Origin of the sequence: Kitasatospora sp. NPDC002551 (assembly GCF_040296005.1) — a bacterium.
Taxonomy (GTDB): Bacteria; Actinomycetota; Actinomycetes; order Streptomycetales; family Streptomycetaceae; genus Kitasatospora.
Genome location: NZ_JBEOWI010000005.1, coordinates 105,061 through 162,126, shown reverse-complemented (window position 1 = coordinate 162,126; position 57,066 = coordinate 105,061). Strand labels below are relative to the sequence as shown.

Sequence of the window (57,066 nt, the reverse complement as noted above, 5' to 3'; positions counted from 1 at the left end):
CTTCTTCGCCCGGGCCGCGCTGCCGGCCGCCAACCAGGCCGTCGCCGGCTCCCCCGCCTCCGGGCGGCTGCACCGGCACGCGGTGCTGTACCCGGTGAAGCCCGGCAACGGGAAGGCGGTCACCGACCTGCTCGCCGACTACGACGAACTGGCCACCGCCGACCCGACCGGCCCGGTCGCCGCGAGCACCGTCTTCCACCGCGAGGACGTCGTGGTGCGCCTGGTGGACCTGCGGCTGCCGCCGGAGGCGGACCCGGCGGCGACGCTCGGCGTGGCCGGCGAGCGCGAGGCCACCGTGCTGGGCCGGCTGCTCGACCTCGGCCCGGAGGGCGACCTGCGCACCGACGCCGGACTGCGCGCCTTCCTCGCCGCCCGCAGCATGAACCCGGTCACCGACCGGACCTCCCAGGACTCCTGACCACCACGCACCCCGGCAAGAGAAGCCCCGGCAAGCAGCTCCGGCAAGTAGCTCCGGCAAGAGAAGGAAGAACCCATGTCCACGCAGTACCCACGGATCGTGCACGTCTCCGAGGCGCCGGAGAACCGCCGGCGCGGCGGCGACCTGCGCGCCATGCTCACCCCGACCACCTGCGGCGCCACCAGCGGGTTCATGGGCCTGGCCATCGTGCAGCCCGGCGAGCGGATCGGTGAGCACTACCACCCGTACTCCGAGGAGTTCGTCTTCGTCGTCACCGGTGACCTGGAGGTGGACCTGGACGGCGAGACCCGGGTGCTCAAGCCCGAGCAGGGCCTGATGATCCCGATCAACATGCGCCACCGGTTCCGCAACGTCGGCGACTCGGTGGCCAAGATGGTCTTCCACCTCGGCCCGCTCGCCCCGCGCCCCGAACTCGGCCACGTCGACACCGAGGAGACCGGGCCGGTGGTCAACTCGGGGCCGCCGGAACACGCCAAGGTGGGTTCGTGAGCCGCCGTCGGGTCGCCGTCACCGGTATCGGCGTGGTCGCGCCCGGAGGGGTCGGGGTCCCGGCGTTCTGGGACCTCCTCACCGCCGGGCGGACGGCGACCCGGGGCATCACGCTCTTCGACCCCGCCGGGTTCCGCTCCCGGATCGCCGCCGAGTGCGACTTCGACCCGGCGGCCCACGGGCTCGGTCCGGACGACGTCCAACGGGCCGACCGCTACGTGCAGTTCGCGATGGTGGCGGCCGACGAGGCGCTCGCCGACGCCGGGCTCGACCTCGCCGCCGAGGACCCGTGGCGGATCGCCGTCTCGCTCGGCACCGCCGTCGGCGGCACCACCCGCCTGGAGCACGACTACGCCCTGGTCAGCGCCGGCGGCGCCCGCTGGGACGTCGACCACCGGCTCGCCGAGCCCCAGCTGCACCGGGCCTTCGCGCCCAGCACGCTCGCCTCGGCGGTCGCCGAACGGACCGGCGCGCACGGCCCGGTGCAGACCGTCTCCACCGGCTGCACCTCCGGTCTGGACGCCATCGGCTACGGCTTCCAGGCGGTCGAGGACGGGCGCGCGGACATCTGCGTCGCCGGCGCCTCCGACTCGCCGATCTCGCCGATCACCGTCGCCTGCTTCGACGCCATCAAGGCCACCAGCGAACGCAACGACGACCCGGCGCACGCCTCCCGGCCGTTCGACGCCCACCGCGACGGCTTCGTGCTCGGCGAGGGCGGCGCCGTCCTGGTCCTGGAGGAGCTGGAGCACGCCCGCCGGCGCGGCGCGCGGATCTACGGCGAGATCGGCGGGTTCTCGACCTTCGGCAACGCCTACCACATGACCGGCCTCACCCAGGAGGGGCTGGAGATGTCCCGGGCCATCGACCACGCGCTCGCCCACGCGCAGGTCGACCGCACCGACGTCGACTACGTCAACGCGCACGGCTCGGGCACCAAGCAGAACGACCGGCACGAGACGGCGGCCGTCAAGCGCTCGCTGGGCGAGCACGCCCGCCGGACGCCGATGAGTTCGATCAAGTCGATGGTCGGGCACTCGCTCGGCGCGATCGGCGCCATCGAGGTGGTCGCCTGCACCCTCGCGCTGGACCGCGGCGTGGTGCCGCCGACCGCCAACTACGAGACGCCCGACCCGGAGTGCGACCTCGACTACGTGCCGCGCACCGCGCGGGAGCTGCCGCTGCGCACCATCCTGTCGGTCGGCAGCGGATTCGGCGGATTCCAGTCCGCCGTCGTGCTCACAAGAACGGGGTGAGAACCATGACGTCACGTCAGCGGAACCGCCGGGCGGTGATCACCGGCCTGGGTGTGGTGGCGCCGAACGGCGTGGGGGCCGACGCCTTCTGGAAGGCCACCCGGCAGGGCGTGAGCGTCCTCGACCGGATATCCCGTGAGGGCTGCGCGGACCTCCCGCTGCGCATCGCGGGCCAGGTACGGGACTTCGACCCCCGGGCCACCATCGACAGCCGCTACCTGGTGCAGACCGACCGGTTCACGCACTACGCGATGGCCGCCGCCGACCAGGCGGTGGCGGACGCCGGCTTCGTCCCCGACCCCGAACAGCCCTACGCGGTCGGCGTGGTGACCGCGGCCGGCTCCGGCGGCGGCGAGTTCGGCCAGGGCGAGCTCCAGCAACTCTGGGGCAAGGGGCCGCAGTTCGTCGGCCCCTACCAGTCCATCGCCTGGTTCTACGCGGCCAGCACCGGCCAGATCTCCATCCGCGGCGGCTACAAGGGCCCGTGCGGGGTGGTGGCCAGCGACGAGGCCGGCGGCCTGGACGCGATCGCGCACGCCGCCCGGGCCGTCGAGAACGGCACCGACGCGGTGGTGGTCGGCGCCGCCGAGGCCCCGCTCGCGCCGTACTCGATGGTCTGCCAGCTCGGCTACCCCGAGCTGAGCCTCGCCGACCGGGCCGACCGGGCCTACCTGCCGTTCTCCCCCGACGCGGCCGGCTTCGCCCCCGCCGAGGGCGGCGCGATGCTGCTGCTGGAGGACGAGGCGACCGCCCGCCGGCGCGGGGCCGCCGTCCGGGCGCACGTCGCCGGCCACGGCGCGACCTTCACCGGCGCCTCCCGCTGGGCGGAGTCCCGGGAGGGCCTGGCCGCGGCGATCCGGATCGCCCTGGAGCGCGCCAGGATCGCGGCGGAGGAGGTCGACGTGGTCTTCGCCGACGCCCTCGGCGTCCCGGCCGCCGACCGCGCCGAGGCCCTGGCGCTGGCCGACGCGCTCGGCCCCTACGCCGAACGGGTCCCGGTCACCGCCCCCAAGGCCGGCACCGGGCGGGCCTACTGCGGCGCGCCCGCGCTGGACACCGCCGCCGCCGTGCTCGCCATGGAGGACGGCGTGCTGCCGCCCACCCCCAACGTCACCGAGGTCGCCCACGAGCTCGCCCTGGTGACCGGCCGCGCCCGCCCGGCCGAGCTGCGCACCGCGCTGGTGCTCAGCCGCGGGCTGATGGGCTCCAACGCGGCACTGGTGCTCCGGCGCGGCGAGCCGTCCTGACTCCCGTCCCCGATCACCCGATCACCCGATCACCCGCCCAGACACTCGCTCACCACTCGCTCGCAACGAAGGGACACCCCCGTGAGCAACACCCTCAACTATCCCGAACTCGCGGCGCTCATCCAGGCCCGGGCCGGCGTCGTGATCGACCCGGCCGAGCTGGAGCGCCCCGGCGCCGCCTTCGACGAGTTCGGCGTGGACTCCCTCGGCCTGCTCGGCGTGGTCGGCGAGCTGGAGAACCGGCACGGCGTGAAGGTCACCAACGGCGCGGAGTCGGCCAAGACCCCGGCCGAGTTCCTGGACCTGGTCAACTCCGCCGTCACCGCGAAGGCGGGTGCCTGAGATGCCCGGACACACCGACAACGAGATCGTCATCGCGGCCCCGCTCGACCTGGTCTGGGAGATCACCAACGACCTGGAGAACTGGCCGCAGCTGTTCAGCGAGTACGCCTCCGTCGAGGTACTGGAGCGCGAGGGCGACCGGGTGCGGTTCCGCCTCACCATGCACCCGGACGACGACGGCAAGGTGTGGAGCTGGGTCTCCGAGCGCACCACCGACCGCACCGAGCTGGCGGTGAGCGCCCGGCGCGTGGAACCCGGCCCGTTCGAGTTCATGGACATCCGCTGGGAGTACGCCGAGGTACCGGCCGGCACCCGGATGCGCTGGGTGCAGGACTTCGCGATGAAGCCCACCGCGCCCGTCGACGACGACGGCATGGTCAACCACATCAACCGCAACTCGCGGATCCAGATGCAGCTGATCCGCGAGAAGGTCGAGAAGAAGGCGGCGGAGGTCTGATCATGGCATCCCCCGTGACCACCCCCGGGAGCGTGCCCGGGACCGCGCAGACCCACCGCGCCCTGATCGTCGCCCGGATGAAGCCCGACGCGGCCGCCGGCATCGCCGAGGTGTTCGGCGAGTCCGACAACCGGGGCGAACTGCCGCACCTGATCGGCGTGACGGGCCGGAGCCTGTTCCAGTTCGGCGACGTCTACCTGCACCTGATCGAGGCGGACCGCCCGCCGGGCCCGGCCGTCGCCCAGGTGGCCGGCCACCCCGAGTTCCGGGCGATCAGCGACGCGCTCACCGCGTACGTCCAGGCGTACGACCCGGCCACCTGGCGGGGGCCGAAGGACGCGATGGCGCGCGAGTTCTACCGCTGGGAGCGGCGCGGCTGAGGGCGCGCCGGCCGTGGTCGGGCGGACACCCCGGGACCGGAGAGGTCCCGGGGTGTCCGCCGTGCTCAGCCGGTGGCGGGCCCGGCCGTCATCGCGGCGAGCACGCCGCGCCAGTCCTCCCCCGGCTCCGGGCGCAGCGCCCCGGCCAGCGCGTCGGCCCGGTAGCGCCAGGGGCGCAGCAGCTCCGGGTCGGCGTCCGGGCCGTGCGCCACGGGGCTGGACGAGCCGAGCAGCCGGACCAGTTCGGCGGTGAAGTCGGCCCAGGAGACGTGGCCGGTGACCGCGTTGACCACCCGGCCCGGCGCCCGGACGGCGCTCTCGGCGACGGCCCGGGCGAGCGCCGCCGAGTGCACCCAGGCCGCGCCCGACCAGCCGGCGTCCGCGGGCGGCAGGAGCAGCGGCCGGCCGGCCAGCGCGGCCTGGTAGAGCGCGCCGGTGGCGCCCCAGCGGAGCTGGTCGCGCAGCCGCCGGTGCGGGCCCCAGACGATCGGCGAGCGGACCACGCCGACCGGGCCGCGGGCCCGCGGGGCGGCGTCCAGCAGGATCCGTTCGCAGTCGAGCTTGGCCCGGCCGTACGGGCTGAGCGGTCCGGAGGAGGGGGCGCCCTCGGGGACCTCGCCCGGGGCGGGGCAGCCGTAGGCGTCGATGCTGCTGACGAAGACGAACCCGGCGGTGCCGCGCCACCCGTCGACCAGGGCGCGCATCGCGGCGAGGTCGACGGCGTGCTCGGTGAAGGTGCAGGCGGCGTGGATGACGGTGTCCGCACCCTCGACGGCCCGGCGCAGGCTGTCGAGGTCGGCGAGGTCGCCCTCGGCCGGTTCGACGCCGGCGCCGGCCACCAGGTGGGCCGACTCGGGGCGGACCAGCGCCCGCACCGGGCGGCCCTGGGCGAGGAGTTCCTGCAGCACGGCGGCGCCGACGCCCCCGGTGGCGCCGGTGAGCAGCACCGTCCCGGCCGGCGCGGAGCGCGTCGTGGTCCGGCGAGCGGTGCCCTGCTGCTCGGTGGTTCGGCGTTCGGTGCTCCGGCGTTCGGCGGCGCGGGTGGCGAGCAGGGCGGCCAGGGCGTGCGGGGTGCGCTGTTCCAGGACGTCGAGGCCGGTCAGCGGCAGGCCCAGCCTGCCGCGCAGCCGCTCGGCCAGCTGCACCGCCACCAGGGAGTGGCCGCCGAGCCGCAGGAAGTCGCCGTCCGCCGCCGGGCGCGTACCGAGCAGGTCGGCGAAGGCGTCGAGCACGGCGCTCAGGTGGGCGGTGGCGAGGCCCGGGAGGCGGGTGGGGTCGAGGGTGCCGTCGGGGCGGCGCGGGATGCGGTCCAGCAGCGTGACGGCGAGCGGGAGTCGGGTGGGCGCCGCGAGGTGGCGGCGCAGGGTGGCGCGCAGTTCGGCGCCGGTGGGGGCGACCGGGCCGCGCACGCTCGCGTAGGCGAGGGCCGGGCCGTGGTCGGCGAGGTGGAGGGCGGCGTCGGTGACCCGGGGGTCGGCGAGCAGGGCGGTGACGGCGGGGTGGTCGCTCGCGGCGGGCGCGGACGTGGGCGCGGGCGCCGTGAGCCGTTCGCCGGGGAGCCGGGAGAGCGGGCGGTCGGCATCGGCCGCCACCGCGGTGAGCAGGTCGGCGAAGGCGGCGTGCAGACGGCGGCCGGTCGGCTCGTCCAGGGCCGCCGGGTCGTGCTGGAGCAGGCAGCGCGGCCGGGGGCCGTCCTCGACCAGCAGGGTCAGGCCGAACTTGGCGAGGGCGAGGTCCACCTCGACCGCCTCCGCCGTGAGGCCGGGCAGCGCCAGCGGCTCCGGCGGACGGACCAGGTCGCAGCTCACCGCGAGCAGCGGGGTGCCGTCCTCGCCCCGGGCCACGGGGCCGAGGCGCTCGACGACCAGGTCGAAGGGCACGTCGTGGTGCTCCTGGGCGTCGAGCAGGGCGGTGCGGACGGCGGCCAGCACCTCGGTGAAGGCCGGGTCGCCGCCGGGCCCGGGCAGGTGGGCGCGCACGGGCAGGGTGTTGACCTGGAGGCCGACCAGCCGGCGCAGTTCGGGCCGGGCGCGGTGGCCGCCCGCGCAGCCGAGGACGAGGTCGGACCCGCCGGTGGCGGTGCGCAGGGCGGCGAAGGCGGCGGCCAGGACGACCGTGAACGCCGTCGCCCCGTGCCGGGCGCCGAGCCGGCGCAGGCCGTCGAGGGTGTCGGCGGCGAGCGGGGCGGCGTGCAGGACGGCGCGGCGCTCGGGGGTGCCCGGCGGCACGGCGCGCAGCAGGGGCAGCGGACGCGCGCCCGCCAGCCGGGCGGCCCGCTCGGCGGCCGCGGCGGCGAGCCGGTCGTCGTCCGCGCGCTCCCAGCGGGCGTAGTCGGCGTACTGGAGCTCCGGTTCGGGCAGCCCGGACGGGCGGCCCTCGACCGCGGCGGCGTAGAGCGCGGCGAGGTCGGCGGCGAGGACGGGCAGGGAGGAGCCGTCCACGGCGATGTGGTGGAGGGTCAGCAGCAGGGTGTGGTCGTCGGGGGCGTGCCGGACGGCCAGGGCGCGCAGGACCGAGCCGGTGGCGAGGTCGAAGGGCCGGGCCGCCTCGGTGCGCAGCAGGGCGCCGGCGGCCTCGGGCGTGGCGTCGCGGACGGGCAGCGGGACGGGGGCGGCGGGCGCGGTCTCCTGGAGGGGGCGCTCGTCGTCCTGCCGGGCGTAGCGGGTGCGCAGGACGTGGTGGCGGGTGGTGAGGGCGGTCAGCGCGGCGGCGAGGGCGTCGAGGTCCAGCGGGCCGCACAGCCGGGTGGCGAGCGGGACGTGGTAGCGCGGGCCGCCCTGGCCGAGGCGCTCCATCAGCCACATCCGCTGCTGGGCGTGGGAGAGCGGGGCCGGGCCGGGGCCGGTGCCGCGGGTCACCGGGCCGGGGGGCACCGGGCCGGGTCGGGTGGTGGGCACGGAGGCACGGCGGCGGGCGCGGCGGAGCAGGTCGGCCTGGGCTGCCTGGGCTGCCTGGTCGGCGGGGGCGGTCATCGGGCGGGCTCCTCGGGGCTCTTCGCGGACTCGGCGGAGTCGGCGGCCTGCGCGGCTTCGGCGGCTTCGGCCGCCAGCAGGGCGCGTTCGAGCAGTGCGGCCTGGCCGGCCACGGTCGGGTGGTCGAGGAAGTCGCCGAGCGGCAGGTCGACGCCGAGGTCCTCGCGGAGGTCGTCGACCACCCACATGGCGAGCAGCGAGTGCCCGCCCTCGGCGAAGAAGTCGGCGTCCGCGGCCGTCACCTCGTGCTCCAGGGCGCGCGACCAGGCGGCGGCGACCACCTGCTGGATCGGCGTCAGCGCGGCGGAGGCCGGCGGGTCGTCCGGGCCGGGCCCGGTGCCGCCCGGGCCGGCGTCGTCGGCGGCCAGCGCGCGCCGGTCGACCTTGCCGGTGCCGGTGAGCGGCAGGGCGTCCAGCACCGTCCAGGCGGTGGGCACCAGGTGGGCCGGGAGCCGTTCGGCGAGTCGGCGGCGCAGCGCCTCGGGCACCGGGCGGACGCCCTCGGCGGGGACGATGCAGGCGGTGAGGGCGGCGTCCTCGCGGCCGGCCCGGCGGACCACGACCGCCGCCTCGGCCACCTCGGGAAGGCTCCGCAGGGCGTGTTCGACCTCGCCGGGCTCGATCCGGAAGCCGCGCACCTTCACCTGGTCGTCCAGCCGGCCGTGATACTCCAGCACGCCGTCGGGGCGCCGGAGCACCCGGTCGCCGGTGCGGTAGGCGCGCCCGGCGCCGGGAAGGTCGGCGAAGCACTCGGCGGTCAGCTCGGGCCGGCCGAGGTAGCCGAGCGCCACCCGCTCGCCCGCGATCCACAGTTCGCCGCGGGTGCCGTCGGGCACGGGCCGGCGGTGCTCGTCGAGGACCAGCGTCCGGGCGCCGCCGAAGGGGCGGCCGATCGGCACCGGTCCGGTGCCGTCGGCGGGCCGGACCCGGTGCAGGGTGGTGAAGGTGGTGGCCTCGGTGGGGCCGTAGACGTTGAACAGGTCGAGCCACGGGAAGGCCCGCAGCACGGCGAGGGCGTGTTCCGCGGAGAGCGCCTCGCCGCCGGCCAGCACGGTGCGCAGCACACCGAAGATCCGCGAGCGGCGGGCCGCCAGCTGGTGGAACAGCGCGGTGGTGAGGAAGGCGGTGGTGACGCCGAACCGCTCGACGTCGCGGGCGAGTTCCTCGGCGCTGGGGCGTTCGGCCGGGCAGAGCGCGACGGCGGCGCCGCGCGCCAGCGGGCCCCACAGCTCGAAGGTGGCGGCGTCGAAGGCGACCGGCGAGTGGTGCAGCACCCGGTCGCCGGGGCCGAGGGCGGGGCCGTCGGCGGCGGTGACCAGGTCGGTGACGGCGCTGTGCGGGACGAGGACGCCCTTGGGGCGGCCGGTGGAGCCGGAGGTGTAGTAGACGAGGGCGGCCGCGTCCGGGGCCGGGGGCCCGGGCGGGTGCGGCGTCACGGGGCCGGCGGCATCGGGTGCGGTGGGGCCGAGTTCGCCGAGGACCAGGACGTGCTCCCCGGGCAGGCCGGCCTCGGCCAGCAGCGCCTTGTCGCCGAGGGTGAGCCGGACGTCGGCGCCGTCGAGCATGGCGCGAAGCCTCGGCCGCGGGTAGGCCGGGTCGAGCGGCACGACGTGGCCGCCGGCCCACCAGACGGCGAGCTGGGCGACCGGGAGGCGGGCGGCCCGGGCGCACAGCAGGCCGACGGCGGTGCCCGGGCGGACCCCGCGGGCGGTCAGCTCGGCGGACAACCGGGCGGCGGCGGTGGTGAGTTCGCGGTAGGTGAGGGGGGCGCTGCCGTCGGTGACGGCGAGCGCGTCGGGGCGCTCGGCGGCCTGCCGGGCGACGAGCGCCGGGACGGTGGCCGGGACGGTGGCCGGGACGGTGGTGGCGGTGGTCGTGGCGGCGGGAGAGGTCATGAGGAGGTCAGCCTTCCGAGCGCCCCGGCGGCGTGCCGGGGCGCTCTGCGAGGGTGGGAAGAGGACGGGGAGGCGGCCGGTCAGCCGGCGGCGCTCGTACGGCGCTCGTCGAGCAGCCGCGCGACGGCGCGCAGGTCCGGCTGGCGAAGCAGCAGGGGGGCGCGCAGTCGCACGCCGCACTCCTCCTCCAGGGCGGCCAGCAGCCGGGCCGCGGTGACGGAGGTGCCGCCCGCGTCAAGGAAGTTGTCGGCGAGGGTCAGGCCGGTGCGGCCGAGCAGTTCGCGGCAGAGCCGCAGGACGGTCCGCTCGGCGGGCGTGGCCCGCTCCTCCCCGGGCTGCGCGCCGCCCTGGCCGCCCTGCTGGGCGGCGGCCTCCTCGGCCTTGAGCAGCGCGGCCCGGTCGATCTTGCCGTTGGCGTCCAGCGGGAAGGTGTCGACCAGCCGCAGGACGCTCGGCACGGCCTGCTCGGGCAGCCACGCCCGCACGGCGTCCAGCAGCAGGGCGCCGTCCGCCGGCTCGCCCTCGGCGGCGGGCTGGGCGAAGGCGAGCAGCTGGGCGCCGCCGGCCGGGGCCGGGCGGGCGACCACGGCGGCGCGCCGCACCCGGGGGTCGCGTTCGAGGGCGGCCTCGACCTCGGCCGGCTCGATCCGCACGCCGCTGACCTTGACCTGGTCGTCCAGCCGGCCGAGGAACTCCAGCACCCCGTTCGGGCGCATCAGGACCCGGTCGCCGGTGCGGTAGACCCGGTCGGTGCCGTCGACCTCGTCGGGCGCGGAGACGAAGCGCTCGGCGGTGAGGCCGGCGTCGAGGTAGCCGATGGCCAGGCCCCGGCCGCCGATCCGCAGTTCGCCGGCCTCGCCGCGCGGCAGCGGGCGGCCGTGCTCGTCGGTCACCAGGACGATCGCGCCGGGGATCGGGCGGCCGATCGGCGGCGCGCCGGTGCCGTGGCCGACACCCGGGGCCATGGTGTGCACGGTGGTGACCACGGTGGCCTCGGCCGGGCCGTAGGCGTTGTGGACGGTCGCGGTGACGTCCGGGCCGGGGGCCCGGCGCAGCCGGTCGCCGCCGATCATGAGGTGGCGCAGCGGCAGGCCGCCGGGCCAGGGGCGGTCCAGGACGGGCTCGGCGAGCGGGGTGGGCAGCACGCCGACGGTGATGCCGGCGGCGCGCCACCAGTCGGTGAGCGCGGCCGGGTCCCAGCGGACCGCGTCGGGGGCGACGACCAGCGCCGCGCCGGAGCTGAGGGCGGCCCACAGCTCCATCAGGTGCGGGTCGAAGGCGACGCCGATGAGCAGGCTGTGCCGGTCGCCGGGCCCGAGGCCGGTCAGCTCGCGGTACCAGGTGAGCAGGGCGCCGAGTGCGGTCGGGCCGACGGCGACGGCCTTGGGCAGGCCGGTGGAGCCGGACGTGAGCACGGTGTACTGGGTGCCCTTGGGGGCCCGCACGGCCTGCGCGCCGCCGGTCCGCGCCGGGTCGGCGAAGGCGGCCACCACGCCGTGCGCACCGGGGGCGGTGAGCGGGCGGTGCCGGCCGTCCCGATGGGCGGGCGGCAGCAGCGCCGGGTCGCCGACCAGGCAGACGGGGCGCAGCTGTTCGGCGACGGCCCGCAGCCGGCGCTCGCCGGGGCGCGGTCCGAGCGGCAGGTGGACGGCGCCGAGTCTGGCGACGGCCAGGGTGGTGGCGACCAGCGCGGCGGAGTGGTCGAGGCAGAGCCCGACGAGGTCGCCGGGCCGTACCCGCTCGGCCAGCTGACCGGCCACCTCGTCGGCGAGGCGGTCGAGTTCGGCGTAGCCCAGGGTCAGGTCGCCGTCGATCAGGGCGGGGGCGTACGGGGTGCGGCGGGCCCAGCTGGTGAACAGGTCGAGGACGGCGCCGTCGCGGTGCGGGCGGCCGTGGGCGACGGAGAGGCCGGGCAGCAGCCCGGGCACGGGGCGGGCCTGGGTGGTGGTCATGGTCAGTCCTCCGGACGTCGGTCGATGGTCGTCGGAACGGGGTCAGCCCAGACCCATGGCCCGGGCCACGATCACCTTCTGGACCTCGGAGGTCCCCTCGATGATGGTCGTCATCCGGACGTAGCGGTAGAGGTACTCCAGCGGATGGCCGCGCACCCAGCCGGTGGCGCCGTGCACCTGGAGCGAGCGGTCGACGGCCCGGACGGCGGTCTCGGAGGAGGTCAGCTTGGCGAGCGCGGCGTTCTCGGGGGCCTCGCTGCCGTCGTCGACCAGGCGGGCGCAGGCGAGGGTGAGCAGCTTGGCGGCCTCGACCTCGGCGCGGGTGCGCACCAGGTGCTCCTGGACGTGCTGGTAGTCGCCGATCGGCTGCCCGAAGGCCCGCCGCTCGCGGGCGTACTCCACGCCGAGGCGCAGCGCGTACTCGGCGATGCCGTTGCACATCGCGGCGACCACCAGGCGGCCCCGGGAGAGGCTGTCCATGGCGAGCCCGGTGGCGGCGCCGACGCCCGCCTCGCCGCCGATGACGCAGTCGGCCGGGGCGTACAGCCGGTCGAGGGTCAGTTCGAAGAGCGGCTCGCCGGACATGCCCTCGTAGCGCTGGCCGATGCGCAGCCCGGGGTGGTCCATGGGCAGCACGAAGGCGGTGGCGCCGGCGGTCGCCCCGGCGCCGTCGCCGAGGTCGGTGGCGGCGACGACGAGCGCGAGGTCGGCCCGGTCGGCGTTGCTGACGAAGGTCTTGCGGCCGTTCAGCAGCCAGCCGTCGCCCTCGCGGACGGCGGTGGTGGTGAGCCGGAAGGCGTCGGAACCGGCCTGCGGTTCGGTGAGCGCCAGACAGCGGGTGCGCTCGCCGCGGACCAGCGGGACGAGGTGGCGCTCGATCTGCTGGGGGGTGCCGTGGCGCAGCAGCGGGCTGGGGCCGTCGGAGCCGGCCAGCGCGTAGGGGGCGAGCGGGCAGCCGCTGCGTCCGGCGGCGTGGTGCAGCTGCACGACGGCGGTGAACGGCATGCCGGAGCCGCCGAGTTCCTCGGGGTAGTCGCCGGCGTAGAAGCCGAGGGCGGCGGAGCGCTTGCGCACGTAGGCGCGCAGGTCGGCCGGCGGCTGTTCGGCGGACTCGGCCAGTTCGGCGGCGAGCGGGTCGAGTTCGCGGCGGACGAAGCTCTCGAAGGCGTCGGTGAGCTCGCGGTGCTCGGCTTCGAGGACGGCGGACGGCGCGGAGAGGCCGGGGGCGGAGGTGAGGGGTGTGGTCGGGGTCACTTCTGAGCTCCGGTCAGGGCGCGGGCCTGGTCGGCCAGGACGGGGTGCTGGAAGAGGGTGCGCAGTGGGGGGCGGGTGCCGAGGCGCGGCTCCAGCCAGGCGGCGAGCCGGGCGGCGAGCAACGAGTGGCCGCCGACCTCGAAGAAGTGCGAGTCGGCGGTGAACCGGTCGTGGCCGAGCACCTCGCGCCAGGCCTCGGCCACCAGCGACTGGCCGGGATCGGCGAAGGCGCGCTCGGCCGGGCGCGGGGCCGGGTCGGCGGTGCCGGGCGCCTCGGCGGCCAGCCGGGCGAGGGCCGTCCGGTCGGGCTTGCCGCCCGGCAGCAGCGGCATGGCGTCCAGCGCCGTCCAGCTCGCCGGGACGAGGCCGGCCGGCAGCCGGCGGGCCAGCGCCGCGTGCAGGGCGGGCTGGTCGGGCTGCGGGCCGCCGTCGAGGAAGCCGAGCAGGCGGGGGCCGGCGGTCGCGTCGTGGTGCAGCACGACGGCGCAGGAGCGGCCGCCGAGTTCGGCGGAGGCGGCGGCCTCGATCTCCTCCAGCTCGATCCGGAAGCCGCGCAGCTTGACCTGGTTGTCCTGGCGGCCGAGGAAGCGCAGCCGGCCGTCGAGGTCGCGGTAGCCGCGGTCGCCGGTGCGGTAGACGCGCTCGCCGCCGAGCGCGGGCGGGGTGGTGAACCGGGCCTCGGTGGGCTCCGGCAGGCCGAGGTAGCCGTCGGCCACCACCGCTCCCCCGATGGCGAGTTCGCCGACCGCGCCGGGCGGCAGCGGCTGTCCGCCGGCGTCCAGCACGTGCACCCGGACGCCGGGCAGTTCGGTGCCGAGCGGGATCTCGGCGGCATCGCGGGCGTCGGCGGCATCGCGGGCGACGGCGTCCCCGGTGTCCTCGGCGAGGTCTGTCGCGGTGACCTCGTGCACGGTGGAGGTGACGGTGGCCTCGGTGACGCCGTAGGCGTTGAGAACGGTGACGGCGGTGCCGTCGGTCAGCCCGCGCAGGGCGCGCGCGGGCAGCCGTTCGCCGCCGAGCACCAGTAGGCGCGGGGACCAGCGGCCGTCCGCGAGCGCCTCGCGCAGGTCGTCGCGGACGGCGAGCGCGTAACTGGTCGGCAGGTTGGCGACGGTGACGCCGCGGGCGGCCAGCACGGCGACCAGTTCGGGCCCGGTCGGCACCTCGCGCTGCGGCACCACGAGGGCGGCGCCGGCCACCAGCGAGGGCAGCACCTCCTCCAGGGCCACGTCGAAGGAGGGCCGGGCGAACAGCAGCACCCGGTCGGCGGGGCCGAGCCCGTAGCGGGCGGCGAGCGCGGTGGTCCAGCGGGCGAGCGCGCCCCGCCCGACCAGGACGGGCTTGGGCACGCCGGTGGAGCCGGAGGTGTGGATCACGTAGGCGGCGCCGTCGAGCACGGCGGCGGGCTCGGCCTTGGGGAACGGCGGGCCGTCCAGCAGCGCCGGGGTCAGCTCGCCGGGCAGGGCGAGCGCGCTCTGCCGGGTGGCCAGGACGAGCGCGGGGGCGAGCCGGTCCAGCAGCAGGCCGAGCCGGGCCTGCGGGTCCTCGGCGGAGAGCGGCGCGTACACGGCGCCGTGGCGCAGGCAGGCGAGCAGGGCGACGACGCTGTCCACGCCGCGCGGCAGGACGGTGGCGACCGGCTGGCCCGGGGTCACCCCGGCGGCGCGCAGGCGCTCGACGAGTTCGCCGACGCGGCGGTCCAGGTCGCCGTAGCTCAGGCGCTCGGAGCCGGCGAGCAGGGCGAGCGCGGTGGGGTCGTGGGCGGCGGCCGGGTCGAGGTCGGCCGGCTCGGGGGCGGGGGCTGCGGCCGGTTCCCGGGAGGGTGGCGCGGCGAGGTCGGCGAGCGGGGCGTCCGGGCCGTCGAGGTAGCCGCGCAGCAGGTCGAGCAGCCGTTCCGCGAGGAGGCTCGCGGTCGGCTCGCCGAAGAGGTCGGCGTCGTAGTCCCAGACCAGGGTCATCCCGGCCGCGCCGTGCTTCTCGCCGACCACCCGGCGGTCGTCGGGCAGCAGCACGAGGTCGAGGTCGAAGCGGGTGGTGCCGGTGTTGAACCCCTCGTACAGCGAGACCTCCAGGCCGGGCGCCTGGACGTCGGGCAGCGGCGCGTCGTGCGCGCTGAACATCACGTCGAACAGCGGGTTGTCGCTGCCGCCGGTGTGCCGGCCGAGCGCGCGGGTCAGCTCCTGGACGGGGACGTCCTGGTGCGGCAGCGCGCGGAACAGCACGTCGGTCACCTCGTCCACCGCCTCGGTGCCGGGGGCGGCCGGGTCGAGCCGCAGGCGCAGCGGCACGGTGTTCACGAACATTCCGACGGTGCCCTCGAACCCGGGCGGGCGGTTGCCGACCGCGGTGCCGACCACCAGTTCGCGGTGGCCGCTGTGGCGGCGCAGCAGTTCGGCGAAGAGCGTGAGCAGGGTGGAGAACGGGGTGTGCCCGTCGGTCCTGGCGCGCTCGCGCAGCCGCTCGGCGAGGTCGGCTCCGATCGACTGGCGCAGCTGTCCGCCGCGGTGGCGGCGGGGCGCGCCGGGGCGGGCCAGGCCGGGCAGCGTCAGGTCGAGCGGGGCGTCGGCCAACTCGCCGGTCCAGTAGGCGAGTCCGCGTTCGCGGTCGGCCTGCCGGGCGGCGCCGGCGGCGCGCACGTGGTCCTCGTAGGAGGGGGCGGCGGGGAGCGTGACGGTGTCGGCGGCGCCGAGCACGTGCGCGCGGTAGACGGTGAACAGGTCGCGCAGCAGGATCGCGAAGGAGTGGCCGTCGTGCACGAGATGGTGCTCGACGTGGATGAGCCGGTGGTGGTCGGCTCCGAGCCGGGCGAGGTGCCAGCGCAGCAGCGGGGCCTCGGTGGTGTCCAGCGGCTCCTCGGCCTCGGCGGCGAGCAGGGCGCGGAACGCGGCCTCGGGGTCGGGCTCAGCGCCCAGGTCGCTGGTGCGCAGCCTGGGTTCACCACGGGGGCCGACCCGCTGCAGTGGCAAGCCCTCGGCCTGCTCGACCAGTTCGAGCCGCAGGCCGGGGTGGTGGGCGAGCACGGCGGTCAGGCCGGCGCGCAGCGCGTCGGTGTCGAGCGGGCCCCAGAGGTCGAGGGCGGCGGTGAAGTTGTAGGCGCGGCTGCCGGGCAGCAACTGCTCGTGCAGCCAGACTATTTCCTGCGAGGAGGACAGCGCGAACATGGGCAACTCCCTTGTGGTGTCGGGTTGTTGTTCGGTTCGACAGTGCCAGGGGCGGGCGGTTCGGGGCTCGCCCCGGGCCGGGCGCGCCGGGGGTGGTGGCGGGCTCGGCGGGGTGGTCGGGGCGCACCGGGGTGGCGCGCGGGCGGGGTGGTCGCTGAGCTCGGGCGGGTGAAAGGTGACGGGTGGCTGGGCGGTGGGCGGTGGGCGGTGGGCGGGTGGCGGCGCGGCGGGCGGGCGGGGTCCCGCCGGGATCAGACGGGCGCGCCGAGGTGGCGGCGCAGGGTGGCGAGCAGGGTCGCGAAGGCCGCTTCCGCCGCGGCGCCCGGGTAGCGCTCGCGGTCCCAGGCCAGCCGGACCAGCAGGTCCTCCCCGTGCGAGGCGGAGACCGCGAGCGGCGCGGCGAGCGGGCGGCCCGCCAGGTGGACCTCCCGCCCGGCGGCGCCGGCGAGCAGCAGCGGCGGGCGGCGGTGCAGGTCCTCGAAGGTGAGCAGCCCGTCGAGCGCGCCGGACCAGCTCGCCCCGGCCGAACGGGCGGCGCGCACCACCTCGTCGTACGGGGTGTCCGCGTGGTCCAGGTCGTCCCACCAGTCGGCGCCGAGCGCGTCGAGGTCGCGGGGCGGGCCGGGTGGCGCCGGGTGGACGAGGGTGTTGAGGAAGCAGCCGAGGACGGGGGCCGCGTCGGCCGGGCGGCCGCCCCACGGGTAGCCGAGCGCCAGCACCCGCTCGCCACCGCCGTCGAGGTGGTGCGCGGCGGCCGCCACGGCGTCCAGCAGCGCCGGGAAGACCCCGCCGCGGGCGGCGCCGGTCACCGCGGGCAGCCGCTCGACGGCCGTGCCCGTCGACCAGGCGGCCCCGGCCGGCCGCTCCCCCCGCGGGGGGTCGCCGAGCGCGCCGAGCCGGGCGGCCCAGTGGGCCTGCGCGGCCGCGCCCGCGGCGTTCGCCTCGGCGGCCAACTGGCCTTCGACGGCTGCCCGGTAGGCCTCGACGGCCTCCGCCGGGACGGTCAGCCCGGCCGCGCCCGGGGCGCCGTCGTCCTCGGCGTAGGCGGCGCTCAGCCCCTCGGTGACCAGGCCGAGCGACTGCTCGTCGCAGGCGGCGTGGTCCAGGGCGACGGCGAGCAGTTCCTCCTCGTCGTCCGGCGCGGCCGCCAGCAGCAGCCGCAGCACCGGGCCGTCGGCCGGCCAGTCCAGCAGGGCCCGGCGCAGCGCCGACCGGGCCGGTCCGTCCGGCTGCCCGGGCTCCGGGGGCGCCGCCGGACCGGCCGCCGGGTCGACCGCCCGGTCCACCGGCACGTGGGCCACCTCGACGGAGGGCTCGCCCAGCCGCAGCACCGGGGTGCCGCGCAGCACGGTGAACTCGCCGCGCAGCGCCGGGTGCCGGCCGGCCAGCCGCAGGGCGGCGCGGCGCAGCCGGGGCAGGTCGACGGTGCCGCGCGGGAAGGCGAAGAACAGCGGGACGACGTCCGTCCGGCCGCGCGGGTCACGGCGGCGGGTGATCAGGAAGCGGCGCTGGGCGCCGGTGAGCGGGAGCAGCACCGCCGGGGCGGCCTCGGAGGCGGCGGCGAGGGACCGGTAGCGGGTGAGGTAGGCGGCCGTGATGCTGGAGTGCACGGGAGGTCTCCGCTTCGGTCGGTTCAGGGAGTTCGGTGGGCGGCGGGGGCGCCCTCGGATGCACCGCCGGGCGCGGCGGGCGCAGCGGGCGCGTCGGGCGCGGCGTCGGGCGTGTCCGCCTCCGGCGGCGCGGACGGCAGGTCGCGCAGGCCGCGCAGCGGCGAGAGCAGCAGCGGCACCGGTACGACCAGGAAGCCCGCCGCGCAGAGCCAGAGCGCGGCGCGCGGACCGGCCGCGTCGGCGACGGCGCCGCCGAGCAGGGCGCCGAGCGGCAGGGTGCCCCAGACCAGGAACCGCATGGTGGCGTTCATCCGGCCGAGCAGCCGGGGCGGGCACAGGCCCTGCCGGAAGCTCACCTGGGCGACGTTGTAGACCACCGCGCCGAACAGCGCCACCACCCCGCCGGCCGCGAACAGCACCGGCCCGGCTCCGCCGTCGGCGAGCGGCCACAGCAGCGCGAAGGGCGCGGTGACCAGCGGGGCGAGCCAGATCAGCCGGGCCTGCCCGACCCGCGCGGCCAGCCGGCCCGCGCAGAGCGCACCGGCGAGCCCGCCGACCGCCGTGACCGAGAGCAGGATCCCGATCGCGCCCGGTGACAGGTGCAGCACCCGCACCCAGAAGACGGTCTGCACCGCCATCAGCACCGCGCCGAACAGGTTGGACAGCGCGGTGGTGGCCGCGATCACCCGCAGCAGCGGGTGCCCGGTCACGAAGCGCAGGCCCTCGGCGACGTCCGCGCGCAGCGAGCTCCCGGGCTCGGGCCGGGGCGGCCGCTCCTCGGCGCGGATCCGGCCGAGCAGCAGCGCCGAGAGCAGGTAGCCGGCCGCGTCGACGATGATCGCCAGTGGCGCGCCGAGGAGTTGGACCAGTCCGCCGCCCAGGCCCGGCCCGGCGATCTGCGCGGAGGAGCGGACGGTCTCGATCGCGCCGTTGCCCGCCACCAGGCGCTCGCGCGGCAGCAGCACCGGGAGGAAGGACTGGTGGGCGACGTCGAAGAAGACCGTCGCGACTCCGGTGACCAGGGCCACCAGGTAGAGCTGGAGCAGGCTGAGCGCGTCCGCCGCGGCGGCGAGCGGGATGGAGCCGACGGCCAGGCAGCGCAGGACGTCGGAGCGGACCAGCACGGGCAGTTTGCGCATCCGGTCCAGCCAGGCGCCGGCGGGCAGGCCGACCAGCAGGAAGGCGGCGGTCTCGGCGGCGGTCAGCAGGCCGACCTGGAAGGGTGTGGCGTCGAGCTCCACCACCGCCACCAGCGGCAGCGCGACCAGGGTGACCTGACTGCCCGCCTGCGCCGCGACGGCTCCCGAGAGCAGGAGCCGGAAATCGCGGCGGGCCGGCGTGTCGGCGTGGGACGGGCGAGGCTTTTCGTTCATCAGCACGACCCTCGGTTACCGATTCGCTACCGGGCAACCGGCTGGCCGGATTCCGGCCCCCGCCCGATTCGACCGGATACCGCCGCCTCCTCGGCCCTCCCCCGTCCGCGGCCCGCACCGCCCCGTCCGGCCCGGCGCCGGCCCTCGCGGGCGCGACCAGCGGCAACGCCCGGACCGGCGCCCGCGCGCCGGGCGTCCATTCCGGCGTCCGCTATCCGGACCACTATTTTCGCGCCAGCGGACGGTGATCCTCAACTTGGCCGGAACGCAAGCGGTACTGACGCTGCGTCACCCGGCAGTGGTTCCGGCGTGATATCCGCACGCGCGTGCCCCCTGGGCCGGAGAGTCGGTCCGGGGGGCACGGGGCGCGTCGGGCGGTACGTTCGGTACGCCGGGCGGTTGGCCGAACGGTGGGCCGGGCGGTACGTCGGGCGGTACGTCGGGCGGTACGTCGGGTACGCCGGGCGGTTGGCCGAACGGTGGGCCGGGCGGTACGTCGGGCGGTACGTCGGGTACGCCGGGCGGTTGGCCGAACGGTGGGCCGGGCGGTACGTCGGGCGGTACGTCGGGGGCGCGTCAGGCCGGGTCGAGCCCGGCGTCCGGGGTGCGGCCCGCCTGGGCCTGCTCGATGCGCTCGACCAGCATCGCGGCGAGCCGCCGGGTGCCCGCCGGGTCCACCGGGCCGCCCTCGGTGGTGACGGTGGCGACCACCGTGCCGGAGCGGATCACGATCGCCACGCCGTCCCGGCCCGCCAGCTGGCCCTGGAACGCGCGGCTCTCCGTCCCCAGCGGGCCGACGTCGGCCGGGCCGTACTTGGTGGTGTCGCCGTAGGCCGCGTACGCCTCCTTGAGGCGGTCCTGGGCCTGGGTCCGGCCGGGCAGGGTGTCGACGCCGAAGCGGACGGTCACCTCGCCGGCCCCGAACCGGGCCTGCCCGCTCAGCGGCTTGCCGGTGCACGGCGTGGCGGCGGTGCAGGTGGTGGCGTGGTCGGCGGTGTCGACCCGCCGCTTCTCCTCCTCCCATCCGGCCATGGCCTTCTGGTCGGGCAGCACCTGCGCGACCAGCGCGGAGTCGAGCAGCGGGGTGTCCGAGTCGGGTCCGGTGGCCGACTGCCCGCCGCCGGACGTTCCCGCGCCGACCGGTCCGGTGGCGGACGGTCCGGTGGCGGACGGTCCGGTGGCGGAGCCGCCCGCTGCCGCCGCGCCCGCGCCCGCGCCGGACGATCCGGTGCCGGCCGTCGCGCCCGGGGCCGGCGCACCGCCCGCCGCGGCCCCCGGCGCCGGGGAACCGCCCGCCGGGGCGCCGCCCGGGGTGCCGCCCGGAGCCGTCGAGGTGCCGGCGGTGGCGCCGGCGCCCGCGTCGGCCGTAGTACCGGGGCTCGCCGAAGCCGCCGGGGCGCCCTTCGCCGTGTCCCCGGAGTGTGCCGAACTCCCCGAACCGCAGGCCGCCACCGCCGCCAGCAGCACACCCGTCGCCGCCGCAGCGGCCACCTTCCGACCGGCCGTGCCCATGTCCGCCCCTCTCGTGTCCGTGGCCCCTCAAGATAGACGCGCCCCCGGGCGGCCGGTCCCCCGGGGCGGGCGGTCAGCCCCGGGCGGACGGGGTGGCCCCGGGAGCGCCCGGCGGGAGCGGCTCGACCCCGGTCACCCGGCTGACCCTGGTCGGCTCGATCAGCACGACCACCCGCCGCTCCCCCGGGATGCCCCAGCCGTAACGTTCGACGCCGAGGTAGGTGCGGGCCAGCCGGTCCATGTTCCGCTCGGCCTCCTCGCCCTCGACGAAGCGCACCACCCGCCCCCGGATCTGCACCCGGTCGTACGGGTCGGCGGGGTCGGCGAGCGACAGGCAGACCCTCGGGTCCCGCCGCAGGTTCCGCTCCTTGACCCGCCCCACGGAGGTGTTGAACAGCAGCAGGTCCCCCTCCATCCCCACCCACATCGGGCTGACGTGCGGCGACCCGTCGGCGTTGACCGTGCCGACGTACCAGATGTGCCCCGCCGCGATCCGCTCCCGGACGTCCTTCGAGATCTCGACCATGCGCCCAGTCTGCCCGTCCCCGGCCGGCCGCACGCCGCTGCTCCGCTCCCCGTTCCTCCCCGGCGGCGGTGGTCACCCGGACCGCCCAGGGCACTCGGGTGAACACGCCCGGGACGTCCACCCGAAGGGCTCACCGGCCGGGCCGCCGCTGCCGCCTTCCGGTGGCACCGGCGGCCACCGTGGTTGACGTTGGATCAGGCGCCCACCCCGTGAGTCCCCTGGCCGACGACGTGTCGGCGATCGCGGGAAACGCGCCGGAAGGATCATCATCATGCGTTCTGCACGCACGCTGCTCGCCGGGGCCGCCGTCGCGGCGGTCCTCACCGTCGGTGCCCCGCTCGCCTTCGCCGATGGCGCCTCCGACCAGGGCAAGAACCTGACCTGGCAGGAGAAGCAGGACAAGGCCGCCAGCGCCGAGGGTCAGAAGACCTGGGAGGAGAAGCAGAAGGGCTCCTCCGGCACCGAGGAGCAGAAGGCCCCCGAGGCCAAGGGTTCCGAGAGCAAGGGCTCGGAGGACAAGGGCTACGAGGCCAAGGGCGAGGAGAAGGCCCCGCACGGTGGCGTGCACACCGGCGGCGGCGGGCTCGCGCTCTCCGGCGGCGGCCTCGCCTCCGGTGCGGTCCTGCTGCTCGGCGGTCTCGGGGCCGGCGCGATCGCGCTGCGCCGCGGCCGCCGCACCGGCGACGCCACCATCTGATCCCGCGCCGTTCCCGCCGCCGCCCCGTCGTGGCCCGCGCCCCGTGCGCCGGGCTCGATGGGGCGGCGTGCGGGGCGGCGCTTCGCCGTGTCGGGCCCGCGGTCTCGGGAGCGCGGGCCGTGGAGAGGAGTACGAGCGACGATGGCCGGTCTGATCCCCGGGACGTCCCGGATGCTGCGCGCGGGCATGGGGGCGGCAGCGGTCGGTCTGCTGCTGATCTACAACTCGGTGGACACCGTCCCGGCGGACGGGTCCGCAGCAGGGCAGGCCGGGCCCCCGGCCGCCACGGCCCCGGCGGCGGGCGGGGCCGACCCCTCGGCGGGCGGGGCCGTCGGGCCCGCCCCGGCCGCGCCGGTCAAGGCGGCGCCGCCGCTGGACCGGTCCGTGCCGGCCCGGCTGCGGATCCCGCAGATCAACGTGGACGCCCCCTTCACCGAGCTCACCCTGAACCCCTCCGGGCAGCTCAACCCCCCGCCGCCGGAGGACAAGAACCTGGTCGGCTGGTACCGCGGCGGCGTCTCGCCGGGCGAGCGCGGCGCCGCGGTGGTGGCCGGGCACGTCGACACCAGCAAGGGGCCGGCGGTGTTCCTGCTGCTCAGCCTGATGCTGCCGGGCAACAAGGTGGAGGTCCAGCGGGCCGACGGCACCATCGCCGTGTTCGCGGTCGACGCCGTGGAGACCTTCGCCAAGGACGCCTTCCCCGACCAGCGGGTCTACGGGAAGACGCCCGACGCCCAGCTCCGGCTGATCACCTGCGGCGGCACCTACGACAAGCAGCGCCGGGACTACCTCGACAACGTGGTGGTCTTCGCGCACCTGGAGTCCTCCCGCAAGGCGTGAGCGGCTCCGGCGGCACCGCGACCGCCGGCCCCCCTGTGGAAGGGGACCGGCGGTCGCGGTGTGCGGGCGGGGTGGCACGGCCCCGGACGGGCCGGCCCCGGACGGCGCGGCCCTGGACGGGTCAGCCGCGGACGACGGCCTCGAAGGCGTGCAGGTACGGGTTGACCGGGCGGACCTCGCGGACCTCCAGGCCGGCCTCGGTCATCAGCCGGGCCATGCTCGTCTCGGAGTGCTTGGCGCCGCCGACGTTGAGCATCAGCATGAGGTCCATGGCGGTGGTGAACCGCATCGAGGGGCTGTCGTCCACCAGGTTCTCGACCACCACGACCCGGGCGCCCGGGCGGGCCGCCGCGACCACGTTGGCCAGCGTGCGCCGGGTGCTCTCGTCGTCCCACTCCAGGATGTTCTTGATGATGTAGAGGTCGGCGACCACCGGGATGTCCACCCGGCAGTCGCCGGGCACCAGCCGGGCCCGGGCGGCGAACGCGCCGCCCTCGCGCAGCCGGGGGTCGGCGCCGGCGACCACCTTGGGCAGGTCGAGCAGGGTGCCGTGCAGCGCCGGGTGCTTCTCCAGCAGGCTGGCGAGGACGTGGCCCTGGCCGCCGCCGATGTCCACCACCGAGTCGACGCCGGTGAGGTCGAGGTAGGCGGCGAAGTCGGCGGCGGACTGCCGGCTGGAGGTGGTCATCGCCTTGTCGAAGACCTTGGCGGACTCGCCGCCTTCGCTGTGCAGGTAGTCGAAGAACTCCTTGCCGAACAGCTCGGGGAAGACGTTGCGGCCCGAACGCACCGCCTCGTCCAGCTTCGGCCAGGCCTCCCAGGTCCACGGCTCGGTGCACCACAGGGAGATGTAGCGCAGGCTGTTCGGGGCGTCCTCGCGCAGCAGCCGGGACATCTCGGTGTGGGCGAAGCGGTCGCCGTCGAGCTCCTCGAAGATGCCGTAGCAGGTGAGGGCGCGCAGCAGGCGGCGCAGCTGCCGGGGCTCGGTGCCGAGGTCGGCGGCGAGGTCGGTGACGGTGGTGGGGGTGTCGCCGAGCGCGTCGGCGGCACCGAGCCGGGCGGCCGCGCGGACGGCGGCGGCGCAGGCGGCGCCGAAGACGAGCTCCCGCAGGCGCATGGCGGCCTGCGGGGTGGTGGCGGGTGCGGTGGTCATGGACCGTTTCTCTGCTTTCTGCGGGAACGGGATGGCGCAGGGCTTCGGGGGACTCGGGGCTTCGGGGGCGTCGGAGGGGTGGGCGGGGGTGTCGGGGGGACGGGCCCGGGGGCGGACGGACCGGTCAGCAACGGCCGGCGGGCTCGGAGACCGCGCACTGGTTGCGGGTGAAGGCGTTGTCGGTGCCGGTGTCGCGGTCGGCGAGGTCGGCCGGGCCGTTGCCGAGCACGAGGTTGTCGGTGACCGTGTTGCGGGCGTTGGCCACGCCGACCACGCTGGGCACGAGCACGATCCCGCCGGAGAACGGCGAGGCGCCGACGTTGTCGCGGACCTCGTTCTCCGTCACCGCCGTCTCCTCGGCACCGGTGAGCACGATGCCGGCGCCCTGGATGTGGTCCAGCCGGGGGTTGGGCGGGCAGTAGCGGTTGTTGGCGACGACCTGGTTGCGGGTGACGGTGAGCGCGCCGGCCCGGGGCACGCCCTCGTCGCCGACGACGAAGACCCCGCCGCAGTTGCCGTGGATCCGGTTGCGGTCGATGCTCAGGTCGCGCAGCCGGCGCACGGTGACGCCGATCCGGTTGTCGGTGAGCAGGTTGTCCCTGACCAGGGTGCCGTCGGTGGACAGGGCGCCGCCCTCGCTGTCCACGGAGTTGGCGAGGAAGACGCCGGACTGGCCGTTGCGGGCGGACTCGTTGGCGGTGATCACGCCCCGGGTGGACTTCTCCTGGCTGATGCCCTGCTGCGCGTTGTCGTGGACGTAGGTGGCGCGGACGGTCAGGCCGGTGGTGCCGGTGGCGTTGATGCCGTTCTTGCGGAAGCCGGTGACGGCGAGCGCCTCGACGGTGACCCCGGCGAGCGGCCGGCTGTCGGTACCGACCACGCAGAGGCCGTGACCGGCGGCGGAACAGGCCGCGGCGAGGTCGGCGGCGGACAGGGTGGACGTGGCGGGAGCGGCGGGAGCGGGCGCGTCCGCCGCCGGGGCGGGCGCGGCGGCGGCCGGGGCGGGCGCGGCGGCGGCCGGGGCGGGCGCGGCGGCGGCCGGCTCGGCCGGGAGGATGACGCTGTCCGGGCCGGCGCCGCGCAGGGTGAGGCCGGGTGTGGTGATCCGGACGCTGCCCCGGTACTCGCCGGGCAGCAGCTGCACGGTGTCACCGGGAAGGGCGGCGTCGAGGGCCTGCTGAATCGATTCCCCGGGAAACACCACGTGCAGTTCGCCGGCGGCGTGCGCGGGCGCGGCGCCGACGGCGGTGAGGACGGTGGTCAGGGCGGTCGTGGCGGCGGCGGTGGCCGCGGCGAGGTGGTGGACCCGTCGCGTGGGCATGAGTGATGACCTGCTTTCTGGCACGCCGCCGCGTGGGAGCCCCGACGCGCGCGTGGGGGCCATCGGCACGGTGACGCAAGGTGAGCGGGGGTTGACGGCCGGTGGGTGTCGGCCGAATCGACGCTAGGTGCGCGCGGGTGCCCCCGCCACCAGGGTTGGGCTGCCGGGCTGACGGGGCGTCGGGCCGGGCGAGTCCGGAAGGGTGAGGCCGGCAAGGCCGGGCCGGAGCAGGCCGGGCCGGGGAGGGTGGGACCGGCAGTGGTGGTCCGTCAGCTCACCGGCGCCCCCAGGCGTACCGGCAGCTCCGCCAGGTGCCAGGCCACCGGGTTGGGACCGCGCCGCACCTCGGCCGGGGCGACGGCGAGCGCGAGCCGGGGGTAGTGGCGCAGCAGGGCGGCGAAGGCGGCCACGGCCTCCTCCTGGGCGAGCACCGCGCCGGGGCAGCGGTGGGCACCGTGGCCGAATCCGAGGTGGGCGTCGTGGTGCGGGGCGGTGGCGCGGCCCAGGTCGAGCCGCTCGGGATCGGGGAAGGCCCGGGGATCGTGGTTGGCCCCGGCGAGGATCGGCATCACGGCCTCGCCCTTGCGGACGAGCGTCCCGGCGAGCCGCACGTCCTCGGTGGCGTAGCGGGGCAGCGCGCCGAGCGTCGGCCCGCACCAGCGCATCAGCTCGTCGACGGCGGCCGGGAGCAGGGCCGGATCGGCGCGGAGCCGGGCGAGCTGCCCGGGGTGGGCGAGCAGGGCGGCCGTTCCGTTGCCGATCAGGGTGGCCGTGGTCTCGTGGCCGGCCACGATCAGGTTGAGCAGGAGCGAGACCGTCTCGACCCGGTCGAGGGTGGTGCCCTCGGCGGCGGCGAGGTGGGAGACCAGGCCGTCGTCCGGCTCGGCGCGGCGGCGGTCGATCAGCGCGTGGGCGGCGGTGACCATCGCGCGCAGCGCGTCGTCCAGTCCGGGGCCGGCGCCGCGGCCGAGGTAGGAGCTCCACGCGCGCCACCGCGGCCGGTCCGGCTCGGGGATGCCGAGCAGTTCGCAGATGACGGTCACCGGCAGCGGATAGGCGAAGTGGGCGACGAGGTCGACCACGCCGTCGGCGTCGGCGTGCTCGCGCAGGGCGCGGGCGTGCTCGGCGGCGAGCCGTTCGATCCGGGGCCTCAGCCGGCCGACGGCGCCGGCCGTCAGGGCGGGCTGGACCAGGCCGCGCAGCCTCCGGTGCTCGGCGCCGTCCGCGTCGAACACGCCGGCACGCAGGTACTGCTCGCACTCGGGCGGCAGACCGCGCGCCCGCCAGACCTGCGCGGTGCGGTGGGCGGGGCAGGCGCCGGGCACACCGGCCGCGTCGTTGACGAAGCGGGGGTCGGCGAGGACGGTGCGGACGTCCTCGTAGCGGGTGGCGATCCAGAACGGATCGACCCCCGGGATGGTGCCCCGGGCGAGCGGCGCCCGTTCACGGATCCGCGAGAAGGCCTCGAACGGGCTCCGCACCAGCTCGGCGTCGCGCAGGTCGACCGTCTCGACGGGCTCGACCGGCGGGAAGGAGTGGGTGGACTCGGTGGCGGTCATGGGCGCCTCCCTCGGCGCTCGGGTTCCGTTGCTCTCACGGACTAAGACGGAGCGCCGAGCACCCCGGGACGACCCGGTTCCACCGGTTCACCCGATCGGGTGGGAACGGCCCGGCCACCGCCCGTCCGGCGCCCGCATGCCATGCTCGGAGCCATGAGCACCGCCGCCACCGCCGCCCCCGTGATCCCCGCACCGGCCGCCGCCCCGCGCCCGCCGTCCCCGGCCGGCCGCAACCCGGTGGGCGCCCATGTGCCGGTGGCGGCCCGGGGCCTGGCCGGGACCGGTCTGGCGTACGCCCGCCGGGTGGGCGCCGAGACGGTGCAGGTGTTCGTGGCGAACCCGCGCGGCTGGGCGACCCCGGCCGGCAACCCGGCGCAGGACGAGGAGTTCCGCGCGGCCTGCGCCCAGGAGGCGATCCCCGCCTACGTCCACGCGCCGTACCTCATCAACTTCGGCTCCGACAACCCGGCCACCCGCGAGCGCTCGGCCGCCTCGCTGCGCCACTCGCTGCTGCGCGGGCACGCGATCGGCGCGCTGGGCGTGGTGCTGCACACCGGTTCGGCGGTCGGCGCGGCGCCGGACGGCGGCTCGCGCCGGGCCGAGGCGATGGCCCAGGTCCGGGCGGACGTCCGCCCGCTGCTGGAGGAGCTGGAGGCGCTCGGCGACGACGCGCCGTGGCTGCTGCTGGAGCCCACCGCCGGCCAGGGCCGCTCGCTCTGCTCGCGGATGGAGGACCTCGCCGAGTACCTGGACGCGCTGGACGGCCACCCGCGCGTCGGGGTCTGCCTGGACACCTGCCACGCCTTCGCGGCCGGCCACGACCTGGCGGCGCCGGGCGGCGTGCGCGGGACGCTGGACGCGCTGGTCGCGGCCGCCGGTCCGGACCGGCTGCGGCTGATCCACGCCAACGACTCCGAGGACGCCGTCGGCGCGCGCAAGGACCGGCACGCCAACATCGGCGACGGCCTGATCGGCGCCGAGCCGTTCCGCGAGCTGTTCGAGCACCCGGCGACCGCCGGGGTCCCGCTGATCGTGGAGACCCCGGACCGCAAGCACGGCGGCGACGGCACCGGCCACGCCCGGGACATCACCGCGCTCAAGGGGCTGCGGGCCCGCGCCGCGCTGCCCGCGTAGCGCCGCCGCCCGGGGCGGACCGCCGGCCCGGGGACACTCCGCCGGAGCCGCTCGGGCTGCCGGTGCGCGGCCCCGGTGTCAGGCTGGAACGAGTCACGCGCCCGAGCGGGTCACGCGCCCCGAGGACGGGGGTCTCCCGATGAGCCCGACCCGGAAGTTGGCCGAGCTGCCGTGCGGCCACCGCAGCAAGTGGGTGGTGCTGGCCCTGTGGCTGGTACTGCTGGTGGTGGCGGGCCCGCTGGCGGGCAAGCTCACCGACGCCGAGGACAACCAGGCCTCCAGCTGGCTGCCGAGCAACGCCGAGTCCACCCGGGTGCTCGACGAGCAGCGGGCGTTCCAGCCGGTGGACACCGCCCAGGCGGTGGTGGTCTACGTCCGCGACGGCGGGATCACCCTGGCCGACAGGGCCGAGGCGGCCCGGGACGCCGAGGCCTTCGCCTCCGCCCCGCACGTGCTCGGCCGGGTGAGCGGACCGGTGGAGTCCGCCGACGGCGAGGCGCTGCAGACCATCGTGCCGATCGACATCGGCACCGGCGGCTGGCAGGACCTGCGCCCGGCGGTGGACAGCCTGCGCGCCACCGCCGCCGAGAACAGCCTCGGCATGACCACCCACGTCACCGGCCCGGCCGGTATCGGCGCTGACCAGGCCGAGGCCTTCGCCGGGATCGACTCCACCCTGCTGGCGGCCACCGTCAGCGTGGTGATCGTCCTGCTGCTGCTCACCTACCGCAGCCCGGTGCTGTGGATGCTGCCGCTGTTCTCGGCAGCCGGGGCGCTGGTGGTCGCGCAGGCGGTGATCTACCTGCTGGCCGAGCACGCCGGGCTGACCGTCAACGCGCAGAGCGCCGGCATCCTCATCGTGCTGGTGCTCGGCGCGGGCACGGACTACGCGCTGCTGCTCACCGCCCGCTACCGGGAGGAGCTGCGCCGGCACGAGGACCGGCACGAGGCGATGGCCTTCGCCCTGCACCGGGCCGGGCCCGCGATCCTGGCCTCCTCGGCGACCGTCATCGCCTCGATGCTGTGCCTGCTGGTCGCCGAGATGAACTCGACCAGCGGGCTCGGCCCGGTCTGCGCGATCGGGGTGCTGGTGGCGCTGGCCGCGATGCTGACCCTGCTGCCGGCGCTGCTGGTGATCGTCGGGCGCTGGGTGTTCTGGCCGGTGCGGCCGGCGTTCGGGACGCCCGAGCCGACGCGCACCGGCCGCTGGGCGCACGTCGGGGCGTGGATCGGACGCCGTCCGCGCAAGGTGTGGATCGGCACCGCGCTGGCGCTCGCGGCCTGCTGCGTCGGGCTGGTCTCGCTGAACGCGACCGGCCTCAGCACGGCCGGAACCTTCACCGGCAAGCCGGACTCGGTGGTCGGCCAGGAGGTGCTGGCCGACCACTTCCCGGCCGGCACGGGTGCGCCGCTGACGGTCATCTCCGCGGCCGGTGAGTCCGGGGCGGTGCGCGCGGTGACGCAGGAGACGCCCGGGGTGTCGGGCACCACGGCGCCGTTGACCCACGAAGGCCGGGCGATGTTCCAGGCCACGCTCACCGACCCGCCGGACAGCGGGCCGGCCAAGGACACCGTGGACCGGCTGCGGGCCGCCGTGCACGCCGTGCCGGGCGCCGACGCCCAGGTGGGCGGCTCGACGGCGGTGATCCTGGACGCCGGGCGGGCCGCGACCTCCGACAACCGGACGATCATCCCGCTCGTCCTCGGCGTGGTCCTGGTGATCCTCGCCCTGCTGCTGCGCGCCGTCACGGCCCCGCTGGTGCTGATCGCCACCGTCGTGCTGTCCTACGCCGCCGCGCTCGGCATCAGCGCGTTCTTCTTCGAGCACGTCTTCCACTTCGAGGGCCAGGACAACTCCTTCCCGCTGTTCGTCTTCGTCTTCCTGGTGGCCCTGGGCATCGACTACAACATCTTCCTGATGACCCGGGTCCGCGAGGAGGCCGCCCACCACGGCACCCGGCCGGGTGCGGTGGCCGGTCTGGCCGCCACCGGCGGCGTGATCACCTCGGCCGGCCTGATCCTGGCGAGCACCTTCGCCGTGCTCGGCACCCTCCCGATCGTCGGCTTCGCCGAGATCGGCTTCGCGGTGGCCCTCGGCGTACTGCTGGACACCCTGGTGGTGCGCTCCGTGCTGGTCACCGCGCTCACCATGGACCTGGACCACCGGATGTGGTGGCCGAGCGAGTTGTCCAGGCAAGTTCCTCCGCACAGAGAGGAGTTGGCCAGACAGCTTTAAGTTACCGATGAGTTCATATGGTTATCGTTCACCGTCTGGACGAACGTGGCCCGGCATCGTTTCACTGCGGGCATGCCAACTCCCTCCACGCGTCTCGCCGCCGTCTGCACGGCCGCCGCGGCCCTGCTCGCCCCGCTCGCCGCCGCGCCCGGCGCCCACGCCGCCCCCGCCGCGAGCGCGTCCGTGCCCGCGCTCAAGGTGCTGACGTACAACGTCTTCCTGATGAGCAAGAACCTCTACCCCAACTGGGGTCAGGACTACCGGGCCAAGGCCATCCCCGCCACCGACGTCTTCCAGGGCCAGGACGTCGTGGTGCTCCAGGAGGCCTTCGACAACGGCGCCTCCGACGCGCTGGTCGCCCAGGCCTCGGCCGCCTACCCGTACCACACCCCGGTGGTCGGCCGCTCGACCAGCGGCTGGGACGCCACCGCCGGCGGCTACAGCTCCGCCACCCCCGAGGACGGCGGCGTCACCCTGCTCAGCAAGTGGCCGATCCTGCGCAAGGAGCAGTACGTCTTCAAGGACGCCTGCGGCTCGGACCGGTTTTCGAACAAGGGCTTCGTCTACGCCGTGCTGAACGTCAACGGCCTGCGCACCCACGTCATCGGCACCCACCTGCAGTCCACCGACTCGGGCTGCTCCGCGGGCCGGCCGGCCGCGATCCGGGCCGCCCAGCTCAAGGCGATGAAGGCCTTCGTCGACGCCAAGAACATCCCGGCCGCCGAGCCGGTCGTGCTCGCCGGGGACCTCAACGTCGACGCGCACGGCACCGAGTACCCCGCCCTGCTGGCCAACGCGGGCGTGGCGCCGGCCGACACCCGTGACGGCTGGGCCGACTCATTCGACACCGCGGACAACTCGATCGCCGCCTACCGCTACCCGGGCGAGCCGAAGGAGGACCTCGACTACGTCCTCTACCGCGCCGACCACGCCCGCCCCGCGCACTACACCAACACGGTGGTCCGCTTCCACAGCGCCCCGTGGACGGTGAGCAGTTGGGGCACCGGCTACACCTACAACGACCTGTCCGACCACTACCCCGTGACGGCGGGCTAGCCTCCGGAAGGGCGGTTCACCGGGGTCAGCCGGCGCCGGTGAACCGCCGGTAGGCGGCGGCGAGCGCGGGATCCAGCGGGCGGCCGCGCTCGGCGAGACCGGAGGGGCCCAACTCCTCGAAGGCGGTGACGGCTTCGCCCTCCCGATCGCCTTCCGGATCGCCGGCCAGGCCGGGGGCGGCGGGGACGGAGCCCTGCCAGAAGACGTCCAGCAGGTCGGCGAGCGGTCGTTCGTCGTCGGTGGCCACGGTTCACTCCCCGATCGCGTCGGCGGACAGGACCAGCAGCTCGCGCAGCCGGTCGGCGGGCAGTTCGGCCAGCCACTGCTCGCCGTCGCCGACCGCCGCCTCGGCCAGGGTGCGCTTGGCGGCGAGCAGTTCGTCGATCCGCTCCTCGACCGTGCCCGCGCAGACCAGCCGACGGACCTGCACGGCGCGGCGCTGACCGATCCGGTGCGCGCGGTCGGTGGCCTGGTCCTCGACCGCCGGGTTCCACCAGCGGTCCAGGTGGACCACCTGGTTGGCGGCGGTCAGGTTGAGCCCGGTGCCGCCCGCCTTCAGCGACAGCAGGAACACCCGCGGGCCGCCGGGCGACTGGAAGCGCTCGACCATCTCCTCCCGCCGCCCGCGCGGCACCCCGCCGTGCAGGTAGAGCACCTCCTCGCCCAACTTCCGCCGCAGGTACGGCCGGAGCATGGTGCCGAACTCCGCGTACTGGGTGAAGACCAGCACCCGGTCACCCTCGGCCAGCGCCTCCGTCAGCAGCTCGACCAGCCGGGCGACCTTGCCCGAGCGCCCGGCCACCGCCGTACCGTCGTGCAGGAGTTGGGCCGGGTGGTTGCAGACCTGCTTGAGCCGGCCGATCGCCGCCAGCACCGCGCCCTTGCGCTCGACGCCGTGCAGCCCGCCGAGGCGCTCCAGCAGATCGGCCACCACCGCCCGGTAGAGCCCGGCCTGCTCGGCGGTCAGCGCGCAGCGGACGGTGAACTCCTGCTTGGCGGGCAGGTCCTGGGCGATCAGCGGGTCGTCCTTGCGGCGGCGCAGCAGGAACGGGCCGGTGACCCGGCGCAGCAGGGCCGCCGCCTGCGCGCTGCCGGTCTGCTCGACCGGGACGGCGAACCGCTCCCGGAACGCCTCCGGGCTGCCGAACAGCCCGGGGTTGGCGAAGTCCAGGACGGCGTGCAGGTCGGCCAGCCGGTTCTCCACCGGGGTGCCGGTGAGCGCGATCCGCGGGCCGGAGCGCAGCGAGCGCAGCGCCCGGGACTGCCGGGCCGAGCGGTTCTTGACGTGCTGGGCCTCGTCGGCGACGATCCGCCGCCAGTGCACGCGGCGCAGTTCGGCGGCGTCCCGCTGGACCAGGCCGTAGGTGGTGATCACCAGGTCGGCGGCCGCGTCGGGCGCGGTGCGGTCGGGGCCGTGGTGGACGTGCACCCGCAGGCCGGGGGCGAACCGGGCGGCCTCGCGCTGCCAGGTGCCGACCATCGACATCGGGCAGACCAGCAGCACCGGGCCGCGCGCACCGCGCTCCTGCTCCAGGGCCAGCAGGGCGAGCGTCTGCACCGTCTTGCCGAGGCCCATGTCGTCGGCCAGGACGGCGCCGAGGCCCAGCCGTCCGAGCGCGTCCAGCCAGGCCAGCCCGCGTCGCTGGTACGGGCGGAGGGTGCCGGTGAAGCCGTCGGGCAGCTGTGGGACGCGGTCGGCGGAACCGGTCCGGCCGGCCAGCAGGTCGCCGATCGGGCCGGTGGCGCGCACGGCGGTGACCGGCAGTCCGTCCACCACGGCGCCGTCCCGCACGGCCAGCCGCAGCAGTTCGACCGGCTCCATGGTGCCGGTGCCGTGCTCGGCCAGGAAGCGTACGGCGGCGGCGAGTTGGGCCTGGTCGACCTCGACCCAGCGACCGCGTAGCCGGACCAGCCCCTGCTGGGCGGCGGCGAGTTCGGCGAGCTCCTGCTCGGTGAGGGTGGCATCGCCCAGGGCCAGGCGCCACTCGAAGGCGAGCACGGCGTCCCGGTCGACCTGCGTGGTGCGGGCCACGGCGGACGGGTCGCCGGCCGGGGTGCCGGCCGTCAGGACCAGGCCGAGCCGGGGGCGGCGCTGCCACCAGGCGGGCAGCAGGACGCCGAACCCGGCGCGGGCCAGCGCGGGCGCGCCGTCGCGCAGGAAGCACAGGGCCTGCGCCCGGTCGAGCCGGGCCTCGGTGGGGAAGGCACCGGTGAGCCGGGTGCGCAGTCCCGGGTCCACCCGGACGGCGCGGGCCAGCTCGGCCCGGTAGGCCTCGGCCGGGTCGGCCGCCGTGGCGGGCAGGGCGCCGGCCAGCGCCCGGTACGCGGGGTCGGCGGCGGCGCCCGGGCGCAGGGCGGCGGCGGGGAGCACCAGCGAGGGGCGGTCGGCGGCGCGGACCAGCAGGTCGAGCCGCCAGGTGTCGGCGAGGACCCCGCCGTCGGGGTCGTCCGGGTCGGGGCCGAGCGGTTCGGTGAGGCGGAAGTCCAGCCGCAGCGGCGCGTCGGCCGGGCGGACGGCCTGCCAGGCGGCCAGCCGCTCGGGCAGCCCGGCGGGCGGGGCCTGGGCGAGCCGGCCGTCGGGGCCGTGCAGGGCGGCGAGGAAGGGGTCCGCGGGCGGGTCGAGGTCCGCGAGGGCGACCCGGGCCTCCTGGTCGGCCAGGGCGTCCAGCAGCCCGGTGAACAGGGCGGCGGCGGTCGGCTCGCCGCCCGGGCCGGCCGGGTGCTCCGCGCGGCAGACCGGCGGGCAGCCCGCGAGCAGCGCGGCCGCCTCCCGGTGGGCCGGGGCGTCCGGGGCGGGCCGCCAGCGGGCGTACCACTGCCCCGCCTCCTCGACCAGCACCGGCAGCAGCCGCCCGCGCCCGACCAGCCGCCAGGCGAGGTCGTGCACGGCGGACAGCCAGCGCACCGAGGCGCCGTACGCCAGCTCGGCCGGGGTGCCGTCGGGCAGCTGGACGGTCGCGCCCGGCCAGTGCGGGTCGTGCAGCGCGCCGAGCAGCTGGGCCGCCTGCGAGCGGTCGAAGAGCAGCGCGGGCACCCGCCACGCGCCCAGCGCCAGACCGCGCCGCACGGCACCCACCGGCAGGTCCGGCGAGGGCACCGGCCGGTCGCCGAGGGTCGGCAGCAACAGCCCCGTCCACCGCTCGGCGGCCTGCTCGGCCAGCCAGCCCAGGCCCGGCCCGACCGCCCCGAGCAGCCGGGCCACCTCGCCGGCCGGGCAGGCGAACGGGTGCGCCGCTCCCCCGCGGCCGGCACCCGCCGGCGCGTCCCCCCGGTACACCGCCGCGTCCTCCGCCCAGACGGCGAGCCGGCCGTCGGCCCGCCAGAGCGCGTGCAGGGCGTACATCGGTGGGCGGCACCTCTCCGGACGTTGGCGGAAGCGGGAACAGAACGGGTTTCCCACCCTAGTCCGCGGCACCGACAGTGCCGGTGGGCCGGGGCCGCGCGCCCGGTTGGGTAGGAGACCGGCAGGGGGTTCGGACGGACGACGGAAGGAGCGGACCATGCTCATCGAGCGGCTCCGCCGAGCGATCGACGACCACGACCTGGACGGCTTCGCCGCCTGCTTCGCCCCCGGGTACGACAGCCGGCAGCCCGCCCACCCGGCCCGCGCGTTCACCGGCCGCGAGCAGGTCCGCAGGAACTGGGGCCGGTTCTTCGAGGACGTCCCCGACCTGCGGGCGGAGCTGGCGGCCCACGCCCGCGCGGACGGCGTGGAGTGGGGCGAGTGGCACTGGCACGGCACCCATCGGGACGGCACCGCGTTCGACATGCGGGGGACGACGCTGTTCGGCGTCCAGGACGGGCTGATCCGCTGGGGCCGGCTGTACATGGAGGAGACCGAACAGGACGGCGCCGGCATCGACCGGACCGTGCGACGGCTGACCGGCGAATGACTCGGATGGAGCGGCCCGGCGGGCGGGGCGCCGGAATTGCTCCTACGTTGCGGTGCGAGGGGGATTCCTGAACGAGAGGTGTCGACTGCCATGGCGGGAAAGTTCGAGCTGTACACCGATGAGAGCGGCATGCACCGGTTCCGGCTCAAGGCGAGCAACGGATCGATCGTGGTGACGGGTGACCCGGAGGAGAACCGGGACGACTGCCTCAAGAGCATCGAGTCGATCCGCAAGCTCGCGCCCTACGCGGAGCTGAAGGAAGCGGCCGCCGGACCGGCCTGAGGGCTCCGACGCGGGTCGGCGGAACGATTCGCCGACCCGCGTTCGTTTGCGCGACAGATCCCTTTGGCCGCGTGCACGCCGGGGGCGGACAGAACACCGGCATGCGTGTCGTCATCGTCACCGAATCCTTTCCCCCCGACGTCAACGGCGTCGCCCACAGCGTGCTGCGGACCGCCGAGCACCTCCTCCGCCGGGGGCACCAGCCGCTCGTCGTCACCCCGGCGCCCGCACGCGGCGCGCAGAGTCCCTCGCACACCTTCGGCGCCGGCGGCGTGCCGGACGGGCTGCCGGTGGTGCACGTCCCCTCCGTCCCGCTGCCCGGCTACCCGCAGGTCCGGATCGCGCTGCCCAGCCGGCAGCTGGCCGCCGCGATCCAGCGGCACCGGCCCGACCTCGTCCACCTGGCCAGTCCGTTCGTGCTCGGCGCGCGCGGGGCGCAGGTCGCCGCCCGGCTCGGCGTGCCCGTCGTCGCCGTCTACCAGACCGACCTCGCCGGGTACGCGCACGCCTACCGGGCCGGGCGCGGGCTCGGCGAGGCGGCCGCCTGGCACCGGATCCGCGCCGTCCACGGCCTCGCCGCCCGGACGCTGGCGCCGTCCACCCCCGCCGCCCAGGACCTCACCGCGCACGGGGTCGCCCGGGTGCAGCTGTGGCCGCGCGGCGTGGACTCGGTCCGCTTCCACCCGCGCCACCGCGACGAGGCGCTGCACCGGGCGCTCGCCCCCGGCGGCGAGGTGCTGGTCGGGTACGTGGGGCGGCTCGCGCCGGAGAAGCGGGTCGACCTGCTCGCCGAGACCTCCACGCTGCCCGGTGTGCGGGTGGTCGTGGTCGGCGACGGGCCCTCCGCGCCCGGGCTGAAGGCCGCCATGCCCGGCGCCGTCTTCCTCGGCCGGCGCACCGGCGAGGAACTGGCCCGATGTTTCGCCACCCTGGACGTCTTCGTGCACACCGGGCCGCTGGAGACGTTCTGCCAGACCATCCAGGAGGCGATGGCCAGCGGGGTCGCGGTCGTCGGCCCGGCCGCCGGCGGCCCGCTCGACCTGGTCGCGCACCGCCGCACCGGCCTGCTCGTCCCGCCCCGCGACGGCGCGGCGGTGGCCCGGGCGGTGACCGCCCTCGCCGGGGACGCGGAGCTTCGCTCCTCCTACGGACGCGCCGGGCGGGCCGAGGTCACCGCCCGCACCTGGGAGGCCGTCGGGGACCTGCTGCTGCGGCACTACGCCGAGGTGCTCGCGGAGCGCCACGGGGTGGCCGCCGGGCCCGACGCGCCCGCGGCGTCCGCGCCCTCCGCTGCGCCCACCGCCCCCGGCGCGACCGACGGAGCCGGTGCGCCCGACGGACCCGAGCGGCCGGCCGCCCCGCTGACGGAGGAACTGCCCGCATGACCACCGGCCCCCTGCGGATCGTCCGGGTGGCGAACTTCGTCACCCCCGTGTCCGGCGGACTGCGCACCGCGCTGCGCCACCTCGGCGCCGGCTACCGGGCCGCCGGCCACACCCCGGTGCTCGTCGTACCCGGGAAGCGGCGCACCGCCGAGGAGGGCGAGCAGGGACTCGTCGTCACGCTGCCCGGCCCCGTGGTCCGCGGCAGCGGCGGCTACCGGCTGCTCACCGACCGCCGGGCGGTCGCCGCCGAACTCGAACGGCTCGCCCCCGACCGGCTGGAGGTGTCCGACCGCACCACCCTGCGCTGGACCGGTGCCTGGGCCCGCCGGCACGGGGTGCGCTCGGCGATGGTCTCGCACGAGAGCGCCGTCGGCCTGCTGCGGACCTGGGGCGTGCCCGGCCCGGCCGCCGACGCGGCCGCGAACCGGCTCAACGGCCGGACCGCCCGGTCGTACGACACGGTGATCTGCACGACCGACTGGGCCGCCGCCGAGTTCCGCCGCCTGGGCGTGCGGAACCTCGCGCGCGCCCCGCTCGGCGTGGACCTCGCCGTGCTGCGCCCGCCGGCCGCCGCCGACCGGGTGGCGGAGCGGGCCCGGTACGCGGCCCCCGGGCAGGTGCTGCTGGTGCTCTGTTCCCGGCTCTCCACCGAGAAGCGCCCCGCGCTCGCCCTCGACGCCCTGGCCGCGCTCCGGTCCGCCGGGGTCGACGCGGTGCTGGCGGTGGCCGGCACCGGGCCGCTGCGCTCGCGGCTGGCCGCCCGGGCCGCGCGGGAACGGCTGCCCGTGCACCTCCTCGGCCACCTGGCCGGGCGCGGGGCCGTCGCCCGCCTGCTCGGCTGCGCCGACGTGGTGCTGGCGCCGGGACCGGTGGAGACCTTCGGGCTGGCCGCACTGGAGGCGCTCGCCTGCGGCACGCCGGTCGCCGTCCACCGCGGCTCGGCCCTGCCCGAACTGGTCGGCGCGGCCGGCGCGGCCGCCGAACCGACCGGCGCGGGGTTCGCGGAGGCGGCGCGCGAACTTCTCGCCCGCCCCGAACCGGCCAGGCGCGCCGCCGCCCGCGCCCAGGCCGAACGGTACGGGTGGCCGGCGGCCGTGACGGCCTTCCTCGCCGCCCACGGCGCGGCGCCCGTCGCCACCCGCTGAGCCCCCTTCGACGAACAGGACGAACAGGACAGCACGGAACAGCACGGAACGGGGTGGGAGGTCCGATGAACACCATCACGGCAGTGGACGGAGGAGGCGGCACCGTACCGGGTGCCGCGCACAGCGCGACCCGCGGGGGCGCGCGACGGACCGGCGGACCGGTTCGGTTCGTGGCCCTCGGCGACTCGCTCACCGAGGGCATCGGCGACCCGATCGCCGACGGCTGGCGCGGCTGGGCGGCCCTGCTCGCCCGGTCCCTGGCCCCGCCGCGGACCGGGGTCGACTTCACCAACCTGGCGCGCAGCGGCGCGCTCACCACCGACCTGACGGCGGAGCAGTTGCCGGCGGCGCTCGCGCTGCGGCCGCAGTTCGCCGCCGTGGTGGCCGGCGGCAACGACACCCTGCGGTCCGGCTTCGACGTCGGCCGCACCACCCTGGCCCTGGACACCGCCCTCGGCCGGCTCACCGGCAGCGGCGCGGTGGTGCTGACCGCCTGCCTGCCCGACCCGGGCAGCCTGCTGCGCCTGCCCCGTCCGCTCGCCCGGCCGCTGGCCCGGCGGATGCGGGCGGTGAACACCGTGGTGCACGCGCTCTCCGCCCGCCACCGGACCGTCCACCTGCACATCGCCGAGCTGCCCTGGACGGCGGAGCGCCGGCTGCTCAGCGTCGACCGCCTCCACCCGAGCGCCGAGGGCCACCACCTGATCGCCCGCGGGTTCCACGACCTGCTCACCACCGCCGGCCGCCCGATCGGCCCGGCCCCCGCCCCGGAACCCGCCGAACCGCCGCCGGGCACCCTGGCCGACGTCTGGTGGATGGCCACCAAGGGCACCCGCTGGGTCGCCGACCGCAGCACCGACCTGCTCCCGGGCCTGGTCGCCCTCGCCGCCGTCGAGGGCTACACCCGCCTCCGCGGCACCACCGGCCACCAGGACCACCGCATGGCCCACGCCACCACCACCGCCCTCGCCGCCCTGCCACCCGAGCCGGCGGAGTAGGAAGTCGGCCCCGTCGACTTCCCGCTCCGCCCGCGAGGCCGGCAGCCGCCGACCCCCGGAGTGGGAAGTCGGCGACATCGACTTCCTGCTTCGCCCCCACACATCGCCGGCCCCACGTGCCCGGACGCCCCCTGCTCCCCTCACCTCCCGGCGGGCGGAGCCGCCGGCCACCAGAGAAGCGGAGAGGCAGAGCCCTCCGGCCCCGCGCGCGCCAATCCGGGCAGACGCGCGAACGCAGGGGAGTGGGAAGAAGCCCCGGACCCCGGCTCCAGACACCTCGCCACGGGGCGAACCGCGCGAGCAGGGCGCACGGCTCCGCGGGCGCTGGGGCGGGTGGGTGCGGGAACACAGGAGTGCGGGAGAGGCCCGGGCTCAGGACGCCTCACAGTGGGCGAACCGGCGCAGGGCCGGGTGTCCGACTCCAGGCCCATCGGCCTGTGCAGCCGCAGGGCTTGGAGGCGGTGCCCCGGCTCCGCGCGCCGGGATCGGCGGACGTGCGCACGCAGAGGTGCGGAAGGACGCCCGGCTACGGGTATATCGCGGCGGGCGAGCAGCAAGAACGGGGTGCCCTGGATCCGCGCGCCGGGGTGGGGGGATGCCCGGCTCCGGAGATGTCGAGGTAGGCGCACCGCCACAGCGGGGTGCGCCCGCTCCGGGCGAGCGAACGTCGGGGTGGGGCAGGCCGGTTCGAGCGGGCCGGGAACCGGAGGGGCGGGGTGGGGTGTCCTCGGGGGTGGCGGAGGGAGTGCGGGTGGCGGAAGGAGTGCGGGTGGCGGGCGAGGCAGGGTCGGGGCGGGAGTTGTTGGCGGCGGCGGGGGTGCTGTTCCCGGACGAGCGCGGGCGGGTGCTGGTGGTGCGGCTGCCGTACGACCTGAAGCACCCGGTGGCGGTGCCGGGCGGGGGCTGGGACCCGGAGGACCGGTCGCCGCGCCGGACGGCGGTGCGGGAGATCGAGGAGGAGTTGGGGTTCACCCCGCGGCTCGGGGCGTTGGCCTGCCTGGACTGGACGCTGGACCACTCCCGCCCGCCGATCGCCGCCCACCTGTACTGGGCCGAGCCGCTCACCCCCGCGCAGGCGGCGGCCTTCACGCCGGACCGCGCCGAGGTCGGCGGCTGGGCGTGGCTGACGCCGGAGCAGGCGGCCCGTGCGCTGCCGCCGCGGCTCTCCCGGCGGGTGACGGCCTGTCTGCGCGCCCCGCGCGCGGCCGCACCCCTGGAGCTGGAGGACGGCCTGCCCGCCGGGCACGCCCTCGACCACCTGACGCCCCACCCGGCGCCCCCCGCGTACACGGGCGCCGCGGGCCTGTCCGGGCTGTCCCCGCACTGGCCCGCGCGAACGGCCCCCGCACCGCCCTCCGACGCCCCGCCGTTGCTGGACCGGGCCGCCTACATCGCGGGCCGCCCCCGGATCCGGGCCAAGGCCCGCGCGGTGTTCACCGACCGGGCGGGCCGCGTCCTGCTGGTGCGGCAGCGGCCGTGGGACCTGCCGGGCGGCGAGGTGCCGTACTGGACGCTGCCGGGCGGCGGCATCGAGGCGGACCGGGAGCTGCCCCGGGCGGCGGCGCGCCGCGAGGTGCGCGAGGAGCTGGGCTGGTCCTGCGAGCCGGGACGGCTGCTGGCGCTGGACTGGCTGCCCGGCCGGGCGGCGGACCCGGCGTCGGCCCGGGAGACCGCGGTGCTGGTCTACCTGTTCGACGGCGGCACGGTGGCGGACGAGCGGTTCGCGTCGATCGTGCTGGCCGAGGAGGAGCTGGTCGAGTGGCGGCTCTGCGACCCGGTGGAGGCGCGGGCGCTGCTGACGCCGGCGTCCTGGGCCCGGACGGCGGCCGCGCTGGCGGCGCGGGACCGGCCGGGAGGCCCGGCCGAGCTGGTCGGCGGGTACCCGGCCGGGTGAGCGCGCCCCGCGAGGCCGGTGGGAGGGGCAGCGGGACAGGAGGCGTCCCGCCGGTCCACACTGGCCGCATGCAGAACACGCAACACACGACGCGCACAGGGGACGGCCTCGGCGACGCCCTGTCCGCCCTGACCGGTCGCCGGGTGACGGCGGTCGGCGGCGGCGACCGCCTCGACCTCGCGCTCGACGGGCCGGCGACCGTCCGGGTGACACACGAGTTCCGCTTCACCGGACCGACGGGGGTCAGCCTCTACTACCCCGCGCTGACCCTCCGGCCCACCGGACCACTGCTCGGTCTGGTCGGCCGGACGGTCGGCTCCGCCCGGGTCACCCCGGCCGGCGGGCTGGAACTGGTCTTCGCCGGTGCGGGCGGCGGGACGCTCTCCGTCCCGCCGCACGCGCTGCTCGCACCGTGGCGCGTGGTCACGCCCGACGGCACGGTCTGCGCGGGGCTCCCCGGCGGCGAGGTCGTCCGGTCCGGGAAGCCGGCCGCCGTCAGACCTCCAGGTCCGCCTCGATCCTGCTGAGCTGGTGCCGGGCCATCGCCAGGTTGGCCCGGCCCTTGTCCAGCGCCAGGTAGAGGAACAGGCCCTTTCCGCTGCGGCTGGTGAGCGGGCGGATCAGGTGGTACTGGCTGCTGAGGGTGATGAGGATGTCCTCGATCCCGTCGCTGAGGCCCAGCATGTCCATGGTGCGCATCTTGGCCCGCACCACGTCGGTGTTCCCGGCGGCGGCCACGTTGAGGTCGAGGCCGCCGGGGCCGTCGAGGGTGGCCAGCGCCATGCCGCTGTTGTAGTCGACCAGGGCCGCGCCGATGGCGCCCTCGATCACGGTCATGGCCTGCTTGAGCGCGCCTGCGGCGTCGGTCATCTCGGTGTCTCCCGTTCGTCGGTGAGTCGGTGAGTCGGTGAGTTCGGTGAATCGGTGAGTCGAGTTGGGTGGGTGCGGTACGGACGTACGTGCGGTGGCCGGGCCCGTCAGGGTTCCCGGGCCTCCTTGGGCAGCAGCGCGTCGTTCAGGAGCGCGGCGATCCGCTGGGCGGAGCGGCGGGCCTCCAGGTGCAGGCGGCCGACGTTCGCGTCCGGGTGGGCGAGCAGGGTGAGCACGCAGCTGCCGCCGGCCGCGTAGGTGGCGACGTAGCCGTGTTCGCCGCGCACCAGCGACTCGCGGAACTCGCCCTGGCCGGTGCTGTCGGCGAGCCGTTGCGCCAGGCTGAGCGAGGCGGCGGTCATCGCCGCCAGGCCCGAGGGCTCGGTCCCGTGGGTGTCGTGGGCGATCAGCAGACCGTCCACGCTGGCCACCAGACCGCCCGCGAGGTGCGGCAGCCGGTTCCTGATGGCGCGGAGTTCGGCCAACAGCTCGGTTTCCAAGGCGATCAGTTGCCTCCTTCCGACACGCTGCTTGAGCGCCCGCCTCATGGCCGTGAGGGCGGGGTCGCGGGCGGAGCGTGGTTCAAAGTCGGGCCTCCAGAAGGGTTCGGACCCGGATCAGCAGCGCGATGTCCGGATCGGTGTCGTTGGGCGGGACGCCGGCGGGCGGCGGAGCGGCGGCGCGCGGCGGGCCGGTGAGGGCGGCGAGCGCCGCTCCGGGCACCCGCCGGTGCAGTCCGCCCGGCGCCCTGGGTGCCGGGACCCCGCCGGGCGCGGCCGGCGCCGTTCCCGCCGCGCACCCGGTGTCGGGGCCGGCCAGCAGGCCGGCGGCGGCGAGCCGGCGGACGTCCGCCGTGGTCGCGAACGCGGAGCGGCCGAGCAGCCGGGCCAGCTCCGCCGGGGTTCTCCGGCCGTCCGCGTGGTCGAGCAGTTCGCACTGGCGCCGGGTCGGGGGGCGGAGCCGGCGGGCGTGGCGTCCGGGGGCGGCGGTGGTCGTCTGCGGCGTGGCGGACCGGCGCAGCGGCGCGGTGTCGAACTGCGCCGAGGGCCAGATCCGGTCCAGCAGGTGCTGCCGCCGTTCGGCCTCCCGGCGCAGCCGGTGGGCGCCGACGGCGGCCACCGGGCCGAACCAGTGCCGTACGCCGGGCGCGAAGGTCCAGCGGGCCGGGGCGGCGGGGGCGTCCACCGCGTCCGGGCCGTCCGTCGCGCCCGGGCCGTCCTCCTCGTACGGGCCGTCCCCCTCCTGCGGGGTGTCCAGCAGGAAGCAGGCGGCGTCGTAGAGCGCGCCGAGGTGACAGAGTTCGAGCTCGCCGCGGGTCAGCCGGCCCTGTTCGACCAGGGCCTCGCCGACCCGGGCGTGCGGGCCGAACCGGTGGACGGCGTCCTGCCAGGTCTCGCGGGTGAGCCGGCCGCAGGCGGTGAGCAGGGTGGCGAGGTCGGGCGCGCGGTCGGACTCGGCGTGGGCGACCAGGCCGTCGACGAGGTAGACGGTCCCGGCGGGGCCGCGCAGGGCCCCGGTGGCGCGTTCACCGGCGAGCCGTTCGACGGCCGCGCCCGGGGTCCAGCCGGGGGCGAAGGCCTCCGGGAGAGCGCCCTCCGGGAAGGCACCCTCGGAGGAAGTGCCCTCCGGCGAAGTACCCTTCGGAACGGCCGCGTCCGGTGGCCGGAACCCGACGGCGGCGCGCGCCCCGGCGCCGGGGTCGCACGAGCCCGAGCCGGCCGGGGAGTTCGCAAGGAAGTTCGTCATCCGAGCACCAGTTCCTCGGCGAGCGACTGGAGCCGGAAGCGGGCTACGGCGAGATTGCCCTCGGCGCGGTCGAGCCAGAGGTGCAGCACGAGCCGGCTGTCGAAGACGGTATCGATGAAGCAAAGCAGGTGGTAACTGCGCCCGGCGGTCAGGATGATGTCCTGCATCGACGCCGTCCGGTCCTCTGCTGCGGTGAAGGTCGCAGCCTCAACGGCCGCCCGTACCAAGTCGGTTGCCTCTGCGGCCGTGGTGTCGTGGTCGCCGGTCGGACTGGCGCCGGCGCTGCCCAGCGCGAGCCCGCTGCTCCAGTCGATCAGGCTGGCCGAGCGGGCCCCGGCGATCGCCATCGCCCGGGACAGGCACTCGTCGATACCCGGCACTCGGGCTCCTTCGGAGGGTTCGGGGAGGAAACGGCGCGGCGGGCCATGGCCGCCGGGCACCGGCCGACTGCCACGACGCGTGGCGAGTTCGACACGGAAGGCTACTGGTGGATTCCATTCAACGAACGTTCCAATGGCATATTCACACCACAACGGCGGTTTTTCGGCCATCCTTTGACGTCACGTCAGATCAGTTCGATCGGACATCTCCGCTGACCGCACACCCGCACGGAACACGAACGGACGATCCACCTGGCGTGCCACCTTGGCCGGTTGTCGGCCACCTCGACGGGTTTCGGACGGCGGATGCGATAGATGTCGGACGCGACGGGCGGCGAACGCCCCGGACCGGCGAACGCCCCGGGCCGGGGAACGACGAAGCGGCCGCCCCCACAAGGGGAACGGCCGCTTCCGATGGAGCGCCAGGCCCGGGTCGCACGGACTCTCCCTACTGAAAGTAGGGCGTGCTCTGGTAGCACCGCTGACGCCTGGTCGAACCGGTCCCGACCCCCGCTCCGCGGTGATCGTTCCCTCTCGACGGAATGAACACTAGCAGGCCATCACGCCTGGTCAGAAATCGGATCCCCCTCCGCCGCACCCCGCGCGCGACCGGCGGGCAGCAGCGTGCGGTAGCCGGCGATCAGCGCCGCGAGTCCGACCTCGAAGGCCTGGTCGGCGCGGTCCCGCCCGGCCGGGACGGCGGCCAGCGCGTCAGCCAGCCGCGGGGTGGCGGCCCGGTCGACGGCGTCGACCATCACGGCGGGCGCGACGAGGTCCAGCGCCGAGCCGAGGATGAAGCTCTCCAGGGCGGTGATCACGCCCATCACGTCCTCGCCCGCGAAGCCCGCCGCCTCCAGGGTGACCACCGCCCGCTCGTACAGCTCGTGCATGAACGGTTCGGCGAGCGGCGCGGTGGCCAGCAGCCGGATGATGCCGGGGTGCTCGGCGAAGGCCTCCCGGTAGGCGCGGGCCCAGCCGCGCAGCGCCTCGTCCCACGGCCGGTCCCACAGCGAGCGCTCGCCGATCACCCGGACGAGTTCGGCGCGCATCAGAGCGACGATCTCGGCGCGCCCGGTGACGTGGTGGTAGAGCGCGGAGGGGCTGACCTTGAGCGCGCCGGCGAGGGCCGGGATGGTGAGGTCGCCGGCCTCGTCGACCAGCCGCAGCGCGGTCTGCACGATGCGCTGCCGGTCCAGCAGGGGTGTGCGCGGCCTGGCCATGGGTTTCCCGTCCTTGCTCGGCGATGGCGACGTCGCCGCGCGACGCGGCCCTACGATCATCGCTCAAGATCATCGTAATGAAAACGTAACCGAATGACTTTCAATAAAACTCTTCCGCGCCCCGCCCGGGCGCACCTACGGTTACCGAATCCCATTCAGTTAACCAGGTCACACCAGACCGCACCGGGAGAGGACGCCCCCGCATGCGCGCCGACACGCTCTTCACCGGAGGCCGGATCCACACCGGCGACCCGGCCCGCCCCGTCACCGACGCCCTCGCCGTCACCGCCGGGCGGATCACCGCCCTCGGCGCGACGGCGCACGCCCTGCGCGACGAGCGGACCGAGACCGTCGACCTGGCCGGCGGCGCCCTGCTGCCGTCCTGGGGCGACGGCCACGTCCACCCGCTGATCGGCGGGCTCGGCCTGCGCGGCGTCCCGGTGCGGGACCGCACCAGCCTGGCGGAGGTCGTCGAGGCCGTCCGGGTCTGGGCCGAGGAGCACCCCGAGGCCGAGTGGATCACCGGCGACGCCTTCGACCCGTGGCTCGCCGAGGGCGGCCTGTTCGACGCCGCGCTGCTCGACGCCGTCGTCCCCGACCGCCCGGTGCTGCTGCGCACCATGGACCACCACACCGGCTGGGCCAACAGCGAGGCGCTGCGCCGGGCCGGGTACACCGCCGACACGCCCGAGCCCGCCCACGGCGAGATCGTCCGGCGCGCCGACGGCAGCCCGCTCGGCACCCTGCGCGAGTTCGGCGCGCTCAACCCCGTGCTCGCCCTCGTCCCGCTGCCCGACCTCGCCGAGCAGGTCGACGCGCTGCACGGCACCGCCCGGGTGCTCGCCTCCGCAGGGGTGACCTGGATCCAGGACGCCTGGGTGGAACCCCACCAGGTCGACACCTGGCTCGCCGCCGTCGCCGACGGCCGGGAGCTCGCCGTCCGGGCCAACCTCGCGCTGCTGCTGGAGCCGGACGGCTGGCGCGAGCGCCTCCCCCGGCTGGCCGCCGACCGCGCGCGGGTGGCCGACGCCGGGCGCGGGCGGCTCACCGCCCGGGCCGTCAAGTTCTTCGCCGACGGGGTGGTGGAGTCCGGCACCGCCGCGCTGCTGGAGCCCTACACCGACTGCCCGCACTCGCACGGGGCGGCCAACTGGACCGCCGCCGAACTGGCCGACGCCGTCACCGCCGTCGACGCGCTCGGCTTCCAGCCGCACATCCACGCCATCGGCGACCACGGCGTGCGGATCGCCCTGGACGCGGTCGAGGCCGCCGGGCGCCGCAACGGACCGCGCGCCCGGCGTCCGGTGATCGCCCACGTCCAGCTGGTCGACCCGGCGGACCTGCCGCGGTTCGCCGAACTCGGCGTGATCGCCAACTTCGAGCCGCTCTGGGCGCAGCCCGACCCGCTGATGACCGAGCTGACGCTGCCCCGGATCGGCCCCGAGCGCGGCGCCCGGCAGTACCAGATCGCCGCGCTGCTGCGCAGCGGCGCGCGGGTGTCGTTCGGCAGCGACTGGCCGGTCACCCGGTACGAGCCGCTGGCCGGGCTGGCCACCGCCGTCACCCGGCAGACGCCCGAGGGTCTGCCGGCGGACGGCTGGCTGCCGGAGGAGCGGATCGGGCTGGCCGAGGCGCTGGCCGCCTACTCGGCGGGGGTGGCGCACCAGGCGTTCGAGGAGGACGACTGGGGGGTGCTGCGGGTCGGCCTGCGGGCGGACCTGGTGCACCTGGCCGCCGACCCGTACGCCGTCCCGGCGGGCGAGCTGGCCCGGCTCGCCGTCCTGGGCACCTGGCTGGGCGGCCGCCGCACCCACTGACCGCCCCGCGCCCGCCGAACGCCCCCGCCGCGCCCCATCCGCGTCCGCGCCCCCCTGCGCCCGGATGCGCCCCCGGCGCGCGCCAAGGCCGTCCGCGCCCCCATCCGGGCGGCTTCCCCTACCCTCGACCGCACGACCCCAGGAGAGCTCCCCCATGCACCTGCCCTCCGACACGACCGCCCCCGCGGCCGCGCCCCCGACAGCGGCACCGGCATCGGCACCGGCACCGGCCCCCGGCCTGGAACGCGGCGTCCTCGGCACCGGCGACATCGTCTTCTTCGTCGTGGCCGCCGCCGCCCCGCTCACCGTGATGGCCGGGGTCGCCCCCTTCGCGATCGCCTTCGGCGGCATCGGCGCCCCGGCCGCCTACCTGGCCACCGGCCTCGTCCTGGCCCTGTTCGCGGTCGGCTTCACCACCATGACCGCGCACGTCCGCAACGCCGGCGCGTTCTACGCCTACGTCACCCGGGGCCTCGGCCGGCCCGCCGGGCTCGGCGCCGCGCTGCTCGCGGTGCTGTCGTACAACGCGATCCAGATCGGCATGTTCGGCGCCTTCGGCTACTTCGCCCAGGAGACCGCCGCCGACCTGCTCGGCGTGGACCTGCCCTGGCCGCTCTGGGCGCTGCTCGGGGTCGCGGCGGTCTGGTTCCTCGGCTACCGCTCGATAGACCTCGGCGCCAAGGTGCTCGGCGCGCTGCTGATCGCCGAGACCGGCATCCTGCTGGTGCTCGCCGTCGCGGTGCTGGTCCGGGGCGGCGCGCACGGCCTCTCGCTCTCCTCGTTCGCGCCCGGCAACGTGGCCACCGGTGGCATGGGCGGCGTGCTCGGCCTGTCCTTCGCGGCGTTCGTCGGCTTCGAGGCCACCGCGATCTACCGCGAGGAGGCCCGCGCCCCGCACCGCACGGTGCCCCGCGCCACGTACGCGGCGATCGCCTTCCTCGGGCTGTTCTACACCTTCATCACCTGGACGATCGTGCAGGCCTTCGGCGACTCGGAGGCGGTGGCCACCGCGACCGCCGACCCGGCCGGGATGTTCTTCACCGCGATGACCGAGTACGTGGGCGGCTGGGCGACGGACCTGCAGCGCGTCCTGATCGTCACCAGCCTGCTGGCCGCGCTGCTCGCCTTCCACAACACCATCACCCGCTACGGCCACGCGCTGGCCGCCGAGGGCGCGGCCCCGGCCGCGCTCGGGCGGATCCACCCCCGGCACCGCTCGCCGTGGATCGGCGGCATCGCCCAGAGCCTGCTCGCGGCGGGGGCCGTCGTGGTGGCCGCGCTGATCGGCGCCGACCCGTACAACCAGTTCTTCCTCTGGGTGAACTCCCCCGGCGTGGTCGGCATCCTGCTGCTCCAGGCGCTGGCCGGGCTGGCCGTGTACGCGTTCTTCCGGCGCGAGCGGGCGGCCGCCGCGAGCGCCGGCCGGTTCCGTACGGCGGTCGCCCCGCTGCTCTCGACGGCGCTGCTGTGCGGCGCGACCGGGCTGGTGGTCTGGCGGCTCGACCTGTTCACGGCGGCCGGGCCGGAGGTCAACTGGCCGCTGGTGGCGGTGGTTCCGGTGGTGTTCCTGACCGGGGTCGGCCTCGCCCTGCGGCTGCGCTCGCGCCGTCCGGAGGTGTACGCCCGGCTCGGCGGCACGGACGCCGACGCGGAGCCCGACGCCCGCTGAGATCCCTCGTACGCCGACCGCGGGCCCGGTCGACCGGGCCCGCGGTCGGCGTACGATCGAAGTGCGGCGATCACCCGCGCGCCCCTCGATCAGGGCCCTGATCCGGTGGTCGGCGCCCCCGGACGCTTCCCGGCCGCCTGCGGCGGCACCCCGCGCCGCACCCGGTCGAAGGCCGGCGGAGGACCCCAGAGGGAAGAGCGGACCATGTCACTCTCCACCACTCCGACGGCCGGCCCGGACCGGGCCGGCTCCCAGACCTACGAGACGATCCCGGTGGGCGAGGGCCCGCACAGCGTGGCCGCGAGCAGCGACGGCCGGCGGGTCTACGTCTCCAACTTCCTCGACGGGACGGTCACCGCCGTCGACACCCCGGCGAACACCGTCGCGACGGCCTTCCCGGTCGCCGTCGGCCCGTACGGGGTGGCCGTGGACCCGCCCGGCGAGCGCCTGTACGTCGCCGAGCAGTCCAGCACCGTCGTCAAGGTGTTCGACACCGCCACCGGCGGCGAGACCATCGTCACCGACATGGGCGCCAGGCCGTACGGCCTGGCCATCGCCGTGCACCCCGAGCAGTTACTGATCGCCAACCCCATCGACGACCAGGTGATGATCTCCGACCTGCTCACCAAGAGCCACGGCGCCCTGACCGGCATCGACTTCCCGGTCGGCCTCGCGGCCTCCGCGGACGGCAACCGCTTCTACGCCGGCAACTACTTCGCCAACACGGTGTCCGTGTACGACGCGACCGAGCTCATCGAAGTGGACGGGCCCACGCCGGCCGAACCGCTGGACGTGATCACCGTCGACCGGGGGCCGTACGGGCTGGCCGTCGACCGGCACGGCGAGCGGCTGTACGTGGCCCACTTCCCGTTCGACACGGTCTCCGTGATCGACCTCGCCGGCGAGGCCCCGCTCCGCACCATCGCCGTGTCCGGCGGCCCGCGCGGTGTGGCCGTCAGCCCGGACGGCACCCGCCTCTACGTCACCAACTTCTTCGGGCGGACCCTCACGGTCATCCCGCTCTGACTCCTGGATTCGGATGCATGTTCGATTCTCGGCGTAGGCTGGAGCCATGAGCACCACCGTCCACCTCCAGCCGTCGCTGTTCGACGACCCCGGCCCGGCCGGGCCCGCGCTCGGGCCGCTGGTGGGCGTGCGCCGGGAGGTCCTGGGCTCGGGCGCCTGGGTCGACCTGCTGCCGGGCTGGCTGCACGGGGCCGACCGGCTGTTCGAACAGCTGGCCGCCGAGGTGCCCTGGCGGGCCGAGCGGCGCGAGATGTACGAGCGCACGGTGGACGTCCCCCGGCTGCTCGCCTCCTACCGGGAGGCCGACCCGCCGCCGCACCCGGTGCTCGGCGAGGCCCGCACGGCGCTGAGCGCGCACTACGCGCGCGAGCTGCGCGAGCCCTTCCGCACCCTGGGCCTCTGCTACTACCGGGACGGCCGGGACAGCGTGGCCTGGCACGGCGACCGGATCGGGCGCGGCGCGCACGAGGACACCATGGTGGCGATCCTGTCCGTCGGCGAACCCCGGGCGCTGCTGCTGCGCCCCCGCGGCGGCGGCGCGCCGGTGCTGCGGCACCGCCTCGGGCACGGGGACCTGCTGGTGATGGGCGGCTCCTGCCAGCGCACCTGGGAGCACGCGGTGCCGAAGACGGCCCGGCCGGCGGGCCCCCGGATCAGCATCCAGTTCCGGCCGCGCGGCGTCTCCTGAGCCCGACGGCACACCGACGACCGCGCACCGACGACGGGAGGCCGCGGCATGCCGAAGGCGGGCCGGTACCACGAGGGCGTCCCCTGCTGGGTCGAGCTGGGCGCGGTGAACCCCGGGCGGGCCCGGCGCTTCTACGGCCGGCTGTTCGCCTGGGAGTTCGTCGAGATGCCCGGCTGGAGCGTCGCCACGCTGCGCGGCGCCCAGGTCGCGGGCCTCGGCGCCCGGCCGCGGGGCGACGGGCAGTCCTGGACGACGTACCTGGCGGTGGCCGACGCAGAGCGGACGGCCGCGGCGGTCCGGGAGGCGGGCGGGCGCGTGCTGCGGGAGCCGTACGAGGTGCCGCCCGAACAGGGCTGGGCGGCGCTCGCGGCCGACCCGGCCGGCGCGGTGTTCGGCCTGCGGCAGGGGCTGCTCTGGCAGGGCGCGGGCCTGGTCGACGAGCCGGCCGCGTTCAGCTGGAGCGAGCTGCACTCCCCCGACCCGGACACCGCCCGGGCGTTCTACCGGCGGGTGTTCGGCTACGAGTACGGCCCCGAGAGCGACGGCGCCACCCTGTTCCGGGTCGCCGGGATGCCGGCCGGCGGGATCGCCCGGCGGCCCGACGCCGGCTGGGCGGTCCACTTCGGCACCGCCGACACCGACCTCGCCGTCGAGCGGGTGCGCGAACTCGGCGGCACGGTGCTGGCCGGCCCCGAGCCCACCCCGTTCGGGCGGCGCGCGGTCGTCCGCGACGACGGCGGCGCGGCGTTCACCCTGGTCGGCGTCCCGTCCGCGGAGGAGACCCTGGCCGCCTAGTCCCGTGCTTCCGAAGCGAGTCCGAGCGCCTCCCGCAGCCGGGCGACGTCCTCGGCGTCCTTGGCCCGGCGCGGGCGGAGCGGGTCCCAGAGCGGCATCATCCGCTTGATCTCGATCTGCGCCCGCGGCGCGACGACCGGGCAGTCCAGCCCGCCGAGCCGCCCCGGCGGCCCGTCCAGCAGCCCGGCCGGCCAGGCCGTCCCCGCCCAGGGGCCGCCGGCCACCAGCACCCGGCCGTCCGGCGCGAGGTCGACCAGGGCGAAGCTCGACTCCAGGCCGTCGCGGACGAAGTCCAGCTGCTGCTCCGGCGGGCTGCCCGGCAGCGGGCGGTACCCGAGAGCGCGCAGCCCGGCGGCGAGCGCCGCGGCGTCGGCGGCCGGGGCGAACCAGTCGACGTCCTCGTGGTCACGGCTCTGCTCACCGAGGAAGAAGTCCATCGCCCAGCCGCCGCGCAGCCAGACGCGTGTGCCGAGACGGCGGGCGAGGCCCACCGTCTCGGCGATCTGCGCGAGTTGCCCGTCGGCACGCTTCCGGTCCATGGACCCCACCTCCACGGGGCCGGACGCTACACCCGCCGCAGTTCCTCAGTCGCGGGATTTTCGTCAGGGGCCGGGTCTCAGTCCTTGACCGCGCCCGCCAGCCCGGAGACCAGCTTGCGCTGCACCGCGATGAAGAAGATCAGCACCGGCACGGTCATCAGCGTGGAGGCCGCCATGATGCCGCCCCAGTCGTTCTCGTCCGGCTTGAAGAACACCAGCAGCGCCGAGGGGAGGGTCTGGTTCTCGGTCGCGCTGATGATGAAGGTCTTGGCGAAGACGAAGTCGTTCCACGCCGCGATGAAGGAGAACACGCTGGTCGCGGCCAGCCCGGGGGCGACCAGCGGCAGCAGGATCGTCCACAGGATGCGGGTCCGGCTGGCGCCGTCGATCTGCGCGGCCTCCTCGATCGAGACCGGCACGGCGGCGACGAAGCCCCGCATCATCCAGATCCCGAAGGGCAGCGAGAAGGCCAGCTGCACCAGCACCAGCGAGGCCAGGGTGTTGAGCCCGATGCCCGGCGCGAACCGGCCCGCGTCGCGGAACATGAAGAACAGCGGGATGGTCAGCGCCTCGACCGGGATCATCTGGGCGATCAGGAACATCACCATGATGGTGGTGCGGAAGCGGAACCTGAACCTGGTCACCGCGACCGCCGCGAGGAAGACCACCAGCGCGGAGAGCACCACCACCGACAGCGCGATCACCAGGCTGTTGACGAAGTACCGGCCGAAGCCGTCCACGCTGAGCACCTGGCGGAAGCTCTCCAGCGTCGGGTGCGCCGTCCACGGGCGCGGGTTGAGCGACTGCACCTCGCCCTTCGGCTTGAAGGCCGACAGCACCATCCAGAAGATGGGGAAGGCGGTGACGACGGCCACCAGGAGGGCCGTGGTGTTGGCGCCGAGGCGCCAGCGGCTACGGGCGTTCACAGTTCGTTCCCCGTCCTGCGCAGCGAGCGGATGTAGAGGACGGTCGGGATCACCAGGATCAGCAGCATGATCACGCCGATGGCCGCGCCGAGCCCGTACTGCGAGGAGGCGAAGGCCTTCTGGTAGGCGTAGACGTTGAGCACCAGGTTCTGGCCGGCGATGCCGCCGCCCTCGGTCATCACGTAGATCTGGGTGAAGACCTTGAAGTCCCAGATGACCGACTGGATCACCACGATGGTCAGGATCGGCCGGAGCATCGGGGCGGTGATCCGGCGGAAGGTGGCCCAGGTGCCGGCGCCGTCCAGCGCCGCCGCCTCCAGGACCTCGGTCGGGATCGCCCTGATGCCCGCGTACAGCGTCACCATGACGAAGGGGAAGGAGTGCCAGACGACGACGGCGCCGACGATGAGGAAGGCCGTCCACTTGTCGTAGAACCAGTTGTACTCGTGGAAGCCGTCCAGGCCGATGCTCACCAGGGTCTTGTTGACCAGGCCGAGGTTGGTGTCGAACAGGAAGCTCCACACCGTCGAACCGGTCATCGCCGGCGCCGCCCAGGCCGCCATCGCGGCGGTGGTCAGCACCAGCCGGGGCACCCGGCCCACCCTGGTCAGCAGCACCGCGAGGGTGGCGCCGACCGCCAGGGTGGCGACCACGCAGAACGCGGCGAAGCCGATCGTCTGCAGCAGCACCGACCAGAACTGCCCGTCGCTCAGGATCTTCCGGTAGTTGCCGAAGCCGACGAAGCTGGTCGGCACACCGCCGGACGCCTGCGCCTGCCCGAAGTCCAGCACGGACAGCAGGCCGAGCTGGTAGATGGGGTAGGCGACCAGCGGGATCATGATGACCGCCGCCGGCAGCAGGAGCAGCAGCGGGGGTCGGCGCCGGCCGCGCGGGGGCGCGGCCGACGCCCTGCCCCGACGCCACCCGCTCGGGGAAGGCGGCGCCGCCGGGGCGGTCGTGGTGGATGCGGACACGTACGGGACCTGCTCTCTGGATGCCGGGTGGGCCCGGGTCCGGTGGCGTGGACCCACCGGACCCGGGATCAGCCGGCCCGGGCTCTCGGATGGCCCGCGCTCAGTGGGCGCGCGGCGCTCAGTTGGCGGAGAACGCCGAGGTGATCTGGGTGGCGGCGTCGCCCGAGGCCTTGGCCACGTCCGCCTTGCCGGTGACGACCTGCTGGAGCATGGTCGGGATGACCGACTGCGCGTCGATCTGCGCCCACGCCTGGTGCAGCGGCACGAACTTGGTACCGGCCGCGATGGTGTCGGTGAACGGCTTCAGGAAGGCGTCCTTGGCGGCGACCTTGCCGTTGACCGACTTCAGCGTCGGCAGGTTGCCCATGGCGTCGTACATCTGCTCCTGGTACGCCGGGCTCGCCAGCAGCTCGGCGAACTCCACGGCCAGGGTGCGGTGCTTGGCCGCCTTCATCACGCCGAGGTTGTTGCCGCCGGCGAACGCCGGGGCGATCGAGCCGGCCTTCTCGCCGGGCAGCGGGACGACCGCGTACTTGTCCTTGGCCGCGCCCGCGTCCACCTTGCTGCGGCTGGAGTTGGGCAGGATCGCCATCGCCGCCTTGCCGGCCGCGAAGAGGTCGACGGTCTTGCCGCCGGTGAGGTCGGCGCACTGCTGGACCGGACAGCCGTTCTCGGTGAAGAGGTCGGTGTAGCGCTTGATGCCGGCCTGCGAGGCGGGGGAGTTGATCGCCGCCTTGAACTTGTCGCCCTCCTTGGCGGCGATGTCGCCGCCCGCGTCCCAGACGAAGGGCAGCGCGCCGAAGGTGTACTTGCCGCCGACCGCGATGCCGAAGGTGTCGGGGTGCGCGGCGTGGATCTTCTCGGTGGCGGCGACCAGCTCGGCGTAGGAGGTGGGCGCGGCCAGGCCGGCCTCGGTGAACAGGTCGGTGCGGTAGTACAGCGCGCGCACGCCGACCCACCACGGCAGGCCGTAGGTCTTGCCGTCGAGCACGGCGGTCGCGGCGATCGCCGGGTCGAGGTCGCCCTTGTCCTTCCACTTGTCGAGGTCGGCGCCGATCTCGGCCAGGCCGCCGGCCGCGACGTAGCCGGGCAGGTCGGTGTTGCCGAACTCGACCAGGTCGGGGGCGCTGTTCGGGTCGTTGAACGCGCCCTTCATCTTGGCGGCCCGGGCCGAGGCGTCGGTGTCGATGTAGCTGACGTTGACGGTGACGCCCTGGTGGGAGGCCTGGAACTCGGCGACCGCCTTGCTGATCACCGCCTCCTTGGCGGCGTTGCCCGCCTCGTTGTACAGCCAGACCTGGAGGGTGCCGGTCTTGTCGTCGGCGGCCTTCTCGCCGGCGGGCACGGCGGTGCCGGGCGAGCAGGCGGCGGCCGCGAGGCAGGTGGCGGCGAGGACAGCGGCCGCGGTGGTCCGTCTGACGATGCGCATGGGTGTGGAACCTCCCCTCCCGACAGCTGCCGCCGAGACGTGCGCCGCTGGGGACGGGCACGTCGAAGCAGGCCCTGACCGGGGCCGATGGTGGGTGCGTGCTGAACGCGTGAATGTGGGGGTGGTGCGACGTGGGTACGGCAGGGCGACCGCTCGGGTGGGCTGCGTCGCCTGCTCGATGCCAGGGACGTTAGGCGGGGGCGCTCACGGGCAACAAGAGCCGGTTCGCGAAGTTTTGCACTGCACAACGCTGTATCGAAAACGGGGCCGACACGCCCGGAAGCGGTACCGTTCGACAACCGCTGCCGTCCGGCGGCGGAACGAGAGGGGAACGGACCGCATGACGGAGCAGACGGCCGGCTCGGCCACCACCGCGAAACCGAAGAAGGCGGCGGGCGAGCGCAACCAGTCCTCCTCGCTGCGCCGGGCGCTGTCCGTCCTCGGCTACGTCCGCGACCACGGCGACGGGCGCGGTGTCCCGCTCGCCCAGCTCGCCGAGGCGCTCGACCTCAACAAGTCCACCGTGCTCCGGCTGACCGGCCCGCTGCTGGACGAGCACCTGCTCGACCGCGACCGGGAGACCGGCTGGTTCCGGCTCGGACACGGCTCGCTCCGCCTCGGCCAGGCCTACCTCTCCACCCTCGACCTGCGCAGCGTCGCCGCCGAGCACCTGCGCCGCCTCCAGCGCGAGGCCGGCGAGACCGTCCACCTCACCGTCTGGCAGGCGCCGGGCATCGTCTACCTGGACAAGGTCGAGGACGAGACCAACGTCCGGATGGCCTCCCGGGTCGGCAGCCGGGCCCCCGCCTACTGCACCGCGACCGGAAAGGCGATCCTGGCCTGGCTCCCCGAGGAGGCCGTCGCCGAGGTCGTCGCCGCCGGACTGCGCCCGGTCACCGCCTGGACCATCTCCGACGAGACCCACCTGCGCGCCGACCTCGCCCGGATCCGCGCCCGGGGCTACTCCATCGACGACCGGGAGAACGAGCCCGAGGTGCGCTGCGTCGCCGCCCCGATCTTCGACCACACCGGCGAGGTCACCGCCGCGCTCTCGGTCTCCGGCCTCACCTCCCGGATGACCGCCGCCCGCGTCCGCGCCCTCGGCCCGGTGGTCGCCCAGGTCGGCCTGCGCATCTCCCGCGAGCTCGGCTCCGACCGCCCGGTCCCGTAGACGCGAAAGGGGCCCGGCACCTGTGATTCAGGTGCCGGGCCCCTCCCGGTGATGGAGCGCCAGGCCCGGGTCGCACGGACTCTCCCCACTGAAAGTGGGACGTACTCTGGTAGTACCGCTGACGCCTGACGAGAGATCATCTCCCTCGCGACAGGAAGAACACTACCAGGCCTGAACACCTGCCCGAACCACAGGAGCCACCCTCATGACCAGCGCCGACGCTCCGAGCACGGCCGCCACCGTGACCGCCGAGTACGCCCCCGGGCGCCCGATGGACGTATACCGCCCGCCGGCCGGCGCCTCCGGTCCGTGGCCGGTGGTCCTGCTCTGGCACGGGAAGGCACCCGACAGCCGGCACGAAGTCGCCCCGCTCGCCCGGGCGGTGGCCGGGCACGGCCTGCTGGTGCTCGCCCCCGACTGGCGCTCCGACGGGGAGGACAGCGGCCGCGCGCACCTGCTCGCCTCTCTGCGCCACGCGCGCCGCCACGCGACCGACCACGGCGGCGACCCGGAGCTCGGCTTCGTGCTGGCCGGCTGGTCGATGTCCGGCCGCGAGGCGATAGCCGTGGCCACCCACCCCGAAACCCCCGCCGACCTGCGCCCCACGGCAGTCGTCGGCATCGCCTCGCGCTACGAGCGCGCGGCGGTCACCACCGGCGAAGCCCCCCTCGCCGCCCTGGCCGACCGCCCCTCCCCCGTCCCGCTCTTCCTCGTCCACGGCACCCGCGACGATCTCGTCCCCACCGGGACCTCCGAGGCGCTGAACGCCGCCCTGCGCACCCCGGCCGCCGAGTACCTCGCGCTCGACACCGACCACGCCGGCGTCATCCTCGCCGAGTTCGACCCCGCCGTCGGCCACTGCGTCCCCGCCACCACCGACCACGCCACCCGCGCCGGCCGGGCCACCGCCGCCCTCCTCGCCCGCGCCGCGGGGCGCTCCTGACGCGCTGGCGTGCCGGCATGCCGACGCAACGCGAGCGGGCCCGGTACCTGTGTTCTCAGGTACCGGGCCCGCTCGGCCTTGGAGCGCCAGGCCCGGGTTGCACGGACTCTCCCCACTGAAAGTGGGACGTGCTCTGGTAGCACCACTGACGCCTGACGAGCGATCATCTCGCTCGCGACAGGAAGAACACTACCAGGCCGGAACACCTGCCCGAACCGGAGGAGAACCCCCGACGACCACAGCCCGAACACGCGAAAGGGCCCGGCATCCGAAGAACAGATGCCGGACCCTTCCGACCTCGGAGCGCCAGGCCCGGGTCGCACGGACTCTCCCCACTGAAAGTGGGACGTGCTCTGGTAGCACCACTGACGCCTGACGAGCGATCATCTCGCTCGCGACAGGAAGAACACTACCT

Annotated in this window: 49 protein-coding genes (1 of these 49 only partly in view); 26 read left to right on the top strand and 23 right to left on the bottom strand. The window is 75.9% G+C overall.

All coding sequences use genetic code 11. The features are described from left to right. From ABT093_RS07515 to ABT093_RS07485, 7 genes are all read left to right on the top strand, one after another. On the top strand, positions 1-418 hold the final stretch of the coding sequence (locus tag ABT093_RS07515; protein WP_350561448.1) for a SchA/CurD-like domain-containing protein. It extends 749 nt beyond the left edge of the window; the window shows 418 of its 1,167 coding nt (coding positions 750-1,167); its start codon lies beyond the left edge, outside the window; the stop codon is at positions 416-418. Between the two features lie 75 nt (positions 419-493). Next, positions 494-928, top strand: a complete 435-nt coding sequence (locus tag ABT093_RS07510) for a cupin domain-containing protein (protein ID WP_350561446.1) — start codon at positions 494-496, stop codon at positions 926-928. Next, positions 925-2,184 (top strand): beta-ketoacyl-[acyl-carrier-protein] synthase family protein, encoded by a 1,260-nt coding sequence (locus ABT093_RS07505; RefSeq protein WP_350561444.1) that lies wholly within the window; start codon positions 925-927, stop codon positions 2,182-2,184. The genes ABT093_RS07510 and ABT093_RS07505 overlap by 4 nt, the downstream gene beginning before the upstream one ends. A 5-nt stretch (positions 2,185-2,189) precedes the next feature. Next, complete coding sequence (locus ABT093_RS07500; RefSeq protein ID WP_350561442.1) at positions 2,190-3,431, top strand: beta-ketoacyl synthase N-terminal-like domain-containing protein; 1,242 nt, start codon at positions 2,190-2,192, stop codon at positions 3,429-3,431. Between the two features lie 81 nt (positions 3,432-3,512). Next, positions 3,513-3,773: an acyl carrier protein gene (locus ABT093_RS07495; protein WP_350561440.1), complete on the top strand. Its 261-nt coding sequence runs from the start codon at positions 3,513-3,515 to the stop codon at positions 3,771-3,773. 1 nt (position 3,774) lies between these two features. Beyond that, the gene (locus ABT093_RS07490) at positions 3,775-4,230 is read left to right on the top strand and encodes an SRPBCC family protein (protein ID WP_350561438.1); all 456 of its coding nucleotides are present in this window, start codon (positions 3,775-3,777) and stop codon (positions 4,228-4,230) included. Positions 4,231-4,232: 2 nt separating this feature from the next. Further along, positions 4,233-4,610 (top strand): TcmI family type II polyketide cyclase, encoded by a 378-nt coding sequence (locus ABT093_RS07485; RefSeq protein WP_350561436.1) that lies wholly within the window; start codon positions 4,233-4,235, stop codon positions 4,608-4,610. Between the two features lie 65 nt (positions 4,611-4,675). On the opposite strand, the gene ABT093_RS07480 is transcribed toward ABT093_RS07485, so the two are convergent. The 9 genes from ABT093_RS07480 to ABT093_RS07440 all read right to left on the bottom strand — a co-directional run bounded on the left by ABT093_RS07480 (position 4,676) and on the right by ABT093_RS07440 (position 20,865). Then, positions 4,676-7,582: a condensation domain-containing protein gene (locus ABT093_RS07480; RefSeq protein ID WP_350561434.1), complete on the bottom strand. Its 2,907-nt coding sequence runs from the start codon at positions 7,580-7,582 to the stop codon at positions 4,676-4,678. Continuing rightward, on the bottom strand, positions 7,579-9,477 hold the full coding sequence (locus ABT093_RS07475) for a non-ribosomal peptide synthetase (protein WP_350561432.1): 1,899 nt from the start codon (positions 9,475-9,477) through the stop codon (positions 7,579-7,581). Before ABT093_RS07475 ends, ABT093_RS07480 begins: the two co-directional genes overlap by 4 nt. Before the next feature lie 80 nt (positions 9,478-9,557). After that, on the bottom strand, positions 9,558-11,429 hold the full coding sequence (locus ABT093_RS07470) for a non-ribosomal peptide synthetase (protein WP_350561430.1): 1,872 nt from the start codon (positions 11,427-11,429) through the stop codon (positions 9,558-9,560). 42 nt (positions 11,430-11,471) lie between these two features. After that, positions 11,472-12,683, bottom strand: coding sequence for an acyl-CoA dehydrogenase family protein (locus ABT093_RS07465; protein WP_350561428.1), 1,212 nt, complete (start codon positions 12,681-12,683; stop codon positions 11,472-11,474). After that, positions 12,680-15,844 (bottom strand): non-ribosomal peptide synthetase, encoded by a 3,165-nt coding sequence (locus ABT093_RS07460; RefSeq protein ID WP_350561426.1) that lies wholly within the window; start codon positions 15,842-15,844, stop codon positions 12,680-12,682. The genes ABT093_RS07465 and ABT093_RS07460 overlap by 4 nt, the downstream gene beginning before the upstream one ends. A gap of 251 nt (positions 15,845-16,095) precedes the next feature. Continuing rightward, entirely contained in the window at positions 16,096-17,454 is a 1,359-nt protein-coding gene (locus ABT093_RS07455) for a non-ribosomal peptide synthetase (RefSeq protein ID WP_350561424.1), read from the bottom strand. A gap of 23 nt (positions 17,455-17,477) precedes the next feature. Further along, the gene (locus ABT093_RS07450; protein ID WP_350561422.1) at positions 17,478-18,827 is read right to left on the bottom strand and encodes an MFS transporter; all 1,350 of its coding nucleotides are present in this window, start codon (positions 18,825-18,827) and stop codon (positions 17,478-17,480) included. Positions 18,828-19,403: 576 nt separating this feature from the next. Continuing rightward, positions 19,404-20,339, bottom strand: coding sequence for a hypothetical protein (locus ABT093_RS07445; protein WP_350561420.1), 936 nt, complete (start codon positions 20,337-20,339; stop codon positions 19,404-19,406). A gap of 73 nt (positions 20,340-20,412) precedes the next feature. Next, the gene (locus ABT093_RS07440) at positions 20,413-20,865 is read right to left on the bottom strand and encodes a PPOX class F420-dependent oxidoreductase (RefSeq protein ID WP_350561418.1); all 453 of its coding nucleotides are present in this window, start codon (positions 20,863-20,865) and stop codon (positions 20,413-20,415) included. A 271-nt stretch (positions 20,866-21,136) separates the two neighbouring features. Here ABT093_RS07440 and ABT093_RS07435 point away from each other — a divergent pair, with 271 nt between their 5' ends. Next, positions 21,137-21,562 (top strand): hypothetical protein, encoded by a 426-nt coding sequence (locus ABT093_RS07435; RefSeq protein WP_350561416.1) that lies wholly within the window; start codon positions 21,137-21,139, stop codon positions 21,560-21,562. A 141-nt stretch (positions 21,563-21,703) separates the two neighbouring features. Next, a complete protein-coding gene (locus tag ABT093_RS07430; protein WP_350561414.1) occupies positions 21,704-22,402 on the top strand; it encodes a class F sortase in 699 nt (232 codons plus the stop codon). 121 nt (positions 22,403-22,523) lie between these two features. On the opposite strand, the gene ABT093_RS07425 is transcribed toward ABT093_RS07430, so the two are convergent. The 3 genes from ABT093_RS07425 to ABT093_RS07415 form a co-directional block, all read right to left on the bottom strand. After that, entirely contained in the window at positions 22,524-23,555 is a 1,032-nt protein-coding gene (locus ABT093_RS07425; protein ID WP_350561412.1) for a methyltransferase, read from the bottom strand. Between the two features lie 124 nt (positions 23,556-23,679). Further along, entirely contained in the window at positions 23,680-24,876 is a 1,197-nt protein-coding gene (locus ABT093_RS07420) for a right-handed parallel beta-helix repeat-containing protein (protein ID WP_350561410.1), read from the bottom strand. A gap of 269 nt (positions 24,877-25,145) precedes the next feature. Continuing rightward, complete coding sequence (locus ABT093_RS07415) at positions 25,146-26,435, bottom strand: cytochrome P450 family protein (RefSeq protein WP_350561408.1); 1,290 nt, start codon at positions 26,433-26,435, stop codon at positions 25,146-25,148. 153 nt (positions 26,436-26,588) lie between these two features. On the opposite strand from ABT093_RS07415, the gene ABT093_RS07410 reads away from it, so the two are divergent. From ABT093_RS07410 to sph, 3 genes are all read left to right on the top strand, one after another. Beyond that, positions 26,589-27,569, top strand: a complete 981-nt coding sequence (locus ABT093_RS07410; protein WP_350561406.1) for a deoxyribonuclease IV — start codon at positions 26,589-26,591, stop codon at positions 27,567-27,569. 139 nt (positions 27,570-27,708) lie between these two features. Then, positions 27,709-29,805, top strand: coding sequence for an MMPL family transporter (locus tag ABT093_RS07405; protein WP_350561404.1), 2,097 nt, complete (start codon positions 27,709-27,711; stop codon positions 29,803-29,805). Positions 29,806-29,877: 72 nt separating this feature from the next. Next, a complete protein-coding gene (gene sph / locus ABT093_RS07400) occupies positions 29,878-30,861 on the top strand; it encodes a sphingomyelin phosphodiesterase (RefSeq protein WP_350561402.1) in 984 nt (327 codons plus the stop codon). A gap of 25 nt (positions 30,862-30,886) precedes the next feature. On the opposite strand, the gene ABT093_RS07395 is transcribed toward sph, so the two are convergent. Then, on the bottom strand, positions 30,887-31,108 hold the full coding sequence (locus ABT093_RS07395) for a hypothetical protein (protein WP_350561400.1): 222 nt from the start codon (positions 31,106-31,108) through the stop codon (positions 30,887-30,889). A 3-nt stretch (positions 31,109-31,111) separates the two neighbouring features. After that, positions 31,112-34,204, bottom strand: coding sequence for an SNF2-related protein (locus tag ABT093_RS07390; RefSeq protein WP_350561398.1), 3,093 nt, complete (start codon positions 34,202-34,204; stop codon positions 31,112-31,114). A gap of 157 nt (positions 34,205-34,361) precedes the next feature. On the opposite strand from ABT093_RS07390, the gene ABT093_RS07385 reads away from it, so the two are divergent. The 7 genes from ABT093_RS07385 to ABT093_RS07355 all read left to right on the top strand — a co-directional run bounded on the left by ABT093_RS07385 (position 34,362) and on the right by ABT093_RS07355 (position 40,985). Further along, a complete protein-coding gene (locus ABT093_RS07385) occupies positions 34,362-34,754 on the top strand; it encodes a nuclear transport factor 2 family protein (protein ID WP_350561396.1) in 393 nt (130 codons plus the stop codon). Between the two features lie 90 nt (positions 34,755-34,844). Beyond that, the gene (locus tag ABT093_RS07380) at positions 34,845-35,036 is read left to right on the top strand and encodes a YegP family protein (protein ID WP_350561394.1); all 192 of its coding nucleotides are present in this window, start codon (positions 34,845-34,847) and stop codon (positions 35,034-35,036) included. A 101-nt stretch (positions 35,037-35,137) separates the two neighbouring features. After that, positions 35,138-36,421 carry a glycosyltransferase family 4 protein gene (locus ABT093_RS07375; protein WP_350561392.1) on the top strand — a complete coding sequence of 428 codons (1,284 nt, stop codon included), beginning with the start codon at positions 35,138-35,140 and terminating at the stop codon, positions 36,419-36,421. Then, on the top strand, positions 36,418-37,566 hold the full coding sequence (locus tag ABT093_RS07370; protein WP_350561390.1) for a glycosyltransferase: 1,149 nt from the start codon (positions 36,418-36,420) through the stop codon (positions 37,564-37,566). Before ABT093_RS07375 ends, ABT093_RS07370 begins: the two co-directional genes overlap by 4 nt. Before the next feature lie 65 nt (positions 37,567-37,631). After that, positions 37,632-38,564: an SGNH/GDSL hydrolase family protein gene (locus ABT093_RS07365; protein ID WP_350561388.1), complete on the top strand. Its 933-nt coding sequence runs from the start codon at positions 37,632-37,634 to the stop codon at positions 38,562-38,564. Positions 38,565-39,333: 769 nt separating this feature from the next. Further along, positions 39,334-40,458, top strand: a complete 1,125-nt coding sequence (locus ABT093_RS07360; RefSeq protein ID WP_350561386.1) for an NUDIX domain-containing protein — start codon at positions 39,334-39,336, stop codon at positions 40,456-40,458. Positions 40,459-40,526: 68 nt separating this feature from the next. Beyond that, entirely contained in the window at positions 40,527-40,985 is a 459-nt protein-coding gene (locus ABT093_RS07355; protein WP_350561384.1) for a DUF6188 family protein, read from the top strand. Here the strand turns inward: ABT093_RS07355 and ABT093_RS07350 are convergent. From ABT093_RS07350 to ABT093_RS07330, 5 genes are all read right to left on the bottom strand, one after another. Continuing rightward, complete coding sequence (locus tag ABT093_RS07350; RefSeq protein ID WP_350561382.1) at positions 40,954-41,328, bottom strand: hypothetical protein; 375 nt, start codon at positions 41,326-41,328, stop codon at positions 40,954-40,956. The genes ABT093_RS07355 and ABT093_RS07350 overlap by 32 nt on opposite strands. A 107-nt stretch (positions 41,329-41,435) precedes the next feature. Further along, entirely contained in the window at positions 41,436-41,828 is a 393-nt protein-coding gene (locus ABT093_RS07345) for a roadblock/LC7 domain-containing protein (protein ID WP_350561380.1), read from the bottom strand. A gap of 82 nt (positions 41,829-41,910) precedes the next feature. Beyond that, positions 41,911-43,074, bottom strand: coding sequence for a transcriptional regulator (locus ABT093_RS07340; RefSeq protein WP_350561378.1), 1,164 nt, complete (start codon positions 43,072-43,074; stop codon positions 41,911-41,913). Then, positions 43,071-43,454: a hypothetical protein gene (locus ABT093_RS07335; RefSeq protein ID WP_350561376.1), complete on the bottom strand. Its 384-nt coding sequence runs from the start codon at positions 43,452-43,454 to the stop codon at positions 43,071-43,073. Before ABT093_RS07335 ends, ABT093_RS07340 begins: the two co-directional genes overlap by 4 nt. Before the next feature lie 560 nt (positions 43,455-44,014). Further along, the gene (locus ABT093_RS07330; RefSeq protein WP_350561374.1) at positions 44,015-44,674 is read right to left on the bottom strand and encodes a TetR/AcrR family transcriptional regulator; all 660 of its coding nucleotides are present in this window, start codon (positions 44,672-44,674) and stop codon (positions 44,015-44,017) included. A gap of 203 nt (positions 44,675-44,877) precedes the next feature. On the opposite strand from ABT093_RS07330, the gene ABT093_RS07325 reads away from it, so the two are divergent. The 5 genes from ABT093_RS07325 to ABT093_RS07305 all read left to right on the top strand — a co-directional run bounded on the left by ABT093_RS07325 (position 44,878) and on the right by ABT093_RS07305 (position 50,669). Then, entirely contained in the window at positions 44,878-46,491 is a 1,614-nt protein-coding gene (locus ABT093_RS07325) for an amidohydrolase (protein ID WP_350561372.1), read from the top strand. 154 nt (positions 46,492-46,645) lie between these two features. Further along, positions 46,646-48,160, top strand: coding sequence for an APC family permease (locus ABT093_RS07320; RefSeq protein ID WP_350561370.1), 1,515 nt, complete (start codon positions 46,646-46,648; stop codon positions 48,158-48,160). 204 nt (positions 48,161-48,364) lie between these two features. Next, positions 48,365-49,186, top strand: coding sequence for a beta-propeller fold lactonase family protein (locus tag ABT093_RS07315; RefSeq protein ID WP_350561368.1), 822 nt, complete (start codon positions 48,365-48,367; stop codon positions 49,184-49,186). A 46-nt stretch (positions 49,187-49,232) separates the two neighbouring features. Continuing rightward, positions 49,233-49,874: an alpha-ketoglutarate-dependent dioxygenase AlkB gene (locus ABT093_RS07310; RefSeq protein WP_350561366.1), complete on the top strand. Its 642-nt coding sequence runs from the start codon at positions 49,233-49,235 to the stop codon at positions 49,872-49,874. Between the two features lie 48 nt (positions 49,875-49,922). Next, complete coding sequence (locus tag ABT093_RS07305) at positions 49,923-50,669, top strand: VOC family protein (protein ID WP_350561364.1); 747 nt, start codon at positions 49,923-49,925, stop codon at positions 50,667-50,669. Here ABT093_RS07305 and ABT093_RS07300 read toward each other — a convergent pair. From ABT093_RS07300 to ABT093_RS07285, 4 genes are all read right to left on the bottom strand, one after another. Then, positions 50,666-51,208 (bottom strand): nucleotidyltransferase domain-containing protein, encoded by a 543-nt coding sequence (locus ABT093_RS07300; protein WP_350561362.1) that lies wholly within the window; start codon positions 51,206-51,208, stop codon positions 50,666-50,668. The two genes, ABT093_RS07305 and ABT093_RS07300, sit on opposite strands and share 4 nt — an antisense overlap. Positions 51,209-51,285: 77 nt before the next feature. Continuing rightward, positions 51,286-52,134 (bottom strand): carbohydrate ABC transporter permease, encoded by an 849-nt coding sequence (locus ABT093_RS07295; RefSeq protein ID WP_350561360.1) that lies wholly within the window; start codon positions 52,132-52,134, stop codon positions 51,286-51,288. Then, on the bottom strand, positions 52,131-53,108 hold the full coding sequence (locus tag ABT093_RS07290) for a carbohydrate ABC transporter permease (protein WP_350561358.1): 978 nt from the start codon (positions 53,106-53,108) through the stop codon (positions 52,131-52,133). The genes ABT093_RS07295 and ABT093_RS07290 overlap by 4 nt, the downstream gene beginning before the upstream one ends. Before the next feature lie 118 nt (positions 53,109-53,226). Beyond that, positions 53,227-54,537 (bottom strand): extracellular solute-binding protein, encoded by a 1,311-nt coding sequence (locus ABT093_RS07285; RefSeq protein ID WP_350561356.1) that lies wholly within the window; start codon positions 54,535-54,537, stop codon positions 53,227-53,229. Between the two features lie 340 nt (positions 54,538-54,877). Between ABT093_RS07285 and ABT093_RS07280 the strand changes: the two genes are divergently transcribed. Both ABT093_RS07280 and ABT093_RS07275 read left to right on the top strand, forming a co-directional pair. After that, the gene (locus ABT093_RS07280; RefSeq protein ID WP_350561354.1) at positions 54,878-55,708 is read left to right on the top strand and encodes an IclR family transcriptional regulator; all 831 of its coding nucleotides are present in this window, start codon (positions 54,878-54,880) and stop codon (positions 55,706-55,708) included. Positions 55,709-55,913: 205 nt separating this feature from the next. Next, a complete protein-coding gene (locus ABT093_RS07275) occupies positions 55,914-56,651 on the top strand; it encodes an alpha/beta hydrolase family protein (protein ID WP_350561352.1) in 738 nt (245 codons plus the stop codon). Positions 56,652-57,066 lie beyond the last annotated feature (415 nt).

Coding starts and splice junctions, on each gene's coding strand:
- ABT093_RS07510 (WP_350561446.1), top strand. CDS start 494: ATGTCCACGCAGTACCCACGGATCGTGCACGTCTCCGAGGCGCCGGAG.
- ABT093_RS07500 (WP_350561442.1), top strand. CDS start 2,190: ATGACGTCACGTCAGCGGAACCGCCGGGCGGTGATCACCGGCCTGGGT.
- ABT093_RS07490 (WP_350561438.1), top strand. CDS start 3,775: ATGCCCGGACACACCGACAACGAGATCGTCATCGCGGCCCCGCTCGAC.
- ABT093_RS07485 (WP_350561436.1), top strand. CDS start 4,233: ATGGCATCCCCCGTGACCACCCCCGGGAGCGTGCCCGGGACCGCGCAG.
- ABT093_RS07480 (WP_350561434.1), bottom strand. CDS start 7,582: ATGACCGCCCCCGCCGACCAGGCAGCCCAGGCAGCCCAGGCCGACCTG.
- ABT093_RS07475 (WP_350561432.1), bottom strand. CDS start 9,477: ATGACCTCTCCCGCCGCCACGACCACCGCCACCACCGTCCCGGCCACC.
- ABT093_RS07470 (WP_350561430.1), bottom strand. CDS start 11,429: ATGACCACCACCCAGGCCCGCCCCGTGCCCGGGCTGCTGCCCGGCCTC.
- ABT093_RS07460 (WP_350561426.1), bottom strand. CDS start 15,844: ATGTTCGCGCTGTCCTCCTCGCAGGAAATAGTCTGGCTGCACGAGCAG.
- ABT093_RS07450 (WP_350561422.1), bottom strand. CDS start 18,827: ATGAACGAAAAGCCTCGCCCGTCCCACGCCGACACGCCGGCCCGCCGC.
- ABT093_RS07445 (WP_350561420.1), bottom strand. CDS start 20,339: ATGGGCACGGCCGGTCGGAAGGTGGCCGCTGCGGCGGCGACGGGTGTG.
- ABT093_RS07440 (WP_350561418.1), bottom strand. CDS start 20,865: ATGGTCGAGATCTCGAAGGACGTCCGGGAGCGGATCGCGGCGGGGCAC.
- ABT093_RS07435 (WP_350561416.1), top strand. CDS start 21,137: ATGCGTTCTGCACGCACGCTGCTCGCCGGGGCCGCCGTCGCGGCGGTC.
- ABT093_RS07430 (WP_350561414.1), top strand. CDS start 21,704: ATGGCCGGTCTGATCCCCGGGACGTCCCGGATGCTGCGCGCGGGCATG.
- ABT093_RS07425 (WP_350561412.1), bottom strand. CDS start 23,555: ATGACCACCGCACCCGCCACCACCCCGCAGGCCGCCATGCGCCTGCGG.
- ABT093_RS07420 (WP_350561410.1), bottom strand. CDS start 24,876: ATGCCCACGCGACGGGTCCACCACCTCGCCGCGGCCACCGCCGCCGCC.
- ABT093_RS07415 (WP_350561408.1), bottom strand. CDS start 26,435: ATGACCGCCACCGAGTCCACCCACTCCTTCCCGCCGGTCGAGCCCGTC.
- ABT093_RS07410 (WP_350561406.1), top strand. CDS start 26,589: ATGAGCACCGCCGCCACCGCCGCCCCCGTGATCCCCGCACCGGCCGCC.
- ABT093_RS07405 (WP_350561404.1), top strand. CDS start 27,709: ATGAGCCCGACCCGGAAGTTGGCCGAGCTGCCGTGCGGCCACCGCAGC.
- sph (WP_350561402.1), top strand. CDS start 29,878: ATGCCAACTCCCTCCACGCGTCTCGCCGCCGTCTGCACGGCCGCCGCG.
- ABT093_RS07390 (WP_350561398.1), bottom strand. CDS start 34,204: ATGTACGCCCTGCACGCGCTCTGGCGGGCCGACGGCCGGCTCGCCGTC.
- ABT093_RS07385 (WP_350561396.1), top strand. CDS start 34,362: ATGCTCATCGAGCGGCTCCGCCGAGCGATCGACGACCACGACCTGGAC.
- ABT093_RS07380 (WP_350561394.1), top strand. CDS start 34,845: ATGGCGGGAAAGTTCGAGCTGTACACCGATGAGAGCGGCATGCACCGG.
- ABT093_RS07375 (WP_350561392.1), top strand. CDS start 35,138: ATGCGTGTCGTCATCGTCACCGAATCCTTTCCCCCCGACGTCAACGGC.
- ABT093_RS07370 (WP_350561390.1), top strand. CDS start 36,418: ATGACCACCGGCCCCCTGCGGATCGTCCGGGTGGCGAACTTCGTCACC.
- ABT093_RS07365 (WP_350561388.1), top strand. CDS start 37,632: ATGAACACCATCACGGCAGTGGACGGAGGAGGCGGCACCGTACCGGGT.
- ABT093_RS07355 (WP_350561384.1), top strand. CDS start 40,527: ATGCAGAACACGCAACACACGACGCGCACAGGGGACGGCCTCGGCGAC.
- ABT093_RS07350 (WP_350561382.1), bottom strand. CDS start 41,328: ATGACCGACGCCGCAGGCGCGCTCAAGCAGGCCATGACCGTGATCGAG.
- ABT093_RS07340 (WP_350561378.1), bottom strand. CDS start 43,074: ATGACGAACTTCCTTGCGAACTCCCCGGCCGGCTCGGGCTCGTGCGAC.
- ABT093_RS07330 (WP_350561374.1), bottom strand. CDS start 44,674: ATGGCCAGGCCGCGCACACCCCTGCTGGACCGGCAGCGCATCGTGCAG.
- ABT093_RS07325 (WP_350561372.1), top strand. CDS start 44,878: ATGCGCGCCGACACGCTCTTCACCGGAGGCCGGATCCACACCGGCGAC.
- ABT093_RS07320 (WP_350561370.1), top strand. CDS start 46,646: ATGCACCTGCCCTCCGACACGACCGCCCCCGCGGCCGCGCCCCCGACA.
- ABT093_RS07315 (WP_350561368.1), top strand. CDS start 48,365: ATGTCACTCTCCACCACTCCGACGGCCGGCCCGGACCGGGCCGGCTCC.
- ABT093_RS07310 (WP_350561366.1), top strand. CDS start 49,233: ATGAGCACCACCGTCCACCTCCAGCCGTCGCTGTTCGACGACCCCGGC.
- ABT093_RS07305 (WP_350561364.1), top strand. CDS start 49,923: ATGCCGAAGGCGGGCCGGTACCACGAGGGCGTCCCCTGCTGGGTCGAG.
- ABT093_RS07300 (WP_350561362.1), bottom strand. CDS start 51,208: ATGGACCGGAAGCGTGCCGACGGGCAACTCGCGCAGATCGCCGAGACG.
- ABT093_RS07285 (WP_350561356.1), bottom strand. CDS start 54,537: ATGCGCATCGTCAGACGGACCACCGCGGCCGCTGTCCTCGCCGCCACC.
- ABT093_RS07280 (WP_350561354.1), top strand. CDS start 54,878: ATGACGGAGCAGACGGCCGGCTCGGCCACCACCGCGAAACCGAAGAAG.
- ABT093_RS07275 (WP_350561352.1), top strand. CDS start 55,914: ATGACCAGCGCCGACGCTCCGAGCACGGCCGCCACCGTGACCGCCGAG.